Annotated in this window: 52 protein-coding genes (1 of these 52 only partly in view); 19 read left to right on the top strand and 33 right to left on the bottom strand. The window is 65.0% G+C overall.

Annotation, left to right across the window (positions count from 1 at the left end; all coding sequences use genetic code 11):
* Positions 1–141: 141 nt before the first annotated feature.
* On the top strand, positions 142–765 hold the full coding sequence (plsY, locus tag QZ994_RS01000; protein WP_290867045.1) for a glycerol-3-phosphate 1-O-acyltransferase PlsY: 624 nt from the start codon (positions 142–144) through the stop codon (positions 763–765).
* Positions 762–1,154, top strand: a complete 393-nt coding sequence (locus QZ994_RS01005) for a glutaredoxin family protein (RefSeq protein WP_290867048.1) — start codon at positions 762–764, stop codon at positions 1,152–1,154. The genes plsY and QZ994_RS01005 overlap by 4 nt, the downstream gene beginning before the upstream one ends.
* Here QZ994_RS01005 and QZ994_RS01010 read toward each other — a convergent pair.
* From QZ994_RS01010 to dcd, 4 genes are all read right to left on the bottom strand, one after another.
* Positions 1,115–1,741, bottom strand: coding sequence for an L-threonylcarbamoyladenylate synthase (locus tag QZ994_RS01010; protein ID WP_290867051.1), 627 nt, complete (start codon positions 1,739–1,741; stop codon positions 1,115–1,117). The genes QZ994_RS01005 and QZ994_RS01010 overlap by 40 nt on opposite strands.
* A gap of 47 nt (positions 1,742–1,788) precedes the next feature.
* Positions 1,789–2,646: a 3',5'-nucleoside bisphosphate phosphatase gene (locus QZ994_RS01015; protein WP_290867199.1), complete on the bottom strand. Its 858-nt coding sequence runs from the start codon at positions 2,644–2,646 to the stop codon at positions 1,789–1,791.
* A gap of 68 nt (positions 2,647–2,714) precedes the next feature.
* Entirely contained in the window at positions 2,715–3,098 is a 384-nt protein-coding gene (locus tag QZ994_RS01020; RefSeq protein ID WP_290867054.1) for an iron chaperone, read from the bottom strand.
* A gap of 287 nt (positions 3,099–3,385) precedes the next feature.
* Entirely contained in the window at positions 3,386–3,955 is a 570-nt protein-coding gene (gene dcd / locus QZ994_RS01025) for a dCTP deaminase (RefSeq protein WP_290867057.1), read from the bottom strand.
* A gap of 153 nt (positions 3,956–4,108) precedes the next feature.
* Here dcd and ybiB point away from each other — a divergent pair, with 153 nt between their 5' ends.
* Positions 4,109–5,059, top strand: a complete 951-nt coding sequence (gene ybiB / locus QZ994_RS01030; protein WP_290867060.1) for a DNA-binding protein YbiB — start codon at positions 4,109–4,111, stop codon at positions 5,057–5,059.
* Between the two features lie 33 nt (positions 5,060–5,092).
* Here the strand turns inward: ybiB and QZ994_RS01035 are convergent, their stop codons facing one another.
* Positions 5,093–8,755 carry an indolepyruvate ferredoxin oxidoreductase family protein gene (locus QZ994_RS01035; RefSeq protein WP_290867063.1) on the bottom strand — a complete coding sequence of 1,221 codons (3,663 nt, stop codon included), beginning with the start codon at positions 8,753–8,755 and terminating at the stop codon, positions 5,093–5,095.
* A gap of 171 nt (positions 8,756–8,926) precedes the next feature.
* On the bottom strand, positions 8,927–10,240 hold the full coding sequence (locus tag QZ994_RS01040) for a TAXI family TRAP transporter solute-binding subunit (RefSeq protein ID WP_290867066.1): 1,314 nt from the start codon (positions 10,238–10,240) through the stop codon (positions 8,927–8,929).
* 145 nt (positions 10,241–10,385) lie between these two features.
* Between QZ994_RS01040 and QZ994_RS01045 the strand changes: the two genes are divergently transcribed.
* Positions 10,386–11,435, top strand: coding sequence for an NADP(H)-dependent aldo-keto reductase (locus tag QZ994_RS01045; protein ID WP_290867069.1), 1,050 nt, complete (start codon positions 10,386–10,388; stop codon positions 11,433–11,435).
* A gap of 325 nt (positions 11,436–11,760) precedes the next feature.
* Here QZ994_RS01045 and gshA read toward each other — a convergent pair whose 3' ends face one another.
* Positions 11,761–13,296: a glutamate--cysteine ligase gene (gene gshA / locus QZ994_RS01050; RefSeq protein WP_290867072.1), complete on the bottom strand. Its 1,536-nt coding sequence runs from the start codon at positions 13,294–13,296 to the stop codon at positions 11,761–11,763.
* A 212-nt stretch (positions 13,297–13,508) separates the two neighbouring features.
* Between gshA and QZ994_RS01055 the strand changes: the two genes are divergently transcribed.
* Positions 13,509–14,159, top strand: a complete 651-nt coding sequence (locus QZ994_RS01055; RefSeq protein ID WP_290867075.1) for a hypothetical protein — start codon at positions 13,509–13,511, stop codon at positions 14,157–14,159.
* Here QZ994_RS01055 and hisC read toward each other — a convergent pair.
* Positions 14,086–15,159 carry a histidinol-phosphate transaminase gene (gene hisC / locus QZ994_RS01060; protein ID WP_290867079.1) on the bottom strand — a complete coding sequence of 358 codons (1,074 nt, stop codon included), beginning with the start codon at positions 15,157–15,159 and terminating at the stop codon, positions 14,086–14,088. The two genes, QZ994_RS01055 and hisC, sit on opposite strands and share 74 nt — an antisense overlap.
* Positions 15,160–15,473: 314 nt before the next feature.
* On the opposite strand from hisC, the gene epsC reads away from it, so the two are divergent.
* From epsC to QZ994_RS01075, 3 genes are read left to right on the top strand one after another with little or no spacing between them, the layout of a single operon-like run.
* Complete coding sequence (epsC, locus tag QZ994_RS01065; protein ID WP_290867082.1) at positions 15,474–16,397, top strand: serine O-acetyltransferase EpsC; 924 nt, start codon at positions 15,474–15,476, stop codon at positions 16,395–16,397.
* 47 nt (positions 16,398–16,444) lie between these two features.
* The gene (locus tag QZ994_RS01070) at positions 16,445–17,362 is read left to right on the top strand and encodes a family 2A encapsulin nanocompartment shell protein (protein ID WP_290867085.1); all 918 of its coding nucleotides are present in this window, start codon (positions 16,445–16,447) and stop codon (positions 17,360–17,362) included.
* Positions 17,349–19,268, top strand: coding sequence for a family 2A encapsulin nanocompartment cargo protein cysteine desulfurase (locus QZ994_RS01075; RefSeq protein ID WP_290867088.1), 1,920 nt, complete (start codon positions 17,349–17,351; stop codon positions 19,266–19,268). The genes QZ994_RS01070 and QZ994_RS01075 overlap by 14 nt, the downstream gene beginning before the upstream one ends.
* A 75-nt stretch (positions 19,269–19,343) precedes the next feature.
* On the opposite strand, the gene QZ994_RS01080 is transcribed toward QZ994_RS01075, so the two are convergent.
* The 23 genes from QZ994_RS01080 to QZ994_RS01190 form a co-directional block, all read right to left on the bottom strand.
* Positions 19,344–19,895, bottom strand: coding sequence for a hypothetical protein (locus tag QZ994_RS01080; protein WP_290867091.1), 552 nt, complete (start codon positions 19,893–19,895; stop codon positions 19,344–19,346).
* Positions 19,892–21,613: an arylsulfatase gene (locus QZ994_RS01085; protein WP_290867094.1), complete on the bottom strand. Its 1,722-nt coding sequence runs from the start codon at positions 21,611–21,613 to the stop codon at positions 19,892–19,894. Before QZ994_RS01085 ends, QZ994_RS01080 begins: the two co-directional genes overlap by 4 nt.
* A gap of 55 nt (positions 21,614–21,668) precedes the next feature.
* A complete protein-coding gene (locus QZ994_RS01090; protein ID WP_290867097.1) occupies positions 21,669–22,541 on the bottom strand; it encodes a formylglycine-generating enzyme family protein in 873 nt (290 codons plus the stop codon).
* A 116-nt stretch (positions 22,542–22,657) separates the two neighbouring features.
* Positions 22,658–23,422: a tetratricopeptide repeat protein gene (locus QZ994_RS01095; protein WP_290867100.1), complete on the bottom strand. Its 765-nt coding sequence runs from the start codon at positions 23,420–23,422 to the stop codon at positions 22,658–22,660.
* Positions 23,419–23,913, bottom strand: coding sequence for a cytochrome c-type biogenesis protein (locus QZ994_RS01100; RefSeq protein ID WP_290867103.1), 495 nt, complete (start codon positions 23,911–23,913; stop codon positions 23,419–23,421). The genes QZ994_RS01095 and QZ994_RS01100 overlap by 4 nt, the downstream gene beginning before the upstream one ends.
* Positions 23,914–23,977: 64 nt before the next feature.
* Positions 23,978–24,520 (bottom strand): DsbE family thiol:disulfide interchange protein, encoded by a 543-nt coding sequence (locus QZ994_RS01105; RefSeq protein ID WP_290867106.1) that lies wholly within the window; start codon positions 24,518–24,520, stop codon positions 23,978–23,980.
* Positions 24,521–24,525: 5 nt separating this feature from the next.
* Entirely contained in the window at positions 24,526–26,547 is a 2,022-nt protein-coding gene (locus tag QZ994_RS01110) for a heme lyase CcmF/NrfE family subunit (RefSeq protein ID WP_290867109.1), read from the bottom strand.
* Positions 26,544–26,999 carry a cytochrome c maturation protein CcmE gene (ccmE, locus tag QZ994_RS01115; protein WP_290867112.1) on the bottom strand — a complete coding sequence of 152 codons (456 nt, stop codon included), beginning with the start codon at positions 26,997–26,999 and terminating at the stop codon, positions 26,544–26,546. The genes QZ994_RS01110 and ccmE overlap by 4 nt, the downstream gene beginning before the upstream one ends.
* A complete protein-coding gene (gene ccmD, locus QZ994_RS01120; protein WP_290867115.1) occupies positions 26,996–27,163 on the bottom strand; it encodes a heme exporter protein CcmD in 168 nt (55 codons plus the stop codon). Before ccmD ends, ccmE begins: the two co-directional genes overlap by 4 nt.
* Positions 27,160–27,939, bottom strand: a complete 780-nt coding sequence (ccmC, locus tag QZ994_RS01125) for a heme ABC transporter permease CcmC (RefSeq protein WP_290867118.1) — start codon at positions 27,937–27,939, stop codon at positions 27,160–27,162. The genes ccmD and ccmC overlap by 4 nt, the downstream gene beginning before the upstream one ends.
* A gap of 37 nt (positions 27,940–27,976) precedes the next feature.
* The gene (gene ccmB, locus QZ994_RS01130) at positions 27,977–28,645 is read right to left on the bottom strand and encodes a heme exporter protein CcmB (RefSeq protein ID WP_290867121.1); all 669 of its coding nucleotides are present in this window, start codon (positions 28,643–28,645) and stop codon (positions 27,977–27,979) included.
* Complete coding sequence (ccmA, locus tag QZ994_RS01135; RefSeq protein ID WP_290867123.1) at positions 28,645–29,271, bottom strand: cytochrome c biogenesis heme-transporting ATPase CcmA; 627 nt, start codon at positions 29,269–29,271, stop codon at positions 28,645–28,647. The genes ccmB and ccmA overlap by 1 nt, the downstream gene beginning before the upstream one ends.
* 141 nt (positions 29,272–29,412) lie before the next feature.
* Complete coding sequence (locus tag QZ994_RS01140) at positions 29,413–30,873, bottom strand: MBL fold metallo-hydrolase (protein ID WP_290867127.1); 1,461 nt, start codon at positions 30,871–30,873, stop codon at positions 29,413–29,415.
* 17 nt (positions 30,874–30,890) lie between these two features.
* Positions 30,891–32,126 carry an efflux RND transporter periplasmic adaptor subunit gene (locus tag QZ994_RS01145; protein WP_290867129.1) on the bottom strand — a complete coding sequence of 412 codons (1,236 nt, stop codon included), beginning with the start codon at positions 32,124–32,126 and terminating at the stop codon, positions 30,891–30,893.
* Positions 32,127–32,147: 21 nt separating this feature from the next.
* Positions 32,148–35,372: an efflux RND transporter permease subunit gene (locus tag QZ994_RS01150; RefSeq protein WP_290867131.1), complete on the bottom strand. Its 3,225-nt coding sequence runs from the start codon at positions 35,370–35,372 to the stop codon at positions 32,148–32,150.
* A gap of 30 nt (positions 35,373–35,402) precedes the next feature.
* Entirely contained in the window at positions 35,403–36,056 is a 654-nt protein-coding gene (locus QZ994_RS01155) for a lectin (RefSeq protein WP_290867202.1), read from the bottom strand.
* A 51-nt stretch (positions 36,057–36,107) separates the two neighbouring features.
* The gene (locus tag QZ994_RS01160; protein WP_290867134.1) at positions 36,108–36,587 is read right to left on the bottom strand and encodes a cytochrome c; all 480 of its coding nucleotides are present in this window, start codon (positions 36,585–36,587) and stop codon (positions 36,108–36,110) included.
* A gap of 77 nt (positions 36,588–36,664) precedes the next feature.
* Complete coding sequence (locus tag QZ994_RS01165) at positions 36,665–37,555, bottom strand: dienelactone hydrolase family protein (protein ID WP_290867137.1); 891 nt, start codon at positions 37,553–37,555, stop codon at positions 36,665–36,667.
* 20 nt (positions 37,556–37,575) lie between these two features.
* A complete protein-coding gene (locus QZ994_RS01170; protein WP_290867140.1) occupies positions 37,576–38,268 on the bottom strand; it encodes a c-type cytochrome in 693 nt (230 codons plus the stop codon).
* Between the two features lie 64 nt (positions 38,269–38,332).
* Positions 38,333–38,926, bottom strand: coding sequence for a peroxiredoxin (locus tag QZ994_RS01175; RefSeq protein ID WP_290867143.1), 594 nt, complete (start codon positions 38,924–38,926; stop codon positions 38,333–38,335).
* A 9-nt stretch (positions 38,927–38,935) separates the two neighbouring features.
* On the bottom strand, positions 38,936–39,331 hold the full coding sequence (locus QZ994_RS01180; RefSeq protein WP_290867146.1) for a hypothetical protein: 396 nt from the start codon (positions 39,329–39,331) through the stop codon (positions 38,936–38,938).
* Between the two features lie 78 nt (positions 39,332–39,409).
* Positions 39,410–40,861, bottom strand: a complete 1,452-nt coding sequence (locus tag QZ994_RS01185; RefSeq protein WP_290867149.1) for a DUF1501 domain-containing protein — start codon at positions 40,859–40,861, stop codon at positions 39,410–39,412.
* A 40-nt stretch (positions 40,862–40,901) separates the two neighbouring features.
* A complete protein-coding gene (locus QZ994_RS01190) occupies positions 40,902–43,247 on the bottom strand; it encodes a DUF1549 and DUF1553 domain-containing protein (protein ID WP_290867152.1) in 2,346 nt (781 codons plus the stop codon).
* Between the two features lie 457 nt (positions 43,248–43,704).
* Here QZ994_RS01190 and QZ994_RS01195 point away from each other — a divergent pair, with 457 nt between their 5' ends.
* The 8 genes from QZ994_RS01195 (at position 43,705) to QZ994_RS01230 (ending at position 51,647) form a co-directional block, all read left to right on the top strand.
* On the top strand, positions 43,705–45,312 hold the full coding sequence (locus QZ994_RS01195) for a hypothetical protein (protein WP_290867155.1): 1,608 nt from the start codon (positions 43,705–43,707) through the stop codon (positions 45,310–45,312).
* 39 nt (positions 45,313–45,351) lie between these two features.
* Positions 45,352–46,449, top strand: coding sequence for an ABC transporter substrate-binding protein (locus tag QZ994_RS01200; protein ID WP_290867158.1), 1,098 nt, complete (start codon positions 45,352–45,354; stop codon positions 46,447–46,449).
* A gap of 70 nt (positions 46,450–46,519) precedes the next feature.
* Entirely contained in the window at positions 46,520–47,386 is an 867-nt protein-coding gene (locus QZ994_RS01205; protein WP_290867161.1) for an ABC transporter permease, read from the top strand.
* 20 nt (positions 47,387–47,406) lie between these two features.
* Positions 47,407–48,195 (top strand): ABC transporter permease, encoded by a 789-nt coding sequence (locus QZ994_RS01210; protein WP_290867164.1) that lies wholly within the window; start codon positions 47,407–47,409, stop codon positions 48,193–48,195.
* Positions 48,196–48,276: 81 nt separating this feature from the next.
* Complete coding sequence (locus tag QZ994_RS01215; protein WP_290867166.1) at positions 48,277–49,089, top strand: ABC transporter ATP-binding protein; 813 nt, start codon at positions 48,277–48,279, stop codon at positions 49,087–49,089.
* Positions 49,090–49,127: 38 nt separating this feature from the next.
* A complete protein-coding gene (locus QZ994_RS01220; protein ID WP_290867169.1) occupies positions 49,128–49,619 on the top strand; it encodes a rhodanese-like domain-containing protein in 492 nt (163 codons plus the stop codon).
* A 24-nt stretch (positions 49,620–49,643) separates the two neighbouring features.
* Complete coding sequence (locus QZ994_RS01225; protein WP_290867172.1) at positions 49,644–50,495, top strand: cytochrome b/b6 domain-containing protein; 852 nt, start codon at positions 49,644–49,646, stop codon at positions 50,493–50,495.
* Between the two features lie 111 nt (positions 50,496–50,606).
* A complete protein-coding gene (locus tag QZ994_RS01230; RefSeq protein ID WP_290867174.1) occupies positions 50,607–51,647 on the top strand; it encodes a sulfate ABC transporter substrate-binding protein in 1,041 nt (346 codons plus the stop codon).
* A 165-nt stretch (positions 51,648–51,812) separates the two neighbouring features.
* Here QZ994_RS01230 and QZ994_RS01235 read toward each other — a convergent pair whose 3' ends face one another.
* Entirely contained in the window at positions 51,813–53,039 is a 1,227-nt protein-coding gene (locus QZ994_RS01235; protein WP_290867177.1) for a sigma-54-dependent Fis family transcriptional regulator, read from the bottom strand.
* 251 nt (positions 53,040–53,290) lie between these two features.
* Between QZ994_RS01235 and QZ994_RS01240 the strand changes: the two genes are divergently transcribed.
* A complete protein-coding gene (locus QZ994_RS01240) occupies positions 53,291–53,509 on the top strand; it encodes a molybdopterin-binding protein (RefSeq protein ID WP_290867179.1) in 219 nt (72 codons plus the stop codon).
* 96 nt (positions 53,510–53,605) lie between these two features.
* Here QZ994_RS01240 and QZ994_RS01245 read toward each other — a convergent pair whose 3' ends face one another.
* Positions 53,606–54,280 carry an XRE family transcriptional regulator gene (locus QZ994_RS01245; RefSeq protein WP_290867180.1) on the bottom strand — a complete coding sequence of 225 codons (675 nt, stop codon included), beginning with the start codon at positions 54,278–54,280 and terminating at the stop codon, positions 53,606–53,608.
* A gap of 231 nt (positions 54,281–54,511) precedes the next feature.
* On the opposite strand from QZ994_RS01245, the gene QZ994_RS01250 reads away from it, so the two are divergent.
* Positions 54,512–55,195, top strand: a complete 684-nt coding sequence (locus QZ994_RS01250) for an alpha/beta hydrolase (RefSeq protein WP_290867183.1) — start codon at positions 54,512–54,514, stop codon at positions 55,193–55,195.
* A 112-nt stretch (positions 55,196–55,307) separates the two neighbouring features.
* Positions 55,308–56,088, top strand: the 5' portion of a protein-coding gene (locus QZ994_RS01255; protein ID WP_290867186.1) for a bestrophin family protein. 125 nt of this gene lie beyond the right edge of the window; the window shows 781 of its 906 coding nt (coding positions 1–781); it begins with the start codon at positions 55,308–55,310; its stop codon lies beyond the right edge, outside the window.

Genomic DNA, 56,088 nt, shown 5'->3' on the forward strand with positions numbered 1-56,088 from the left:
TGATACGCAACAGCCTGGGGCCACCGAACTGGGCAGACCCTCGATGCACCGCAGATGGGGTGATGTCATCCGACCGACACGCGAGCGTGGGGTGCCAGCCACTACACTCGAGGCTTCCTGCTCACCCCTGTTGTCTGAATGATGCTTGCCAGCCTTGACCCCATCGTGCTGTGTGCCCTCGGGGCTGTGATCGCCTACCTGATCGGGTCGCTCTCCTTTGCCGTCATCGTCAGCCGCCTGTTCGGCCTGGCCGACCCGCGCAGCTACGGCTCCGGCAACCCCGGCGCCACCAACGTGCTGCGCTCGGGCAACAAGGCCGCCGCCATCCTCACCCTGGTGTTCGATGCCTTGAAGGGCTACGTGCCTGTGGCCCTGGCTGTGCACGCGGGCCTGCCGCTCACGGTGGTCACGGCCATCGGCCTGGGCGCCTTCCTGGGACACCTCTGGCCCATCTTCTTCAAGTTCGAAGGCGGCAAGGGCGTGGCCACAGCCGCCGGTGTCCTGCTGGGTTTTTCGGGCGCGCTGGGTGGCCTGGTGCTACTCGTGTGGCTGGCCATGGCCGTGCTGTTCCGCTACTCTTCCCTGGCCGCGCTCACGGCCTCGCTCGCCGCGCCAGTGATCCAGTATCTGGGCTGGGGCGCCAGCGTCATGACGGCGGGCGTGGTCGTGATGAGCGCACTGCTGATCTGGCGCCATGAGGCCAACATCCGCAAGCTGCTGGCCGGCAAGGAAAGCAAGCTCGGACAGAAGGCCGCGCCGAAATGAAGGATGCCCCCGGCCGTGCGAGCTGGCTCAGCCTGGTGCTGCTGATCGCGCTGGTGCTGGGGGCTTCCAAAGGCTGGGCATGGTGGCAAGACCGCCAGATCGGCACTGCCCTGCGAACGCTGGCGCGCCCCGGTGACATCCGGATCTTCACGACCGACACCTGCTTCTACTGCGCTCAGGCCCGAGCCTGGCTGGCCTTGCAGGCCGTGCCCTGGCAGGAGTGCAATGTCGACCGCGACAGCCGCTGCCTGCAGGCCTTCCAGGCCCAGGGTGCGCCGGGCGTGCCTTTGGTTCAGGCCCGCGGCCAATGGCAACTGGGATTCGACAAGAACTGGCTGCTGGCGACGCTTCAGTCCAGCCCCAACCGGCCCAGCTCTCCCCTGCCCTGACGCAACACCGCGGCGCCCCCCTGGCTCATGTCGATCACGGTCGTGGGCGACATCGGGCAGGCACCTGCATCGACGATGGCATCGAGCCGCGCCCCCAGGGCATCCTGGATGTCCTGCGCGTCGTTCAGGGGGTCTTGCTCACCGGGCAGGATCAGGGTGGTCGCCAGCAAAGGCTGCCCCAACACAGACAGCAGCGCCTGGGTCACGGCGTGTTCTGGCACGCGCAGACCGATGGTGCGCCGCGAAGGGTGAGACAGTCGGCGCGGGACCTCTTTGGTGGCGTCGAGGATGAAGGTGTAGGGACCTGGGGTGCCCAGCTTCAGCAGCCGGTATTGCGCGTTGTCGACCCGCGCATAGCTGGCCAACTCGGACAGATCCCGGCACAGCAGCGTGAGGTGATGGCGCTCGTCGACCTCCCGCAGCCGGCGCAACCTGTCGGCCGCGGCCTTGTCGTCAAGGCGGCACACCAGGGCATAACTGGAATCGGTCGGCAGGGCCACGACCCCGCCTTGCTGAAGGATGCCCGCAGCCTGCTTCAAGAGGCGGGGCTGGGGGTCTTGCGGGTGGACTTCGTAGATCAGGGCCATAGCCCGCTAGCCTAGCGCGGATTCACCGCTGCCACACACAACACCCGTCAAGCACGAACGATGCGCTCGCTCAAGGCTTCCCAGACGGGCGTGAGCTTGCCAGGCAGATCGGGCAAAGTGCCCAGATCGGTGTGGCTCTCGGACGGGTCGTGGAAATCGGAGCCACGGGACGCGAGCAGGTCGAACTCGATGGCGAGGTCGGCGTACTTGGCGTACTCGGCCACGGTGTGGCTGCCAGTCACGACTTCGACGCCACGGCCACCATGACCCTTGAATTCCGTGAAGAGCGCGTATTCCTCGTTGGGCGTGAAGTCGTAGCGGCCTGGGTGGGCCACGACGGCGATGCCACCGGCCTCGGTGATCCAGCGCACGGCATCGGCCAATTTGGCCCAGCGGTGCTCGACAAAACCCGGCTTGCCTTCGGTGAGGTAACGGCGGAAGACCTCGTGCGGCTCGGCGCAGACGCCGATTTCCACCATGTAGCGCGCAAAGTGGGTGCGTGAGATCAGGTCGGGGTTGCCCACGTACTTGAGCGCTCCCTCAAAGGCGTTGGGGATGCCGACACGGGCCAGGTCGGCGGCCATGTCGCGCGCACGCCGTTCGCGGCCACCCCGTGTATCGGCCAGGCCTTGCATCAGCGCGGCGTCGGTGGCATCGAAGCCCAGGCCCACGATGTGCACCGTCTTGCCCGCAAAGGTGACCGAGATTTCGGACCCCGTCAGATAGCCCATGCCCAGCGCTTGGGCCGCCGCCTGGGCGCGCGCCTGGCCACCGATCTCGTCGTGATCGGTGAGCGACCAGAGTTCGACGCCATTGCGGTGCGCCCGCGCCGCCACCTCTTCCGGGCTCAAGGTGCCATCGGAGACGTTGGAGTGGCAGTGCAGGTCGGCGTTCATCAGGTGCATGGTAAGGGCGAAAACCAAGGTGATCCCATGCTATCGGAGCACGGATGGCCCTGGCCGCCGCGTTGTCATCAGGCCCAGCGCGGGGTGGGACGGTTCCAGGCCTGCAGGCAGCCCAGGGTCAGTTCACGCACCAGCTGCTCGTTGACGGGCTGGCGGTAGCGGGTCTTGATGTGGCGCATGCCCTTGCCGGCGCCTTCGAGTTCAGGGAACTCCTTGACCAGCATGACGCCGTTGAAGATCTGCAGGTGCGCGTGCATCTTGTAGAGCACGATGGCCATCACGTTGTCGTTGTCGTTCATGAAGCAGAGGTTGCCCCATTTGACTTCGGGCCGCAGGTGAGGCGCGACCGACAAAATGGCCTTGTGGATCACCTGGGCGGTGTCACGTTGCTCGGGTCGGACGCTGTCGTAAAACGCATTGACCAGGGCGGGAGACTGAAGCGGACGGCGCATGGGGGAAAAGCCTGGCAAAAAATCGTGGAAAAACGCTGTGGTGTGCATCCACCCCCTCCCTGAAGCGCTGGGCGCTCCAGGGCGAACACACAGCCCGACTGGCCGCCGTCACATCCCTTGTTTCATTCTTGTCGCGGCGCGACCTGCTGGATCACAGGCCGGCAAGGGTTTGTCGGCAACCCGCCGCCCAGATGGGTACCGGAGGTTACACGGCAATTGTAACGTTGCGTAATCGCTCGACTCATCCTCGATATGGGTGGATCACCCACCTTATCGACGGGATCGCTTCAGGTTTTAGGCAGGGTCACACCCGTCTGCCCCTGGTATTTGCCACCTCGGTCACGGTAACTCGTTTCGCAGACCTCGTCGCTCTCGAAGAACAGCACCTGGGCGCAGCCCTCACCCGCGTAGATCTTGGCGGGCAGCGGCGTGGTGTTGCTGAACTCCAGCGTGACGTAGCCCTCCCACTCGGGCTCGAACGGCGTCACGTTGACGATGATGCCGCAGCGGGCATAGGTGCTCTTGCCCAGGCAGATGGTCAGCACATTGCGCGGGATGCGGAAATACTCGACGGTGCGGGCCAGCGCAAAGCTGTTGGGCGGGATGATGCAGACGTCGCTGTTGATGTCGACGAAGCTCTTTTCGTCGAAGTTCTTCGGGTCGACCACCGAGCTGTAGACGTTGGTGAAGACCTTGAATTCGGGGGCGCAACGGATGTCGTAGCCGTAGCTCGACGTGCCGTAGCTGACGATTTTCTGACCGGACGCCGACTGGCGGATCTGACCGGGCTCGAAAGGCTCGATCATGCCGTGCTCTTCGGCCATGCGGCGGATCCAACGGTCTGACTTGATGCTCATGGGGACTCCTGTGCTTGCAGGCGTGATTGTCTCCGATCGGAGGCGCTCGCTGCGGGCCGCAGCGTGAAGCCGATGCAAAGCGCAGTGCCCGACCCAGGTACCTGGCGGCGCAAGCCTGCGCCCCGATAATGGGCCGACACGCAAAGAGACACCATGAGCATCGCTGCCTACATCAAAGAAATCGGCCGGGGCAAGGACGGCGCCCGCGCCCTGAGCACGCCACAGGCCCACGATCTGCTGAGTCAGGTCTTGGCTGGCCAGGTGACCGACTTGGAACTGGGTGCCTTTTGCCTGGCCATGCGCATCAAGGGCGAAACGCCCGAAGAACTCGACGGCTTCGTGCAGGCCACCCTGGCCCACTGCCTGACGCTGGCCGACGCCGCGGCGGCAGCGCCGGGTGGCATCGTGGTGCTGCCCAGCTACAACGGGGCGCGCAAGCTGCCCAACCTGACGGCCCTGCTGGCCGAACTGCTCGCCCGGCGCGGTGTGGCCGTGCTGGTGCATGGCCCGGCGACCGACCCGACCCGCGTGACCACGGCGCAAGTGAGCCAGGCAATGGGCTGGACGCCCGTGAGCGACGCCCCCTCTCTGCGCGCCACCTGGGCGGCAGGCCGCCCCGCCTTCATCGACATCGCCACGCTGAGCCCTGCCCTGGCCCGGCTGCTGGCCGTGCGCTGGACCATCGGCCTGCGCAACCCGGGGCACACGGTGGCCAAGCTGCTGGACCCGTTTGCCGCCCTGCCCGTGCCCAGCGTGCGCGTGGTCAACCACACCCACCCGGAATACGCCCACTCGCTGACCGGCTACCTGAGCCTGGTCGAGGCCGATGCGCTGCTGATGCGCGGCACCGAGGGCGAGCCCGTGGCGGACGCACGGCGTCAGCCCCGTTTCGAGGTGTTCATCAGGGGGCAACGCGAAGCCGACCTGAGCCGTGCCCCGGAAGAAGGCGTGCTGACCGCGCTGCCCGAGTTGCCCGGCGGATTCGATGCCGAGACCACGGCTGACTGGATTCGCGCGATACTGGCAGGACAACAGCCGGTGCCTCCGGCCATCACGGCCCAGGTGGATTGCCTGGTCGCGGCACTGGCGCGCGTGCAAGGCTGACACGGCCTGCGGCCAGGCGCGCAGGCCGGGGCGTCAGCATCCGGTCTCGGTCTCGGTCTCGGTCTCGGCGGGCTGCATACCTTTGCTGGCGGCCCGGGCGGCCAGTTCGCCTTGCGTGAGGAGCCTGGCCCACTCGGCCTGGGCCTCCTGCACCTTGGCGCGCCGCACCGGGCCATAACCTTTGATCCGTTCGGGCACGGCGGCCACCTGGCAGGCCCATTCCAGCCTGCTTGCCGTGAGACCCTGACACAGCCGTCTGACCAGATCCGTGTACTGCGCCAGCAGGGCGCGGTCTTCCCGGCGGTCGGCCGTCCAGCCCAGGGGGTCGTACCAGTGGCCGCGCAGGCGCTTGCCGAGAGGCAGCAGTCGCAGCAGGACCTGCCACCAGGGTCCAAAAGCATGTTTGCGGGGACGTGGCTGGCCGCGCACATCGTGGCCCGCACCCAGGCTGCCCAGCCAGGGCGGGGCAAGATGGAAGCTCATCTGCCAGTCTCCCTCGAACTGCGACTGGATCTGCTCGCGGAAAGCCGGCGCGGTGAGCAGGCGGGCCACCTCGTACTCGTCCTTGTAGGCCATGAGGCGGAAGAGCTCACGGGCAACCGTCAGGCTCAGGCGATGACCACCCAAGGGGGCCTCGGCGGCGGTGACCTGCGCCACGAGCTGACGGTAACGCTCGGCCCAGGCTTCGTCCTGGTATGCAGTGAGGAAAGCGGCGCGGTGGGAGACGGTGGCCAGCAGGGCATCGGCCGAGTCCGCCGCTCCTGGCGCACCGGATTTTGAACGCCCCAACCATGCGACCTTTTGTGGCGGCACCATCAGGCGGGCCAGGCCAAGCGGGTCTTGTGCGGCGCGCCGCCCCCAGTCGAACGCGGCCAGGTTCTTCTCGACCTGCACGCCATTGAGTTCGATGGCGCGGGTGAGCGAGGCCAGGCTCAGGGGCAGCCAGCCCAGCTGCCAGGCGCAGCCCAGCATCAGCGGGTTCGCGTAAATGGCGTCGCCCAGAAAATGCTCGGCCACGGCCACGGCATCCAGCCGACGCAGGGCCTCCTGGCCCACGGCGTGGGCCAGGGCCTCGTCGCAGCTCGCGGCGGGGAACTGCCAGCCCGGGTTCTGCACCAGGGCCGCCGTGGGCGTGTGGTGGGTGTTGAGCACGACGTGGGTGCGCCCGGACTGCATCACCGACAGCGTGGGGCCCTGGGCGGCCACGATGGGATCGCAGGCCATGACCAGATCGGCCTCGGCCACACCCACCTTGGTGGTGAAGATGGCCTCTCGGGTGTGCGCGATCTGGACGTGGCTCCAGGTGGCTCCCCCCTTTTGCGCCAGCCCGGCCGACTCCTGCGTGACCACGCCTTTGCCCTCGAGGTGGGCCGCCATGCCCAGCAACTGGCCGATGGTGATGACACCCGTGCCGCCGATGCCGGCCACCACGATGCCGTAGGCCCGGGTGGCGTCGGGCAAGGTCGGCTCGCTCAAAGGCGGCAGCTGTTCGTGCCCGACCACGCCCTTGCGAGGCTGCGGTGCCTTGAGCCGCCCACCTTCGATGGTGACCAGGCTGGGACAGAAGCCCTTGATGCAGGAGAGGTCCTGGTTGCAGCTGCTCTGGTTGATGCGGCGCTTGCGACCCAGTTCGGTCTCGACCGTTTCGACGCTCAGGCAGTTGGACTGCACGGCGCAATCCCCGCAGCCCTCGCAGGCCAACTCGTTGATGACAACGCGGCGTGCCTCCGGGGCCAGGGTGCCGCGCTTGCGACGGCGGCGCTTTTCGGTGGCGCAGGTCTGCTCGTAAATGAGGGCGGTGCAGCCGGGTGTGGCCCGCAGGCTGCGCTGCACGGCGTCGAGCTCGTCGCGGTGGTGCACGCTCACCCCTGACGCAAGCCCTTCGTGGAAACGCCAACGCTCGGGCTGGTCGCTGACCACGGCGATGCGGCGCACACCTTCTGCGTCGAGCTCTCGGGTCATGGCCGGCACAGGGAGGTTGCCGTCCACTGGTTGGCCGCCGGTCATGGCCACGGCGTCGTTGTAGAGGATCTTGTAGGTGATGTTGACGCCGGCGGCGATGGCCTGGCGGATCGCGAGCAGGCCCGAATGGAAGTAGGTGCCGTCTCCCAGGTTGACAAAAACGTGCTGCTCGTCGGTGAACGGTGCCTGCCCCACCCAGGCCACGCCCTCGCCGCCCATCTGGGTGACGTTGGCGGTCTGCCGGTCCATCCACTGCGCCATGTAATGGCAACCGATGCCGGCCAGAGCCCGTGAGCCCTCGGGCACCCGAGTGGAGGTGTTGTGGGGGCAGCCGCTGCAGAACCAGGGTGGGCGCTCCGGGCCCGCGCCCTGCCCTGCCAGTTCGCGCTCCTTGGCTTCGATGACGCGCAGGCGCTGGGCCACGCGTTCGCGCAAGGCGGGCTCCACCTTGGTCAAGAGGCCCAGCTTGTCCAGCCGCTGGGCCACGGCCTTGGCGATCAGGGCAGGATTGAGATCGGCCTTGGCGCGCAGCAACCAGCCTTCGGCCGGGTTGGGCATGGACCACTCGCCACCGGTGAAGTCACCTTCTGGCTCGCTGAACTTGCCCAGCACGTTCGGGCGGACGTCTTCGCGCCAGTTGTAGAGCTCCTCCTTGAGCTGGTATTCGATCATCTGGCGCTTTTCTTCCACCACCAGGATCTCCTGCAGGCCGGTGGCAAAGGCGCGGGTGATGCTGGCCTCCAGCGGCCAGACCACGGCCACCTTGTGCACGCGCAGGCCGATGCGGGCACAGGCTTCGTCGTCCAGGCCCAGGTCATGCAGTGCCTGACGCAGGTCGTTGTAGGCCTTGCCGCTGGCGATCAGCCCCAGTCGGGCATGGGGGCTGTCGATCACCGTGCGGTTGAGCCGGTTGGCGCGCACATAGGCCAGGGCGGCGTACCACTTGTGGTCCATCAGCCTGGCTTCCTGCGCCAAAGGCGAATCGGGCCAACGGATGTGCAGACCGCCTTCGGGCATGACCACGTCATCGGGCAGGACGATGCGCACCCGTTCAGGGTCGACACAGACCGAACTGGCGGACTCCACCACCTCCTGGATGGTCTTGAGTCCCGCCCACAGACCGGCGTAGCGACTGAGTGCGAAGGCATGCAGGCCCAGATCGAGGATCTCCTGCACATTGCTCGGGAAGAACACCGGCAGGCCACAGGCCTTGAAGATGTGGTCGCTCTGGTGGGCCACCGATGAGCTTTTGGCCACATGGTCGTCACCCGCCACGGCCACCACGCCACCGTGGCGCGAGGTGCCGGCCATGTTCGCGTGCTTGAAGACGTCGCTGCAGCGGTCGACACCAGGGCCCTTGCCATACCAGAGCCCGAAGACGCCATCGAAGCGATGTGGCCCAGGGGTGAGTGCCAGTTGCTGCGTGCCCCACACGGCGGTGGCGCCCAGCTCTTCGTTCACGCCGGGCTGGAAGACGATGTCGTGCTGCTTCAGGTGGGCCTTGGCCTGCCACAGAGCCTGGTCGTAGCCCCCCAGGGGCGAGCCCCGGTAGCCGCTGATGAACCCGGCCGTGTGCAGACCGGCCATCGCATCGCGGGTTTGCTGCAGCATGGGCAGGCGCACCAGGGCCTGCACCCCGCTCATGAAAGCGTGGCCGCGCTCGAGCGCGTATTTGTCGTCCAGTGTCAGGCTGGACAGGGCCTTCAGCACATCGGCAGGCAGGGGCGCGTTCATCACTGGCCTCCTTCGGTCTGCTGCGCCGCGTCAAGCCCGGCAGGCTCACCGCACAACAGGAACCCGAGACAGGCTCAGTCTAGGCCGATGCCCGCCGTTCGGGTTCCGTGGTTTCACGGAGGCCCGAGCGTGCAATCTTCACGCCCCACTTCACGCCCCACGCGGGGCACTTCAGGTCGGCTGCCCCATCTTGCCCAGCCGCTGGCGCACCAGTTCGATGTGGCTGCGCAGGTTGTAGAGGTTCTCGGAGAAGGCCAGCGGCGTGCGGATGTGGCTCACGCCTTTTTCGATGTCGTCGAGCCGCTCGCGAGCCGCGGCCAGGTCCAGCTTGCCGCCTTCGAGGTCGAGGTCGTACTCCAGCTCCTTGAGCTTGCCGTACCAGCGGTACAGGCGAGACTTGATGCGCCAGGCGTAGACGGTCGGGGCCAGGCGCATCACCGGCAGCATCACGGCCACCAGGGGAATGAGCAGGACGATGAGGCGATCCACCCACACCGCCAGCCAGAAAGGCAAGTGGCTGTGCAGGAAAGACGGGCCCTTGCTCATGTAGCGTTCGGCGTCCACGCTCAGGGGGATGTCGACACCCTTGGGCGAAGGGAACTGGCCTTCGCGACGCAGCATGCCGGCGTCACCCGTGATGTCGGTGGCGGCCTCGAGGATGAGGTTGATGAGCGCGGGGTGGATGTCGTCGCGCACCACCAGGTTCGCCGTGGGCGCGATCAGGGGCAGATCGCGCTCAGGCAGGTTGCGCGCCAGGTCGTAGGCCCCCATGGGCAGCTCGATGCGGCTCAGGAATGGGAAGCGCCGCGTGTAGGCCTCAGCCTGGTCGAAACCCATGATGCGCAGCGTGGGCACGCGCATCAGCGAAGCGATCAGCTCGGACTCGGGCGCGCCGACCACCATGATCGCGTCGACCTTGCCGAAGATGAGCTGGCGAGCGGCTTCGTCGGACGCAAAGTCATCGAGCGAGGTGTTCTGGGCATCGAGGCCATTGGCCGCCAGCAGCTGTTCGCTCAGGGCTCGCACGCCGCTGCCCACAGGCCCGATGGAGAGCTTGCGGCCCTTGAGATCGGCCAGGCGTTGCGCTTTCACGCCCTTGCGCACAAACACCCAGACGGGCTCGTGATACAGCGCCGCGAGGCTCATCAGCGATTCGGCATCTTCATCCGTCGCCACGCCGCCCTGCACCACCGCCAGGGTCACGCCCGAGCTTTCGTCCTTCAGAAGGTCGAGGTCCTCACGGGCACCACGGGTGGTGCGCAGTTTCACCTTGATGCCGTTTTGCGCCAGGGCCAGCTGAAACTCCTGGGCGAAGCGCTCGTAAGCGCCGCCCTCGGGGCCCACCGTCATGGTGATCTCGCTGGGCGGCGCGGGCTGGATGTAGCGAGCAGCGAGCCAGAAGGCGCCCCCGATCAGGGCCAGAGCCCCCAGGGTGGTGATCCAGAAGTCCAGGGAAGTCCAGCGTTGCCAGATGAAACGGGCCATGGGGTGACGCGCCGACGGGGCACGCGCAAAGGGCGGATTATCGGCGAGCAGCACCGCGGACAAGACCGGATGCCCGCGATGGTTTAGGCTCCAAGCGCAGCATCAAGACCCTCCAACCCTGATCCAGCACTCACAAGGCACACACATGGACATGAGACCCCTGGGCCGCACCGGCCTGAACGTCAGCGTGATCGCACTGGGCACCATGACCTGGGGCGAACAGAACACCGAGGCCGAGGCGCACGCCCAGCTGAACCTCGCTCTGGACGCCGGCATCAACTTCGTCGACACGGCCGAGATGTACCCCGTTCCGCCCATGGCGCCAACCCAGGGGCGCACCGAGACCTACATCGGCACCTGGCTGAAACAAACCGGTCGACGCAACGACATCGTGCTGGCCACCAAGGCCACCGGCCCTTCGCGCACTGCGGCGCGGCCCTCGCACGTGCGGGGTGGGCAGTTGAGCTTCACGAAAGAGAACCTCACCGAAGCCGTGAACCAGAGCCTGCGCCGTTTGCAGACCGACCACATCGACCTCTACCAGTTGCACTGGCCCGACCGCAGCCTCAACATCTTCGGCCAGCGCAGCTATGTGCACCCGCAGGGCGAGGACACGGTCGAGATCGAGGTCACGCTGCGCGCGCTGGAGGAGCTGATCAAGGCGGGCAAGGTGCGCCACATCGGGGTCTCCAACGAATCGCCATGGGGTCTGAGCCGCTTCCTGTGCCTGGCCGAGCAGCATGGCCTGCCACGCGTGGCCAGCATCCAGAATGCCTACAGCCTGGTCAACCGCCACTTTGAAAACGGTCTCTCGGAGTTCGCCCTGCACGACGACGTGGGCCTGCTGGCCTACTCGCCACTGGCCTTCGGCGTGCTGAGCGGCAAGTACCTGAACGGGCAGAAGCCCGCGGGTGCCCGCCTGACCCTGTTCGAGCGCTTCTCGCGCTACAACAGCCCGGCCGTGACCGAGGCCGCAGAGGCCTATGTGGCGCTCTTCCGCGCACACGGCCTGGACCCGGCCGAAGCCAGCCTCGCGTTTGTGAACAGCCGGGACTTCGTCACGGCGAACATCATCGGCGCGACCACGCTCGACCAGCTGCGAAGCAACATCGCCAGCGCCAGCCTCGTGCTGCCGCCAGAGGTGCTGGAAGGCATCGAAGCCATCCAGGCCCGGCACCCGAACCCGGCCTGCTGAACGATCTGCAGAAAAAAAGAGCCCGGCCACCACATGTGGCACGGGCTCTTGCAAACCGCGCCGGCCTTGTCCCCACGACGTTGCCGGCGCACCCCACTTCGATTGCCCCCTCGCTGCGCCGTGGGCGTCCACACGGTGCTGAGAGCATTGGTGTGACGACCTGAAGCCACCACGCCCTTCTCTTTCGCAGGAGCCGTGCCAGGCCAAAACAAGGCAAAAAGCCCGCAGGAAGCGGGCTTTGAGGCAGAACCAGGGCCCGAGGGTGCTGCGTCTGCAACAAGCGCGGGAGCCGGGGTGCGGGCTTTTCAGCACCGCAACAGGAAGCTCAGGGCAGATCGATGCCCAGGCGCTCAGGCGAAAGGTAGGCCTGGCGATAGGCTTCGAACAGCAGGCTGTCGGAGGCTTCGATTCGGGCTTGCTCGACCACGGACGCCTCGGCCATGGCGCGCAGCTGGGCCAGGCGAGCGGGATCCTGCGGCATGGCCAGCAGATCGGCCTGAGCTTGCTGCGAACGGGCCAGGGCAAAGGCCGTGTGGCTGCCACCGTGGTCGGCGGCCATGGCTTGCAATACGCGTGCGGAAGGCAGGGTCTCGGGAGATTCGAACTGCGCCTGCGCCTGCGCCAGCGCTTCGGCAAACGCACGCCCCCCTTCGGCCGCATCCATGGCCTGGGCAATGGGCTCGCAGGCCTGAAGGATCTCACGGCCCCACTCCTGCAGGGCCACCATGCGCCCTGCCCGCTCGAGCATCAGACCGGGCTCACGGCCGCGCGAAGCGGTGCGCTGCTGGTTGCGAGCCAGCTCGGCGATCTCCACTGGGCTGTCTGGCGGGCTGTCGGCCAGCAGGCAATGCATCAGGAACACATCGATCACCCGCATGGTGTGGGCGTCGATGCCCACGGGCAGGAACGGGTTCAGGTCCATGCAGCGCACCTCCACGTATTCCACGCCGCGCTCACGCAAGGCATGGAGCGGGCGCTCACCCGGGAAGATCACCCGCTTGGGCCGGATGGTGCTGTAGAACTCGTTTTCGATCTGCAGGAGCGACGTCGAGAGCTGCTTGTAGCGGCCCGCGGCATCCTGGATGCCGATGGCTTCGTAGGCAGGATAAGGTCGCGTCAGCGCCCCCTGCAGCGAACGGGCGTAACCCTCGAGGCTGTTGTAGCTCACGCACAGGGCAGATTGCGCGTCGCTCTGGTAGCCCAGGCGCCCCATGCGCAGCGAGGTGGCATGCGGCAGGAAGCAGGTGTGGGCCTCGCGCGAGTCCAACTCGTGGGGCAGACCGGCCACGAAACTGGCCGGCACCGCAGGCGAGGCGCCGAACAGCATCAGCAGCAAAAAAGAATGGCGGCGGAAGTTGCGAATGAGGCTGAAGTAATCGTCACTGCCCAGCCCCGGGATCGACCAGTTGTAGTGGATGCCTGAAATCGTCTGCATGCGCGGGCCATAGCGGTGCGACAGCCCATGCCGGTAAACCGTTTTGGCCTGGCCCACGTTGGAAGAGCCATACTGACCAATGGGGATGTCTTGATCCGCCGGCAGCTCGCAGGGCATGGAGCCCGACCACATCAGTTCGCCCAGGTCTTCGTGCAAGGTGTGTTGCACCACCTGGTGCACGGCGACGAGTTCCTCCACACAGGCCTCGGCACTGGCGTGCACGCCCGTCACGAGTTCGAGCTGGGACTCGCTGAAATCGGTCGTCACATGGGGGTGCGTGAGCGCCGAGCCCAGGCGTGCCGGATGCGGGGTGTGCACCAGTTGCCCCTGGGCGTTGGTGCGCAGGCCCTCCTTCTCCACCCCACGGCGGATGCCCCTCAGGCGCTCGGGGCCCAGTTCTTGCAAACGGTCTATCAAGCTGGTCAACACCAGTCTCCTCAATTCAACGTGGCCCGCGAAGGTAACAGATCATCAAGAAACCTGCTTGGCATGCGTCAGGCGCATAAGCACTGGATGGAAGATTCTGAGCAAAGGCCTCCACAGGGCTTGGCCTGGCCGCAAGATCTGCCGATACCCCTTGCATTGCGCCGTTGGCCTTCGTCGGCGGCAACGTCAGCTCCCCGTCACCACCGCTCCGCATGTGCCTGATCATCAAAAAGCCCGCCGGCCGGGCCATTTCTGAGGACTTCCTGACCCATGCCTGGCAGCGCAATGCCGATGGCTGGGGGGGATTCTTCCTCTTCGACGACGAGGTCGTCTGGCAACGTGGCTTGCGCTTCGAAGAACTGCTGCGATACAACGCCGCCCTGCCCGCCCACACCGAGGTCTACCTCCACCTGCGCAAGGCCACATACGGCGCCATCTGCCGCGACATGGCCCACCCCTACCGGGTGCGCGACGGCCTGATGCTGATGCACAACGGCAGCATCGCCCACCTGGCCCCTCAGGACCCAAGCCTGAGCGACACGGCCGAGTTGGCCCGCCATCTGCGAGACATGCTGGAAGGCCTGAGCGACGCCCAGGCCAGCACGGTGGTGCGTTCTGCCGGCTTCGCGCGCCTCACCGCACCGCTCATCGAAGGCTCGATGGTGGTGCTGATGGACGCCCAGGGCCCGGTGCGACTGGGCCGCGAATGGCACACCGTGCGCCATGGCGACTGGGAGGCCGACATGGTCGGCATCGAGGTGTCGAACAGCCACACCTGGGGCCGAGCGCTCAAGCCTGCGGCAGAAGCAACGCGTCCAAGGCGTTCAGCAAGGCCGACACCTGCTCCGGCGTGCCCACCGTGATGCGCAGGAAGTCGCTGATGCGCGGCTTGTCGAACTGACGCACCAGGATGCGCCGTTCGCGCAGTGCGGCCAGCAAGGTCGCACCTCGCCAGCCCGGATGGCGCGCGAAAACGAAATTGGCCGCAGAGGGCAGCACCTCGAACCCACGGGCTTGCAGCCCCTCGCTCAGCACGGCCCGCGAGGCCACCACCTGCTGGCGGGTGCGCTCAAACCAGTCGACATCGGCCAGCGCGGCCAGGGCACCGGCCTGGGCCAGGCGGTCCAGCGGATAGGAGTTGAAGCAGCCCTTGACCCGCTCCAGTGCCTCGATCAGGCTGGGGTGCCCCATGGCAAAGCCAACGCGCAGGCCAGCCAGGGCCCGTGACTTCGACAGCGTGTGCACCACCAGCAGGTTGGGAAATTCGGCGATCAGGGGCACGGCGGACTCTGCACCGAAATCGACATAGGCCTCATCGATCACCACGACCGATGCCCTGTTGCCCTGAAGCAGCGCACGGATCTGGGCACGCGACAGGGCCCTCCCGGTGGGCGCGTTCGGGTTGGCCAGCACGATGCCGCCATTGGGGCGCGCATAAGCGGCCAGGTCGATGCTGAAGTCTTCGGCGAGCGGCACGCGCTCGACCTCGATGCCAAACAGCTCGGCGTACACCGGGTAGAAGCTGTAGCTGACATCCGGAAAAAGGATGGGCCGCGGGTGCTTGAGCAGGGCCCGAAAAGCATGGGCCAGCACCTCGTCGGAGCCATTGCCCACGAACACCTGTGCAACGCTCAGGCCGTGCTGGCGGGCCACCTCGGCCTTGAGGGCGCGGGCGTCAGGGTCAGGATAGAGGCGCAGGGCGTCATCGGTGGCCGCGCGGATCGCCGCGAGCGCAGCGGGCGATGGGCCATGAGGATGCTCGTTGGTGTTGAGCTTGATCAGGCCCTCGATGGCGGGTTGCTCACCGGGGGTGTAAGGACTCAGGCCGGCGATGCCGGTGCTCCACAAGGGGTTGGCGGACATGGTGAAGAGAATCGGGTGGGAAGCCGACAGGCTCAAGCAACCATCATAGGGTGCCCCGCATGCCAGGCCGCCGCGGTCACGGCGCCACGCCACATCCGTGATGGCGGATTGAATATCTCTTATACAAGAGATACCCCCTTCCAATTCAATACAGCGCCGGGCAAGCGAATACCGGCTGATATATTGAATGCAGATATGCATATTTGATATTCAGATAAGCGCAACCGGACTCAGAACAAGTCACTTGGGTATTTGGCATGGCCTCGCCAAAGTGTTGGTTTCTGAACACCTGCGGCCCTGACAGGCCACGTCTCATGAGCAGCCAGCCATCACGCTACACCGACCCGGGCGCCACCGATTGGCGACTCCACGACATCGTGGCGGCCCTGCGCCAGTCGCGCGAAACCACCCACAACGTGCGACACAAAGGGCGCATCCGTGAAATGCCGTCGCGCGACGCGCTGGCCGGTATCGTCAAAGGCCTGCAAGCGGCCCTCTTCCCCACCCATTACGGCCGCCCGGACCTGTCCGACGAAAGCATCGACTACTTTGTCGGAGACACACTGAACAGCACGCTGATCGTCCTGGCCGAGCAGGTTCGCCGCGGTCTGCTTTTCGTGTCGGATGCCGATGCCTCGGGCGACGCGGACCTCAGCGCACAGGCGATCCAGATCACCCGCCACTTTGCTGCCAGCCTGCCCGCCATCCGCGCCCTGCTGGTCAGCGATCTGCAGGCGGCGTACCAGGGCGACCCGGCCGCCACCAGCGTCTCGGAAATCCTGCTGTGTTACCCGGGGATGACGGCGATCATCCACTACCGCCTGGCGCACAAACTCTACGAACTCGGGGCCCCGGTGCTGGCCCGGCTGATCTCCGACCTGGCCCATGAGGCCACGGGCATCGACATCCACCCCGGCGCGGCCATCGGTCCGGCCTTCTTCATCGACCATGGCACCGGCGTCGTCATTGGCGAGACCACCGTGATCGGTGAAGGCGTGCGCTTGTACCAGGCCGTGACCCTGGGCGCCAAGCGCTTCCCCACCGATGAGAGCGGCCAACTGCTCAAGGGCCACGCCCGGCATCCCATCGTCGAAGACGACGTGGTCATCTACGCGGGCGCCACCGTGCTGGGTCGCATCACGATCGGCAAGGGTTCGACCATCGGCGGCAACGTCTGGCTGACCCACAGCGTGCCACCCGGCAGCAACGTGAGCCAGGCCCTGAACCGCAACGACTGACATCCCCTTTTCAACACCACCCACCCCTGTAGACCGGAGAGCGCCACATGGCCAACAACCACGAACAAAGCACCGCACTGGGCGACATCGCCGCCCGGCAACTTGCCATCGCCACGCGCACCGTGCCCCAAATGGGCACGATCACACCGCGCTGGCTGACCCACCTGCTGCAATGGGTGCCGGTTGAGGCCGGTATCTACCGAGTCAACAAGGTCAAGGACGCCTCCAGCGTGACCGTGGACTGCTCTGGCCGAGACGAGCGCGAACTGCCACAGACCTTCGTGGACTACATCGAAGACCCGCGCGAGTACCTGCTGTCCGCCGTCAACACGGTGCTGGACGTGCACACCCGCGTCTCGGACCTGTACTCCAAGCCCTACAACCAGATCGCCGAACAGCTGCGCCTGACCATCGAAACGATCAAGGAGCGCCAGGAAGCCGAGCTGATCAACAACAAGGAATATGGCCTGCTCCACAGCATCGCGCCGCATCAGCACATCAAGACCCGCACCGGTGCCCCCACGCCCGATGACCTCGACGAGCTGCTGAGCAAGGTGTGGAAGGAACCTGGCTTCTTCCTGGCCCACCCGCTGGCCATCACCGCCTTCGGCCGCGAATGCACCCGCCGCGGTGTACCTCCGCCCACGGTGTCCCTGTTCGGCTCCCAGTTCATCACCTGGCGCGGCATCCCGCTGATCCCTTGCGACAAGATCCAGATCGAGGACAACAAGACCAAGATCCTCTTGATCCGCACCGGAGAAAGTCGCCAGGGCGTCGTGGGCCTGTACCAGCCCGACCTACCGGGCGCGCAAAGCCCCGGTCTGGCCGTGCGCTTCATGGGCATCAACCACAAGGCCATCGCGTCCTACCTGGTGTCGCTGTACTGCTCGCTGGCCGTGCTGACCGACGACGCCATCGCGGTGCTCGAAGACGTCGAAATCAACAAGTACCATGAGTACAAGTGACCTCAACGGCCTGGGGCTGCCCGATGTGGCGACCCTGGCGCAACTGGCGAACCAGTTCTTCTCGGCCCTGCCTGGACAGGCACCCGCGCAGAACAAGGAGCCCGCCGGCCTGCCGCCTGGTCTGTCGCACCTGAGCTCGCCCTCCGCCGCTCACCCATTTGCCGTGCAGAACGTGCCCGCCAGCACGGCTGTCACGCCCCACAACCACCCAGCATCCGACGGCGGCTTCTCACCGAGCCTGGTGCCGGCGGCATCGCCCGCGGGCACAGCCTCGGCCAGCTCGCTGTTTGGGCAGAGCCTGCCTGGCATCGCCTCGGGTGTGCCCGGTGCGCCGGCCTACGAAGGCCTGCCGCCCGTCCCGGCCGTGGCCGCGCCCGGCCAAGTCCCGCCGTCTTTCGGTGGCGACCTGCCGCTGAGCACCAACCCGGTGTCAAACACCTCGGGGGTGCAGCCCATCCTGACGCTCAACCCGCTGGACTGGGGCTTGCCCAGCGACACCGAGTTGCGCGACCTGCTGGCCTTGCGCTCACCGAACCGCACGCACGAGACCGGTCACGCCCTGGCCTCAGGCACGCCCAGCTACTATTTCCTGGGCCAAGGCCTGGAACGTGGGCAAAGCGGCATCCAGGTGCCGGGGCAGCAGCATCACGCCCTGTCACCACAGGCGCAGGGCTTCAAGCCCCCGTTTGACGTCAACCTCGTTCGGCGCGACTTCCCCGTGCTGCGCGAACGCGTCAACGGCAAGCCCCTGGTCTGGCTCGACAACGCCGCCACAACCCACAAGCCCCAGTCGGTGATCGATCGCATCGCCTACTTCTACGCACACGAAAACTCGAACATCCACCGCGCGGCGCACGAGCTCGCGGCCCGCGCCACGGATGCTTACGAGGGTGCGCGCGAGAAGTGCCGCGGCTTCCTGAACGCACGCTCGGTCAACGAGATCATCTATGTGCGCGGCACAACGGAGGCCATCAACCTGGTCGCCAAGACCTGGGGCAAGGCGAACATCAAGTCGGGCGACGAGATCATCGTCAGCCACCTGGAGCACCACGCCAACATCGTGCCCTGGCAGCAGCTGTGTGCCGAAACCGGGGCCAAGCTGCGTGTGATCCCGGTGGACGACGACGGCCAGGTGCTGCTGGACGAGTATGCCAAGTTGCTGAACCCACGCACCAGGCTGGTGTCGTTCACGCAGGTGTCGAACGCGCTGGGGACGGTCACGCCAGCCAGGCAGATGGTGGCCATGGCCCACAGTGCAGGCGCCAAGGTGCTGGTGGATGGAGCACAGTCGGTTTCGCACATGCGTGCCGACGTGATCGCACTGGACTGTGACTGGTTCGTCTTCTCTGGCCACAAGGTGTTCGGGCCCACCGGCATTGGTGTGCTGTATGGCAAGGAAGAGATCCTGAATGCCACCCCGCCCTGGCAAGGCGGCGGCAACATGATCAAGGACGTCACCTTCGAGCACACCGAGTACCACGACGCGCCCACACGCTTTGAGGCCGGTACCGGCAACATCGCGGACGCTGTGGGCCTGGGTGCGGCCATCGACTACGTGAACCGGTTTGGCATCGACAACATCGGCGCCTACGAACACCAGCTGCTGGTCTACGCCACACGCCTGTTGAAGGACGTGCCAGGGCTCAAGCTCATCGGCACGGCCCCCGACAAGGCCGCGGTGCTGTCCTTCACGCTCGCCGGGTACAAGACCGAGGAAGTGGGCGCAGCCCTCAACAAGGAAGGCGTGGCCGTGCGCTCTGGCCACCATTGCGCACAGCCCATCCTGCGGCGCTTCGGGCTGGAAGCCACCGTGCGCCCCTCGCTGGCCTTCTACAACAACTGCGCAGACATCGACACCCTGGTGGCGACGCTGCACAGGCTGGCAGGCGGTCGCGGACGGGTTTGAGCACGCGGGCTCCGCGCCCGCATGCAGCCAGATACAGGGCTCCCGCTTGGGAGCCCTGTTCCTTGGTGGGCGCCATCAGACCTGCGGACGGTAGCTCAGCCTGGGCATCCACAACAGAGCGCCGACCGAACCCAAGGTGACCAGGCCCGTGAGCCACACAGCCGGAGAGTCGAGCTGGGCCTGAAGGGGGTAGATGCGCAGGAGCGCCCCCACCGCCACCGCATTGCTGGTGGCAACCAGGATGGCCGCGGTGTAGTCGTGGAAGCGCCGCGCACGGTTGGCGCCGTCCGACCACTGTGGATCGGTGTTGTAGCTGGGCAGTGCGTTGTGGGCGTTGTCGAGTCGCTCCAGCGTCGAGAGGAAGCTGCGCAGATTGGTCAGCGCACGCTCGATCTTGTAGTTCAGGAACACCAGGCACAAGGACGACACCGGAAAGCCCAGGACCAGCCACTCCACCGGCACACGCTGAGCGGGATTGTCTGGACGGAACGCGACCAAGGCGGCCAGCAAGCCCAGCACCAGCGTGATGTAAAGCGACAGCGCCTGCTGCCGCTGGGCAATGCGCGCATTGAGTTCGTTGGACGCGGCGATGAAGCGGTAATTGGCGTCGACCTTGGTGGCGCTCATGGCTGATCGGCCTTGATGAGCTGCTCAAAGTAGGACTGGCTGCCATAGCTGCGTGCAATGCGCTCGGACAAGCCCGGGATCTCTTGCACCCCGTTTTCTTGCACATAGGCACCGTAGCCCTTCAACAGTTCGGCCAGCTTTTCCGGATGCTGGGCGGCGAGGTCCTGCTGCTCGGCACGATCGTTCTTCAGATTGAAGAGCTGCCACTGCCCTGTGCCAAAAGGCTGGACGCCGTAAACGATTTTCCAATCACCCTGGCGATAGGCCTTGCGACCGAAGAGCTCCCATCCTTTGTCGAAGCGCTCACCACGGGCATCCTGTTGGCCGCTGAGCAATGGCAGCAACGATCGGCCTTGCAGCGCAGGGGCAGGCACATCGCCCACACGTTCTGGATAGCGCACACCGGCGAGTTGGAGGATGGTGGGTGCCAGATCGGTCACATGACCGGGAACGGCGCTGATCTGACCACCAGCCGGCTTCGAGGGAAAGCGCACGATGGCAGGGACCGTCGTGCCGCCTTCCTGGCTGTAGCCCTTGAAGGCACTGAAGGGCAGCGCGCTGATCTGAGCCCAGTTGGGGCCATAGCCCGCGTAGGAACTGGCTGCGCCCAGGTTGGCCAGGCTGTTGTCACGAGGGATCACAGATGGCCGCCCTTCGACGTTGGCGCCCTCCGCGCCGTTGTCGGAGATGAAGACGATCAGCGTGTTGTCGTACTGGCCAGAGGCCTTGAGTTGCGCAATCACCTTGCCGACGTTCTGGTCAAGCAGGTCAACCATGGCGGCATAGATCGCCATGCGCCGTGCCTCCTGCTTCTGCTGCGCGGGGCTGAGGCGATTCCAGCGAGGGAAATTGGGCGAAGGCGGCGCAGGCTGGAAGTCTTTGGGCAGGATGCCCAGTGCTTTCTGGCGTGCGATGCGCTCGGCGCGCAGGGCGTCATAACCCGCTTCGTAGCGGTGTTCGTACTTGGCGATGACGTCGGCTGGTGCCTGCAGGGGCCAGTGCGGGGCCGTGAAGGTCAGGTAGGCGAAAAAGGGCTTCTCATCGCCCTGCCCTGCCTTCAGGTACGAGACCAACTTGTCAGCGTAAAAGTTGCTGGAATAAAAATCCGCCGGCACGGTGGTCAGCTTGCCGTCTTCTCGGTACCAGGGGTTGGCCGGGTCGATCTTCGTGTTCCAGGGTTGGGCCACGTGATCGTCGGCACCACGCAGCAAGGCAAAGGACTTCTCAAAGCCCCTGGCGGCCGGGCTCAGGGCTTCGGTCAAGCCCAGGTGCCACTTGCCAGCCATGTAGGTGCGATAGCCCGCCTGGCGCAAAAGTTGAGGAAATGGCAGCACCCGCTCATTGAGGTAGCCCTCGTAGCCTGGCTTGCCGCGCTGCTCTTCCACGGTGAGCTCGGCCATGCTGCCCAAGCCGGCAAGGTGGTTGTCGACACCGGACAGCAGCATGGACCGGGTGGGCGAGCAGGTCGCTGCGGTGTGAAAGTCCGTCAGGCGCAGACCTTCGCGTGCCAGGGCATCGAGGTTGGGCGTGCTGATCTCTCCACCAAAGGCGCCGAGGTCGGAGAAGCCGAGGTCGTCGGCGACGATGAGCAGCACGTTGGGCCGTGCAGCAGGCTTGCTGGCAGGCAGGTCTGCCGCCGAGGCCTGGATGCCCAACATGGCAACCGTCAGGCCGACCAAAGAAGAAATGAACGAGCGACGCAGGATCGGTGTGCGCATGGGTGTTCCTGACTCAGGCAGGCTGAAAGAGTGGTTGAACAGAAAGTGGAGCGCCTCATCGGCGCGATACGGTGCGAAAGCCAACGTGAGCGGTCGGCAGATCGGGTTCCTGCGCCTCGCGCGCCGATGCGCGGTAGCGCACGCAGTAGTCGGGAGAACAAAGAAAGGAGCCGCCTTTGATGACGGCCTTTGCGGACAGATCGCCCCGGGGGCCATGAGCCTGTCCCCAACCGCTCACCAGGGCCACATCCCCGTTGGCATGGGGCTGGCGAGCCCCACTGTGGTTGTCCCGCGTCCACTCCCAGACGTTGCCGATCATGTCGTAGAGCCCCAGCGCGTTGGGCGCATAGCAGCCCACCGCAGCCAGTCCGGCATGGCCGTCTTCGCCCGTATCGAGCAAGGGGAAGTTGCCCTGCCAGTAGTTGGCGGTGGGGCGACCTCGTGCGTCACGTGGACCGGCCTCGATTCGCCGGGTGGCGCTGCGGGCCTTGGCCGCGTGCTCCCATTCCGCCTCCGTCGGCAGGTCTCGGCCCAGCCAGCGGGCATAAGCCAAGGCGTCTGCGCGCGTCACCAGGACCACTGGCTCGGTTTCGTGCCCCTGGATGCTGCTGCCAGGCCCACGGGGCTGACGCCAGTTGGCGCCGCGGGCGAAGCGCCACCAGGCCACGGGGCGTGAACGCAGCGTCTCTTCATCGGGTACCTCGAAGATGGCTGCGCCACCCTGCAGCTCTGCATCGGTGACGTGGCCCGTCGCGCGCACGAAGGCCGCAAACTGGCCATTGGTGACCTCGGTGCGGTCCATCCAGAATCCCTGAACCTGCACACTCAGACGTGGACCTTCATCGGCATAGCCGTCGTCAGAGCCCAGGACCGAGAGCCCCCCCGGCACCCAGACTTGACCCGCGTGGCTGTGAGGGACCAGGGCCATGGGTTTGAGTGCGGCGGCACCACAGGTGGCACCGTGTGCCGATGTACTCAAGCTCAGAGCCACGAGTCCGCCGGCAAGGAACAAGGCAATGCAGGGCCGCCAGGCAAACATGAAGCTCATGGCTGACTGCCCTTGGGCTGCGTCGACGACAGCAGACTGCGGGCCTTGGCCACATTCGCCTGGATGGAGGCCCGCATGTCGGCATCGGGCGGCACCAGGGTCAGCAGCTTTTCCCATTGCGCGATGGCGGTCTTGTAATCATGCTTCTCGTAAGCCACGCTGCCCGACAAGGCCAAGGCCTGCGGGTGTTCGGGCGAGAGCTTCAAGGCCTGGGCGATCACCACCTCAGGCTTGCCAACCAGGGTGCGGCCTTCTGCCATGCCCAGGGCCACGGCGTAGTCCATCAACAGGTCGGCGTCCACAGGCACCAGCTTCAGGATTTGCTCATAGGCCGCCACGGCATCCGGAAAGCGACCCAATGTTTCGTAGGACCTGGCCAGCATGCGCCAGCCTTGTTCGTCTTGCGGCGCTTTTTCCAGCTTGGCGGCCAGACGGGCCACCATGCCTTCGATCTGTGCCTGGGTCATGCCCCCCCCGGCTGCCACCGGTGGAGCGCCGCCGGGCGACGACTGTGCCGGCGCCTGCACCTCGGTTTCAGGTGGGTGCGCCCCCGGAGACACCAAGAGACCCTGAGGCTGCCCCACCGCGGCATACAGGAGAGCAGACAAGGCCAGCAGCGACACAGACAGCCCCACGGCCAGGCCTTTGCGCGGCGGCATCACCACCTCCGTCACCCCTGAGGGGTTGCGCCACAGAGGCACCGAGACAACCACCGTCGCCAGGGCCCACAAGGCCAGGCAGGCAAAGACAAAACCGATCATGAGCGGAGGCTTTCTGGTTTGGGAGAGGTCGAGGGCAGGCCGTCGTCATCCAGCACGCTGTCACCCTCCTCGTCGAGGTTGTGTGCGCCGCCCAGACGCCTCGCACGCCAGTGCAGCGCAAGGAGGCCCGCTCCCAGGGCAAACAAGAGGACCGGTCCCATCCACAGCAGGGCCGTGACCCCGCTGACCGGTGGCCGATAGAGGACGAAGTCGCCATAGCGCTCGACCATGAAGTCGCGCACCTGCTGGTCGCTCGCACCCTGAGCCAATTGTTCGCGCACGATCTGCTTGAGTTGCATGGCCAGCGGCGCCTGCGAATCCGCCACCGTCTGGTTTTGGCAGACGAGGCAGCGCAGTTCGGATGCCAGCCGGTTCACGTGTTCGTCCAGGGCTGGATCGATGGTCTTCTGGGCCTGCGCTGTGCTTGCCAGCACGGTGAGGCAGGCCAGCAAGACACCCAGCCACAAGGCCTTCAAGGTCCTCAAGGCCATCCAGGCGGAGGAAGCAGAGATCCCGCGAAGGTGCAGGGACTGCGCCGCCAACACGTTGAGCCGCTCAGCCACGTTGCAACGCCTTCACCAGAGGCAGGATCTCCCGCTCCAGCACCTCTTGGGTCAGCGGGCCGGCATGGCGCAGTCGCACGCGCCCCTGCTTGTCGATCAGGAAGGTTTCTGGCACGCCATAGACGCCCAGATCGATGCCGGTGCGGCCGTCTGCGTCCACCGCGGTGAAGGCATATGGGTCGCCATGGTCGCTCAGCCAGCGAAGGCCCGGCTCGCGCTGGTCCTGGTAATTGAGGCCGATCAGCGGCACGCTCTTTTGCTGGGCCAAGCCCAACAAGACCGGATGCTCTTCGCGGCAAGCCTGGCACCACGACGCCCACACATTCAGCAGCCAGACCTGCCCTTTGAGTTCAACCGGGCTGAAGCGCGCCTCGGCATCGGACAGACGCGGGAGGGAAAAGGCAGGCACGGGCTTGCCCACGCGCGCCGAAGGCAAGGCCTCGCTGGGATCGTGACGCAGCCCCAGCCACAAGGTGAGCGCCAAGCCGGCGAACAGTGCCAGCGGCAGGATGGATTTCAGGTGAGAGGTTTTCATGCGGCTCAGATCCGGGTGCGGGCGGCCAGTGCCACGTCGTCGGCGTGCCATGTGGCACTGTCAGCGCCAGAGGCCGGCACGCGAGAAGCCTGGGCCTTGCGCTGCCGATAGCGGCGGTCGCTGGCGGCCAGGACACCACCGAGCGCCATCAAAAGGCAGCCGCTCCAGACACCCGCCATGAAGGGCTTGACCTGCACACGCACGCCCCAACGCCCATCGGGTGCGGCCTCGCCCAGAGACACATAGAGGTCGCGGCTGAAGCGACGGTCGATGGCGGCCTCGGTCATGGGCATGCGCTGCACGGTGTAGATGCGTTTCTCGGGATGCAAGGTCGCCACCTTTTGACCGTCGCGTTGAACCTCGAAGGTGGCTCGCGCTGCAATGAAGTTCGGGCCATTGCGGCGTGTCAGCTCCGTGAACGTGAAACGGTGGCCACCGACCTGCACCGTGTCGCCCAGCTGCAGGCTGGCGTCCTGGGCGTGATCCAGACCCCTGACCAGGGTCGCGCCCAGCACAAACACCGCAATGCCGGCATGGGCCACCACCATGCCCCAAAAGGACAGAGGCACCGAGCGCGCGCGCTGCAGGAAACCCGCGAGCGCTGCCCCGCCCGCCAGCCGCTGGCCCACGTGGTGACCGGTGCCCAGCAGGATCCACAAGGCCAGCAGGCTGCCCAGCGCCACACCCACAGAGGCTTGCAGGGCCACGGAAACGCCCAGCGCAGCCAGCACGGAAACCGCCAGGACAAGCCGCAGTTCACGCCAGACCCGAGGGGCATCGGCCTGCTTCCAGGCGGCATAGGGGCCCACCACGATCAGGATGAGCACCGGCACCATCAGGGGCACGAAAACGGCCTCGAAATACGGTGGCCCCACCGAGATCTTGCCAAGCCCCAGTGCGTCAATCGCCAGCGGATACAGCGTGCCGAGCAACACGGTGCCCGCGCTCACCAGCAGGAACACGTTGTTGAGCAGGAGCAGAGACTCACGGGAAAACAGGGCAAATCGGCCACCCAGGCCCACCTTGGGCGCGCGCCAGGCGTAAAGAGACAAAGAGCCCCCGATGACACAGACCAGGAAGGCCAGGATGTAGAGGCCCCGGCGCGGATCCGAAGCAAAGGCATGCACCGAGGTCAGCACCCCGGAGCGGACCAGGAAGGTGCCCAGCAAGGACAGCGAAAACGCGAGGATGGCCAGCAGCACGGTCCAGTTCTTGAAGCTGCCGCGCTTTTCGGTCACCGCCAGCGAGTGAAGCAGCGCGGTGCCGACCAGCCACGGCATGAAGGACGCGTTCTCGACCGCATCCCAGAACCACCAGCCGCCCCAACCCAGCTCGTAGTAGGCCCAAAAGCTGCCCAGCAGGATGCCCAGAGTCAGAAAGACCCAGGCCCAGAGTGTCCAGGGCCGGGACCATTTGGCCCAGGCCGCGTCCAGTTGCCCGCCCAGCAAGGCGGCGATGGCAAAGGCGAAGGCGACCGAAAAGCCCACATAGCCCATGTACAGCAAGGGCGGGTGGAAGATCATGCCGGCGTCCTGCAGCAGCGGGTTCAGGTCCTTGCCATCGGGCGCAGCGGGCAAAAGGCGATCAAAAGGATTGGACGTGAGCAAAGTGAAGCTCAGGAACCCCACGCTGATGAGGCCCAGCACCGCCAACACACGGGCGACGGCCACGTCGGGCAGTTGCCGACTGAAGGTCGCCACGGCCACCGTCCAGGACACCAGCATCAGTTGCCACAGCAACAACGACCCCTCATGCCCACCCCACACAGCCGCAATGCGGAAGTGCAAAGGCAGGGCCGAGTTCGCGTTGCCCGCCACATAGGCCACCGAATAGTCGTTGCGCACGAAGGCCGAGACCAGCAGGCCAAAAGCCAACACCACAAAGACCGCCTGCCCCCATGCCAGCGGACGGGCCAGGGCGGTCAGCCGGGTGTCGCCTTTCCAGGCGCCCCAAAGCGGAAAGACCCCCAGGATCAAGGCCAGCCCCAAGGCCAGGCTCAAGGCCACATGGCCCAATTCTGGAATCATCGTTTGTCCTCTGATGCCACGACAGGCTGTTGGGCACCCTGCTTCAGCGCATAGGCCGCTTCGGGCGGCATGTAGTTTTCATCGTGTTTGGCGAGCACCTCTTCGGCAAGGAACACGCGCCCCTCTTCCAAGCGCCCCTGTGCCACCACGCCTTTGCCCTCTTTGAAGAGATCGGGCACGAGACCGCTGTAGCGCACGGTCACGCGCTGCTTCGTGTCGGTGACAACGAAGCTCATGCCCAGGCCATCGCCTTCGCGCTTGAGGCTGCCGACCTCAACCATGCCGCCGACCCTGAAGCTGCGCCCTGCTGGCGCCTCGCCCGACACGATCTGGCTGGGAGTGAAGAAGAAGACCAGGTTCTTCTGAAAGGCCGAGAGCACGAACCAGGCCCCGAGGCCCAGCACAGACAAGCCCAGCAGCACCAAGGACAGACGTTTGTGCCTTGCCTTCATGCCAGCCCCTTCGAGCGTCGCAGTTCACGCAGCAAGGCCCTCCTGGCCAGCCACAGTTCCCCAAGCTCCAGCGCCATGGCACCCAGCACCACGCCCACCGCCCCCCACACATAAAGACCGTAGCCACCCATGGTGAGCAGGTCAGCCCAGTTGTTCCCGTTCATGCTTTCAACTCCGGCAAGCGCGACACCCAGTCGGCATCGGCTTCGCGTTCAAGAATGAGGTGACGAAGGCGCAGCAAGGCCACCCCGATGCCATAAGCCCAGAAACCCAGCGAGACGAGCAACATGCTGTAGAGCATGATCGGCGCCATGGTGGCGCCACCGCTGAGGGACGAGCCCTGGTGCAGCGTGTTCCACCACTTCACCGAGAAATAGATGATGGGCACGTTGACCACGCCCACGATGGCCAGCAAAGCGCCCGCCTTGTCACCCTTGCGCGGGTCGTCGATGGCAGCCTGGAGTGCCATGAAGCCGATGTAAAGGAAGAGCAGGATCAACATGGATGTGAGCCGTGCATCCCACACCCACCAGGTGCCCCAGGTGGGCTTGCCCCACAATGCGCCGGTCCACAACGCCAGGAAGGTGAAGATGGCGCCGGTCGGGGCCAGGGCTCGCGCCATGAGGGACGACAGTCGGGTGTTCAGCACCCAACCCAGAGCGGCCCAGAAAGCCATCGCCACGTACACCACCATGCCCAGCCAGGCGGCCGGCACGTGCACGTAGATGATGCGATAGGCATCTCGCTGTTGGTGGTCGGTCGGGGCCACGAACAGGCCCAGGTACAAGCCTACAGCCGACAGCAGCAAGGCCACCGTCAGGCACCAGGGCGCCAGCCGCTCGGCGAGCGGATAAGCCCTCTGTGGCGAGGCCCATTGCAGCAGACGCTGGCACCAGGTCTGGCCGGTCTGCCGGTGAATGGTTGATGCCTTGGCACCCATGGACAGATCTCCTGTGTTCACAATGCGCACCTGTTGTTCAATCAATGGCCACACGCAGCGCGGCAGCGGCCGCCCAAGGGGACAGCGCCAGCGATGCCGCCAGCAAGCCCCCCAGCAACTGGAGGTGAGCCGCGCTGCCCAGGCCGCTGGCCTGCGCACCCACTGCGCCAGCACCAAAGATGAGAACGGGGATGTAGAGCGGCAGCACCAACAGCGACACCAGCACACCGCCGCCACGCAGGCCCAACGTCAGCGCAGCGCCAATGGCGCCGATGAGGCTGAGCACCGGCGTGCCGATGAGCAGGCTGGCGACCAGCACCTCGATGGCATCGGTGGGCAGATCGAACTGCAGCGCCAACACGGGCGCCAGGAGCACCAGGGGCAGACCAGACACCAGCCAATGGGCCCACACCTTGCCCAGCACGATCAGGCTCAGGGGCTCGGGGGAAAGGAGCAACTGCTCCAGCGTGCCATCGGCAAAATCGTTGGCGAAAAGTCGCCCCAGGGACAACATGGCCGCCAGCAAGGCCGCGACCCAGAGGATGCCAGGCGCCATGGTGCGCAAGGTGTCGCGCTCGGGGCCCACGCCCAGGGGAAACAGCGCCGTCACCATGATGAAAAAAAACAGCGTGGTGAACACATCAGCCCGGCGCCGAAACGCCAGCAGCAGATCGCGCCGCACCACCGCGCACCACACGGCCACCATCAATGGACCTCGCCCAGTTGCAGGGTGTGGTGGCGGGTGGCACTCAGCGTTTGCCCCTGGTGGGTGGTGTAAACCACCACCGCGCCCTGGGCCAGTTGGCGGTCCAGCAGCTGCCTCAAGACCTCCACCGACTCCTGGTCCAGGGCGTTGAAGGGCTCGTCCAGGATGGCCAGGCGTGCAGGCTGCAGGGCCAGGCGAGCCAGCGCCACACGCCGACGCTGACCTTGCGAGAGCACCCGCACCGGCAGGTGGGCACGCGATGTCAAACCAAGGCTGGCGAGGGCTGCCTCGGCCTCACCGTGAGTACAGGGCGAGCCAGCCAGAGCAGCGTGGGTGCGAAGGTTTTCTGTGGCGGTGAGCTCGTCCTTCACCGCCGCGTGGTGCCCGAGGTACACCAAACCACGATTGAAATCGCTGCCCCAGTGGCTCAAGCTGTGAGCCTGCCATCGCACTTCGCCGCGCAGCGGCTCAGACAGCCCCGCCAACACACGCAGCAGGCTGGTCTTGCCACTGCCATTGCGGCCAAGCACCTGCAGGGCTTCACCGGGCCCCACTTCAAAATCCACCGCATCAAACAGGGTGCGCTTGCCACGCGCACAGGCGAGCTGGCTTGCCTGCAAAGTCATCTCGTCCACCTCGACCACTCACATCCGTGCTGGCCGAAGGCAGACCATCTGCCAAGCCGTTCAACACAAGGGCGGACTCTATCGACCGGCCCCTATGCGAAGAACGAATGAAAGCGCAGATTGATATGCGCTTTCATCACCTCACTGCGCTGCGACCTTGCGCCCCACAAAGGTCTTGAGGTCGGCCAGCTTGACCACGCCCGGGCCATGCAGGGCGGCGATCTGGTCAACGTCCAGCTTCAGCTCTTCCACGTTTTCCAGCAAGTTGAGTGCATAGGGGTTCACCGAAGCAGGCGGCGCAGCATTGGGTGCCAACGGTGTGTAGGCATCGGCCTCGATCAGGATCTTTTCGGCCGGCAGATAAACCAGGGCGAATGCATCGTTGTGACCACTGCCTGCAATGTTGTGAACCTCGATGCGACGCTGGCCATCGCTCAGCACATGCTTCTGGGTGAACGTGGCAAAGCGCGCAGCCTTGCCCGAAGTGGCCAGACGGTCGGGATTGATCTTGCGGGGGGCCTGCCAGGCATGCTGGTAATAGGCCACGTTGTCCTTGTGGGTGACGATGGTGGCGCCTTCGTCAACCAGGGTGCGCAAGCCGCCAGAGTGGTCAAAGTGCACATGGGTATTGACCAGGAAGCGGATGGGTTTGCCGGGAATCAGCTCTTTCACCTTGGCGATCACGGCGTTGGAACGGGCCTCGTTCAGCGGCGCCTCCACCAGCACCACGTGGTCCCTCTGGTCGATGGCCACGCTGTGGTGGGTGCCACCGGTCAGGTAGTAAACGCCTTCCGCCAGCTTGCTCGAGGACACGGCCACCTGGGGAGCCGGGGTCGCCGCCAGACCATCTGGCACGGTCAGCGGCGCCGTCGCATTGGCTTTGACCGAACTGATGGTGATGTCCAGCACACGGAAGCCGCCCTGCGAGCGGACGATGTGCGAGGGGAAACGCAAACCACCCTGGTCACGGTAGGCCGCGAAGGCTGTCTCGACCTCTGTGTCGCCGGTGACCGGATTGTCGATCCAGGTGCGCACGCGGACCACCTCGTTCGCTTCGTTGACTTCGCCCACGTAGCGGTACTTTCCGGCCAGCGTGAAGCTGAGCTCGATCCCACCTGGAATGGGACGAGAGACCGCCTGGTTGGCCTTGGCCGCCTTCAAGAAGCCCTGTGGTGTGGACCAGACTTCGGCTGCCCGCTCCTCCACCGCAGCAGGCTGCCACGTGGCCGTGCTTGCGGCGGGGGCTACACCCACGTTCCAGGCCTTGTCGCCGTTCACGTACTGGTCGACCTTCTGCAACACCGATGCCGGGCGCCAGCGCCCTTCCTCGATGGTCTGCAGGCGGCTGATCTGCACGCGTGCACTCGGCGCAGCGAAATGGATGTCGGCGCTGTAGTTGCTCACGTCGAACTGAGGCCAGGGCAGCCCCGGCGCGGGTGCCTGCCCGAATTGAAACCACCGGCCGGCCCCCTGGAGGCTGAGCGATTCAACCCGGTCCGCGCCCAAGGCATCACTGGCCGATGCCAGCGTGACCGCCTGGGCGGCAAGTGCGGTGGCGGTCAAGGCCGTGGCCAGACCGAGGTGACGAATCCATGTCTGCATGCAGTGCTCCTGTCGCTTCATTGAGATTTGGTTTTGCCCGCTGGCGAAGGCTCGGGAGGCGCGGCTCGCGCAGCCACCTTTTCGCCATCAAGGATGGTGTCGTAAGGGTTGAGCACCACCACGTCCTTGGGGCCAATGCCGGAAAGCACCTCCACGGCACGCCCCATGTCGCGCCCCAGCTTCACGGGCTTCAGGACGACCGTGCCGCCCTCCTCCACCACGGCCACACGAGGTCCGTCCTGACGGAACTGCAGGGTGTTGGGCGGCAGCGTCAGCACACGGTTTGCGCCGCTCAAAGGCAGGCTCACCTCCACATAGGCACCGGGAATGAGCTTGCCGTCCTGGTTGGGCAAGGCCACCTCCACCAGCACCGACCGTGTCGAGACGTCGATGCCCCCTGCCACACGGGTCACTTCGCCCTTCAAAGGCAGATTGGGTTTCTCCAGCAACCTGACACCCACCTCCTTGCCCACCGACACATCGGCGGCATAAGCCTGGGGCACGGCCACGGTCAGGCGCAAGGCGTCCGTCTGCGCCAGGTAAAAGAGCTCTTTGGTGGTGCTGGCGCTGCCCGAGGCAACCAGGGCCCCCACTTCCACGTTGCGGCGCACGACCACACCGTCAAAAGGGGCCGTGATGCGGCCAAAGTCGTGCAACTGCTGCAGGCGACGCACATTGGCCTGGGCAGCCGCGAGATCGGCCTGCGCCTGCTGTCGGGCCGCGCGGCGCTCCTCCAGTTCCTGGGCCGAGACGGCATCGCGCTCGCGCAGGTTTTCCCAGCGGGCCAGCGACGACGTGGTCAGCGCCAGGCGGGCCTTCACCTGCTCGAGCGTGGCCTGTGCCTGGGCCAGTTCCTGGTCGATCTCGGGCGTGTCAATCAAGGCCAGCACGTCGCCACGCTTGACCTTGTCCCCAATGTCCTTCTTCCACGCCCTGACATAGCCGTTGGTGCGCGCGTGGATGGCCGCCTCGTTTTCCCCTCGCAGCGTGGCGGGCAAGGCCACCGTGCGCAGCCCCTGGCCAGACTTGGCCTGTGTGGTGAGCACCGTGCGCACCGCTTGTTGCTCGGTGGCGCGGGCCACCGAAGCCGCGTGCACAGCGTTCACATAAGCCCGCGCCCCCGCACCGCCCAGAAGGAGCAACACGGTCAGCACGCCAATCTGGCGGGCCCGTCGCACGGATGGCCGACCGGTGGGCAAGGCTGCCGCATGCGGCGCCGTATCGGGGTGTTCTGGCGGAGAGAAAGACGACATGGTGGGGTACGACAAAAGGAATCAGGCCTGCGAAGGCAACAAGTGGGAGGCGCCTGCAACGGGACCGGTGTGGTCTGGCGCCGTCGGCAGGGAATGACCGCCTCTCGCACGGCGGTGGGCTGCGGCAAACACCAATGGCACGAACACCAGGGTGGACACGGTGGCGAACAACAAGCCGCCGATCACGGCTCGGCCCAGCGGCGCGTTCTGTTCGCCGCCCTCCCCCAGCCCCAGGGCCATGGGCACCATGCCGATGACCATGGCCAAGGCCGTCATCAGCACCGGTCGCAGACGGGTGGAGCCAGCCTCAAGCGCCGCCGTGATCGCGGGCACGCCCTGGGCCAGTCGCTGCCGGGCAAACGACACCACGAGGATGCTGTTGGCCGTCGCCACGCCCACGGTCATGATCGCGCCCGTGAGTGCGGGCACGGAAAGCGGCGTGCCGCTGAGGTAGAGCATCCACGCGATGCCGGCCAATGCAGCAGGCAGTGCCGTCACGATCACCAAGGCGTCCAGCCAGGACTGGAAATTCACCACGATGAGCAGGTACACCAGCACCACAGCCAGAAGCAGCCCCCAACTGAGCGAGACGAACGAGGTACGCAGGGTCTCGATCTGGCCTCTCACCGTGATCTCGGAGCCACGCGGCAGCTTGGCGCGCACCTGCTCGATGTGCCGCTCGATGTCGGCGTAGGTGCTGGCCAGATCACGTCCATCCACATTGGTCAGGATGTCGATGACAGGCGCGATGTTGTAGTGCGACACGACGCCTGCCTGGCTGGTCGACTTCACCTGCACCACATTGCCCAACAACTGAGGCTCGCGCCCCTGCCCCGCGCCACCGCTGGCATTGACGGGGATGCTGAGCATGGCGCCCAGCGAGTCGATCTCGTACTGGGGTGTCTGCACCGCCACGTTGTAGACGTTGCCGTTGGCTGGATTCAACCAGTAGGTGGGCGCCGTCTGGAAGCTGGAGCTGAGGGACACCATCATGTTCTGCGCCACGTCGCGCGCCACGAGCCCAGTCTGCAGGAGGCTGGAGCGGTCCATCTCCAGCTGCAGGGTGCGACGGTTGAAGCGCTGGTAAACGGTGGCATCGGCCACACCCGGGACCTGCCGCACCAATCCGATCAGTTCGCTGGCCACGGCCAGGTTCTCCTCGGTCTTGGGACCCTGGATCTGGATGTCGATGGGCGCGCTCAGACCAAAGTTCAGTGTCTGGCTGACCATGTCGGCCGGCTGGAAGTAGAACTCGTTGCCGGGAAACGCTCGCGGCAGATCGGCCCGCAAGGCACGGATGTGCTGGGCGGTGGGTCGATGCCCTTCGGACAGCGACACGAGGATCTCCACGTCGCTGCTGTCGGTCGTGCCGTTGTTGTTGTAGAGGGTGTTGTAAGGCGTGTAAGGCCCGCCCACGATGTCGACGATGCTGGCCACCTCGTTGCGCCCCACCACCTCACGAATGCGGGCTTCGACCTTGTCGACGAAGGCAGGCATTTCGTCAAGACGGGTGCCCAATGGGGCACGCACGTGCAGGCGCATCTGACCTGCGTCCACCGTGGGGAAGAAGTCCTGCCCCAGCAGCGGGAACAGCCCGAGGGACAGCAAGCAAAAGCCCAGGATGCATCCACCCGCGGCACGCTTGCGTTGCAGGAGCGCCGCCAGCACGCCGGTGTAGCCGTGTCGCACACGCTCAAACCACGCGTCGAACGCGAGGTGAATGCGGCGCAGGCGCCCCGGCGCACGGGCCGCGGCCTCCCGCTGGCTGTGATGTCGCATCAGGTACATCACGAGGGTCGGCACCAGCGTGCGAGACAGCGCATAGGACGCCAGCATCGCAAACACCACGGCCATCGCCAGCGGCTTGAACAGCTGTCCCGCCACGCCGGTGAGGAAAAACATGGGCACGAAGGCAATGCAGATGCACAAGGTGGCCACCAGGGCCGGTGTGGCGATTTCGGCTGCGCCATCGAGGATGGCCTGGTGGGCGTTCTTGCCCATGTGCAGGTGACGCTCGACGTTTTCGATCTCCACCGTGGCGTCGTCCACCAGGATGCCGACGGCCAGGGCGAGCCCACCCAGCGTCATGATGTTGATCGTCTGCCCCAACAGGTGGAGGATGATCAGCGATGACAGGATCGAGAGCGGGATGGACACCACAACGATGGCCGTGCTGCGCCAGTTGCCCAGAAAGAGCAACAGCAGGGCGGCCGTGAGCCCCGCCGCGATCAGGGCCTCGTGCACCACCGACTTGATCGCTGCCGACACGAACACAGACTGATCGGCCAATTGCGAGACCGTGATGTCCTCAGGAAGGGCCAGCACGGCCTTGGGCAGTTCTTTGCGGATGGTGTCGATGATGTCCATGGTGGAAGCGCCACCGTTCTTCAACACCGTCATCAGGAGCCCGCGCTCGCCATCTCGGCGCACGATGTTGGTCTGGGGCTGGTAGCCATCGCGCACCTGAGCGACGTCGCGCACATAGACGGTCGCGCCATTGACCGTGGTGATGGGAATGTCGCCCAGCCCGGCCATCGTGGCGGGTGAGCCATTGAGGGCCACGCTGACCTCCTGCCCACCAATGCGGGCGCTCCCCGTGGGGAGCGTCAGGTTCTGCGCACTCAGGGCATTGACCACATCGACCGCAGTGAGCCCTCTGGCGGCCAGGGCAGGCCCATTGATGTCCACCGAGACCTGCCGGAAGCGCCCGCCGTAGGGCGCCGTCACAGCCACGCCAGGGATGGTGACAAGCTTGGTGCGCAAGACGTTGAAGGCCTGCTCGTTGATCTCTTGCTCGCTGCGGACCGGGCTGCTGAAACCCAGTTGCAGGATGGGCAGGTTGGTGGCGCTGTACTTGACAATGGTCGGCGGGGTGGCGCCCGCAGGCAGAGACCGCAGTGACGCCTGGGTGCTGGCCACGACCTGCGCGATGGCTGCAGCCTGGTCCACCTGCGGCTGAAAGAACACCTTGATCACACCCAGACCGCTCATGGTCTGGGACTCGGTGTGTTCCATGTCGCTCACCGAGTTGGCCAGGTTTCGCTCGATGGGCGTGATGATCCGGTCGGTCATCTCCTTGGCGGTGAGCCCGTTGTAACTCATCAGGATGGCCACAACGGGGATGTCGACTTCCGGAAAGACGTCAACCGGCGTCTTGCGCAGCACAAAGGGTGTCGCCAGCAGGATCAGCAGCGCCGCGACGATGAAGGTATACGGTCGTCGCAAAGCGACTTGAACAATCCACATGCGAGAGAAACCCTTTGGCCGTGCAACGGCTCAGTTGATGGCGAAGCAGTACAGCAGGCCCGCACCACCGGTGGCCACGAGGTTGGCCTGGCCACACCCACGGCTGCCATGGGTAGAGTTCCAGGAGGTGTTGCCGCCGCCGGTCCTGTCGAAGTGACCGACCTGGGCCGAGCCCTCGGCGGCGCTGCTCGTGTAGTTCTGGCAGGTGTGATCCGCCGCGTCGGTGTAGGCCCGGCCATCGGGCGTGGAGCCGGTGAGGATGTCGTGCTCGTTGGGCTGATCGCCTGCGCGCTTGATGGGCTCGTTCTTTTCGGTGAAGGCGGTTGCCCAGCTCAGGTTGTTGCCCAGACGAGCCAGTTCCAGCGTGTCACCATGCAGGTGAGCCAGGTCGCGTGCCACCACGGCGCCACGGGTGTTGTACCAGGGGCCCTGGCCGATGCGATCACGCGCGTTGACCGCCGGCTGGCCATCCTTGGCCTGGGTGCTCAAGTAGGCACGCCAGGTCTTGGCGCCACCGCCGGCCGCGGCAGCCAGGGTTTGGCAGTGCTGGTCTGCGCCGGCCAGACCACCATAGTCGGCACCCTTGCCTCCGCCTACGCTGGTCACGAAAAAGCTGAAGGGCTGCTTGGGGGCCTGGGCGGCCGGTGCGGTTTGCGCCTGTGCGGCCGAAGCCGCCCACAGCATCGCCGCAGCCAACCAGCTCAGCTGGCCTTGGAAACGGTATGGGCGCATGGCTCAGTCCTTGGCCTTGTAGTCGTCGTGGCAGGCCTTGCAGGTGCGCTGCAGCTTGCCCAGTTGGGCCTTCACCGCAGCCACGTCGCCGCCCTGCGCCAGCTTGGCCAGCTCGGTGGCTTCCTTGCTGAAGTTGCCAGCCAACTCACCCACCTTGGCTCCATCCTTGAACAGTTCGGGCTTGGCCGCGGTGTCGTGCCAGCCTTTGCCGGTTTCCGTGCCCGCGGCGAACAGCGCACCCAGCCCCGAATTGGCGATGGCAGCAATGGCGTTGGCCGCCTTGATCACGTCGTCCTTGTTGTAGGTACCGTCGACGTTGGCCTTGACGCGACCGGTGTTCCAGGCGACCAGCTGGTACGCCGATTGACGCCACTTGATCAGTTGCTCAGGCTTGGGCGCCTGTTGGGCCATGGCGGTGGCTGCAGCCGCGAGCGCGCCAATGGCGAGCACCGTGGCGGCGATGGGTTTCAGACGCTTGTTCATCTGCGTTCCTTCCGTTTGCTGGGGATGAAAAACCCGGGCAAAAAGCCCGGGCGTGAGTGGGAAATCGAAAATCGTGCTCAGGCGCTCAGGTTCTGGCGGAAGAACGCCACCGTGCGTTCCCAGGCCAGCTTGGCCGCCGCCGCGTCGTACCGCGGGGTGGTGTCGTTGTGGAAGCCGTGCTGCACCCCGGGGTAGACATGGGCCTCGTATCGCACGCCAGCCTTTTTGAGTGCCGCTTCATACTTGGGCCAGCCTGCATTGATGCGTTCGTCCACGCCGGCGTACTGCAACAGCAGCGGGGCCTTGATGCGGGCCGCCTCTTCCTCACTGGGCTGACCGCCATAAAACGGAACGGCCGCAGCAAGGTCGGGCAACCGTGTGGCCAAATGATTGGCAATCCCGCCGCCATAACAAAAGCCCACCACGCCCACGCGCCCATTGCCCTCAGGCGCGACTTTCAAAAACTCGGCCGCTGCGACGAAGTCGGCGCGGGCCTTGGTCTGATCGAGCTTGGGGAAGAGTTCGCGGGCCTTGTCTTCATCGCCTGGGTAGCCACCCAGCGGGTACAAGGCATCGGGCGCAAAGGCCACGAAGCCATCCAGGGCCAGACGGCGAGCGACGTCTTCGATGTGCGGGTTGAGGCCCCGGTTCTCGTGCACCACCAGCACGGTGGGCAACTTACCCTTGGCACCTGCAGGCGATACCAGGTAGCCACGCACCTTGCCGTAACCCTGAGGCGAGGCGATCTCGATGTAGCGGGCGTTCAGGCGGCCATCGTCAGGCTTGACCTGCTGAGCCTGCGCAAAATTCGGGCTGAGTTCGGCCAGCAAGGCTTCCGCGGTCACTGCGCCCACGGTGTACTTCGATGCCGCGCTCAAAAAGCCGCGACGGCCCAGCAGGCCATGCACATACTGGTCGAAGAGCTTCAGCACTTCGGGCGAAAAATCTTGGGCGGTCTTGCGTGTCATGTCGTGCTCCTTTGGATGGCTCACAGGCCAGATACATAGTCGGCCAGCGCCTGCAACTCGTCGTCGGTGAGGTTTTTCATCACCTGGTTCATCACGCCGCCTGGGCTGTTGCGCCGGTCACCACTGCGCCAATCGCGCAACTGTTTGTCGAGGTAGCGCCACTCCTGCCCGCCAATCACCGGACTGATCACGCCGCCTTGCAGCCCCCCCTGACCTTTGTCGCCATGGCAAGAGGCACATGCCATCACCCCGCGCGCGGGGTCGCCCTGCTGGTACAGCTGCCGCCCTACGGGCTTGTCGCCCGTGCCATCGCCTTGCATCGGGCGCTGGCTGGCGAAGTACGCCACGATGTCGACCAGGTCCGCATCCTCCAGATGCCGGGCCACGACGGTCATCACATCGTGCTTGCGTTCACCGCTCTGGAAGTTGCGAATCTGCTTGATCAGGTATTCGGGGTGCTGCCCGCCCAGCTTGGCAAACTTGCCTTCGGGGCCGTTGCTGTGGCCCGCGCCATGCCCATCGACGCCATGGCATTCCTGGCAGCGTTCGTCGTTGGACTTGGCCATCCCCAGCACCGGGTCTCCCTTGGGCAAAACGGCGGGTGCCTGCGAAACCACCTTGCCCTGCCCCTTGCTCTTGGCGGTTGGCGGTGCAGCGATGGCAGGCGCCACGATCAAGCCCCATGCCAGCAGACCACACAACCCGCTTTTCATACCCTGCACAGACACAGAGCGCGGCCCGCGCGCCCAGGTTTCAAACTGCATGCGCCACCCTGGTTCAGCGACGCGACGACGCCAGTTTCTGCACGGCTTTCAGCGCCTTCTCCACGTTCGCTGCCGGCGTCAGCCCACCAACCGTGGCGGCCACCTTGCCATCGGGCGTCACGACAAAGGTCGTGCGCTCGGCGAAGCCATGGTCGATGTCTGCACCACGGGTGTCCTTGCGGCCGGCCACCGCGTCCCGGATGGCCAGGTCGTAGGCCTTGGCGATCTTGCCGTCGGCATCGGAGGCAACGGCGATCTTGCCTGCGCAGAACTGCGGATCGGCCGAGAACTCGTTGAGGCGGGCAATGTTGTCCAACGAGACGCCCACAATGCTGGCACCTGCGCTCTTGAACTTGTCGACATCTTCGGCAAACGTGTGGGCCTGCACATTGCAGCCGTTGGTGAACGCAGATGGGTAGAAATAGACCACCACCGGGCCCTTCTTGAGGGCGTCCTTCAGGCTGTACTGGAAGGCCTTGCCTGCCAGCGAGGCCTGGGTGCTGAAGTCAGGGGCTTTGTCGCCATCCTTGAGGGCGGCCAAGGCCGGCGCGGCCACCAGGCCCAGGGCGAGGGCCGCAGTGGCCAGCTGAGTCGCGGAGAAGGTCATCGTGTGCTTTCAGGATTTCTTATAGAAGTTGTGGCAGGTCTTGCATGCGCGAGACAGGTCGGTCGCGGTGTTGGTTGCCTTGTCGAAGGCCTTGGCGTCGACCTGCCTGATGATCTCGGCGGACAGGTTCTTGCTCTTGCGGGCCAGTTCCACCGCGTCGACCGCATCGGACTTGTGCACGTAGAAGGTCTCGACCTGGCTGAACATCTCGTTCAGCTCTTTCGCGTCCGAGGTCGCACCCATGGCGTTCTGGGTCGCGATGTTGGAAGCCAGGCTCTTGTTGGTGTCCTCGATGGACTGCATGAGGTCGGTGCTGAGTTCCTCTTCGTCAGCCGAATGCACCACCCCGATCAAAAATGTGCCCAACGCCACCGCAGCGGCCAAGGTCGTCAATGTCCTGCGCATCTCTCTCTCATCTCTTGCTTGGCTGGGGTGCCACCTGGCCGGGACCATGGCCCGACCAGGTGATCACCAGGGGCCGTGTCAGGCCAGGATGTCCTTGATGACCTTGCCGTACACCACGGTCGGACGCTCCGAGCGGCCGTTGTGGATGAAGGTCGTCTTCAGGTGGTCCAGTCCCATCAGGTGCAGCACGGTGGCGTGCAGGTCGTAGGTGTCCACGGCCTTGTCCTTGTCGGCCACCTGCAGGCCGATGTCGTCGGTCTCTCCATAGGTGAAGCCGGCCTTCAGGCCGCCGCCAGCCAGCCACTGGGTGTAGCCCCAGGGGTTGTGGTCTCGGCCACTGCCGCTTTCGCCCCAGGATGTACGCGAGAACTCCGAGGTCCAGACCACCAGGGTCGTATCGAGCAGGCCGCGCTCTTTCAGGTCGTGCAGCAGGCCGGCAATCGGTTTGTCCACCATGCGGGCCATGACGGCGTGGTTCTGGTCCAGCTCGCTGTGAGCGTCCCAGCTCTGACGGTCGATGTCGGCCCCCTCAGGGAAGCCCGAGACCACCTGCACGAATCGCACACCGCGCTCCACCAGGCGGCGGGCGCGCAGCAGCACCTCGCCATAGCTCTGGCTGGTCTTGTCGTTCAGACCATAAAGCTCCTTGGTGGCAGCGCTTTCCTTGGTGATGTCCACGGCAGCCGGCGCCGCGGTCTGCATGCGATCGGCCAGTTCGTAGGACTGCAGGCGGGCGCGCAGTTCGGTGTCGGCAGGGTACTGCTCGGCGCCGAGCAGGTTCAGGCGCTTGAGCAGGTCGAGCGACTTGCGCTGTTGCTGGGCGTCACGCACCTCGGGACGGGTCAGGTAGAGGATGGGGTTGTCGCCAGGACGGAAGGCCGTGCCCTGGTAGACCGCAGGCAGGAAGCCCGACGCCCAGTTGACCGATCCCGCAGAAGGCTCACGGTCACCGTTGTAGAGCACCACATAAGGCGGCAGATCGGGGTTGGCCGAACCCAAGGCATAGGTGATCCAGGCACCCAACGAAGGACGACCCGGGTTCAGGTCACCCGTGTTGAGCTTCAGAATCGAGATGTCGTGGGTGGCGCCCACGGTGGTGCTCGACTTGATGAAGGTCAGCTTGTCGGCCTGCTTGGCCAGGTTGGGCAGCAGGTTGGAGAACCAGGCACCGCTCTCGCCGTACTGCTTCCAGGTGCGCTGGTTGGAGGCGAACAGCTTGCCGACACCACCCTGCGTGCTGGTTTTGATGCCCTTGAGGAAAGAGGCCGGCACCGTCTGGCCTGCCAGCTTTTCCAGCGTGGGCTTGTAGTCGTAGAGGTCCAGCGTCGAGGGCGCGCCGTTCTGGTGCAACCAGATCACCGACTTGATCTTGCCGGGGAACTGAGAGGCCTTGGGGGCCAGCGGATCGGCCAGTTCGGCCGCGGTGGCGGCACTGACATGGCCGATGCCGGGAATGAAGCCACCCAGGGTGGCACCGCCCAGGCCCAGGCCGGCGTTGCGAAGGAAAGCACGGCGTTGATCGTTGCTCATCATGTGTCCTTGTCTTGTTTGTGAGAGGGAATGGAGGGACTCAGAAGCGGTAGGCAAAGCTGTTGGAGTTCGCGACGGTGTGGACCAGGTCCACAAAGGCAGCGGACTTCACCGGGTCGTAGGACTTGGTGTCTTTCAGACCAGCAGGCACGGCCACCTCGAACTTGCCGCCGGCAGCCTTCTGGCGGATGGCGATCTGCTCATCGGCGAGGAACTGCTTGAGGGCTGTGCGCTCTGCCTTGCTAGGCTGGCGGGCAAACAGGATCTCGTAGACGCGGTTGAGTTGGGCGTCTTCGCTCGGGCCGGCTTCGTTGATCACGCGACCAGCCAGGGCCTGGCTCCAATCGAACACGATCTCGCTGTTGAACAGGGTCAGCGCCTGCAGCGGCGTGGTGGTCACGTCACGCTTGTGGTGCGGGTTGTTCGGGTTGGCGGGGTCGAAGTTCTGTGTGATCGGATACGGGAAGCTGCGGCGGGTGAACACGTAGAGGCTGCGGCGGTACCAGTCTTCCTTCTCCTCAGAGACCGTCCAGGCGCGGTTGCCGGCAAAATCCTGCGACTTGCCCACGTCACCGCTCTTCAACACAGGCGGGAAGACCGAAGGCCCCCCCACCTTGTCAACCAGCAGGCCCGATGCGTACAACAGCGAGTCGCGGATCACCTCGGCTTCCAGGCGCTTGCGCGGGTAGACCGCCAGCAGCTTGTTTTCCGGGTCCACCTTGACCGCATCCGGGCGCTCGTCCGAGGACTGGCGGTAGGTCGCAGACAGCAGGATGTCGCGGTGCAGCTTCTTGACACTCCAGCCGTTGCCGACAAAGTCGGATGCCAGGTGATCCAGCAGTTCAGGATGGGTCGGCTTCTGCCCGGCACGGCCGAAGTCGGCAACGGTGGCGATGATGCCCTTGTCGAAGTACTGCGCCCAGACGCGGTTCACGTAGACGCGGGCGGTCAGCGGGTTGTCATTGCTGCTCAGCCATTGGGCCAGGGCTGAACGGCGGCCGGACGACTTCTCGGTCGGCGTGATCGCCACCTCACCCTTGCCACCCCACAACGCCGGGATGGCAGGCTTGACGGCCTCCAGCGGACGCTCGTGGATGCCACCAAAGCGCACATGGGTGGGCGGCACATCGGTGGAGGTCAGCTCCAGCGCGGTGGTGGCCCAGTTGCTGCCCTTGGCCGGCTTGAGCTTGTCGAACTGCTTGATCTCTTCCTGCAGGGCCTTGTACTGCTTCCAAAGGTCGACATGGGCCTCGTTGTAGTCGGGGCGTGTCTTTTCCTCGGCGGTGTCACGCAGGTAGCTGACGATCTCGTTGTCGGTGGCCACCGCCTGCTTGCGCCAGTTCACCCATTTGTCAAGCGCGTTCCATTCCGACTCTGGCTTGAAGATGGCGGCACGGCTGTCATCGAGGTAACGCTCGTTGTAGTACTTGCGGCCGGCCTCACGAACCTTGTCCAGGATGGCCTTCTGCTTGGCCCGGATCTCTTTCGTGGCCTCGTTGTAGACGGCTTGTTGCTTCTGGTAGGCCTTGTCGAAATCGGTCTCGCTGCCCTTGTCCAAAGGCGCCTTCTCGTTGAAAGCCGTGTTCGCAAAGAAGGACTGCAGCTGGAAGTATTCCTTCTGACTGACCTTGTCGGCCTTGTGGTTGTGGCAACGTGCGCAACCGACGGTGGCCGCCAGGAAGGTCTCCCCCACCAGGTCGGTCATGTCGGTCTCGATCTGGTACTTGCGCTGCACCAGGTCACGCGAGTTGAAGTTGTCGGGGTAGCCCGCCAGGAAGCCCGTCGCAATGCGGGCGTTCTGGTCGGCCGGCCAGAGTTCGTCACCAGCGACCTGCTCCTGGATGAAACGGCTGAACGGCTTGTCGCTGTTGAAGGCGTTGATCACGTAGTCGCGATAGCGCCAGTTGTTGGGGCGGGTGTTGTCGTTCTGGAAGCCCGTGCTGTCGGCATAGCGAGCCAGGTCCAGCCAGCGGCGCGCCTGACGCTCGCCAAAGTGATGAGAGGCCAGCAGGCGGTCAACCAGCTTCTCGTAGGCCTGCGGCGATTTGTCGTTGACGAAGGCCTTGATCTCTTCCGGCGTCGGCAGCAAGCCCCAGGCATCCAGCGTGGCGCGGCGGATGAACGTGGCGCGATCGGCCTCGGCCGAAGGCTTCAGACCGTTGGCCTCCAGCTGCGCCAGCACGAAGGCGTCGATCGGTGAGCGCACCCAGCCCTTTTGCTTGACGGCAGGCACCGCCGGATCCTTCACGGGCTGGTAGGGAGACCAGGCCTTGGTCGATGCCGTCTGAGCGGCTTTGGCCACCTGGGCCACGGCCACGGTTTCAGCCGTCACACCCTGCAGGGCGAAAGAGCCAAGAAGAATCGAGATATAGATGGACTTTTTCATTTCATTATCCCAGTACATAAGGCGCTCAGCGCATTTGCTCACTCTGTTTCCGAGAATGCAGGCCAATCTCAAAATGACCCCACCCAACACCACTTGAATCAAAGCAAACCGTCAAGCAGGCAAGACACACAGGCCCCTCCAGCTCAAGCAAGTGCCTCTATTAGCAATTGGCGCGCCACACAAGACAAGCGCCAATTCCGCACATCAAAATACGCAAATCATTGATTTCAATGCATCTTTTCAAATTGAATATGCTTATCTGGAATTTGCATCAATGCATCTGCAGCAAAACAAGAGCGCATTGCTCAGATCTCAACAGCAAGGTGTTTGATTCTCAACACCCGCAGATCAAAACGCCCTGAATCAATCCAATAAACCAGCAATAACTCAGGCACGGTAACTGCTATGAATGGAGCCACGTGAAAACAAAACGTCCTCTTCATCAGGAGTATTGATAGTGCACCCGTTCAAAATAACAACGCTGACCGCCGCCGCGCTGATCTCCCTCGGTTCCGGCCACGTCCTGGCGGCACAACCGAGCAGCAAGGAAGTCCAGAGCCTCAAGGGCACGGTGGAAGATCTGCGCAAGCAGTTGCAGTCCCTCCGCAGCCAACAAAGCAGCAACACCTCGGCGCTGGAAAAGGCCCAGGTCGACGAACTGCGCAAGCAACTGGAAGAGCTGCGCGCTTTCGTGAAGAAGCAGCCGGCTGAACAGCCCACCGCCTCGGTGACCACCACCGAGGGCGCCGAGGGTGAAAGCCAGGAGTCCATCGACGCCCGCACCGCGGCCTCCAAGGCCGACATCCAGGGCCTGCGCACCGACCTCGAGAACTACAAGTACGACCAATCGCGCCTGCAGGAACGCACCATTCCCAGCGTGACCCGCAACACCAAGATCGGCGGCACCGTCACGGTGGGCTATGAGACCCGCAATCCAGCCTTCAAGGCCGGTGATTCCCAGACCACCGCAGCCACCAACTCGGCCCCTGCCGAGCCCCGCAGCAGCGGCTTCCGGGCTCCCACAGCCACACTGAACCTCGCTGGCAACCTCTATCGCGACTACGGCGAAGGCCGCAACCTGACTTACCGTCTGGCGCTGAACGTGGGCACCACCGGTACCAACGCCACGGCCAACTCGCAGGTCAACCTGACCGATGCCTGGGTGCGCTACAGCTACGAGCCCTCCACCGGCAACCTGGAAGACCGCCAAGGCACCATCACCCTGGGTCAGCAGGCCGTGCCTTTCGGCCTCGATGCCCCTGCGCTGGACCCCGAAGTGCGAGCCGTGATCAACAGCGCCTTGTTCGTTTCAGGACTGGACGTTGGCACACGCCAAGTGGGTGTGCTGGTTCAGGGCGACTACGACCCTTACGTCGACTTCACGAACAACTACCGAGCCCCCCTGTTGGGCTACTCGCTGGGCTTCTTCAACGGCAATGGTCCGAACAAGAACGACAACAACAACGCACGCGACTGGATCGCCCGCCTCGCACTGACGCTGCCCGTGGACTACACCAGCTGGCTGCGCCAACTCCAGATCGGTGCCACCTACTACAAGCGCAGCCCGACGATCGCGCCGAATGGTGCAACGACCACGACCACTGGCTACAAGGGTGAGAACAACATCACCGGCTTCGACGTGAACTGGACGCACCTGCCCTACTCCATCTCTTACGAATGGGCACGTGGCAAGCAAGAACTCTCACCGACCACAGCCAACCTGGCGACCAATACCGATGGCTTTAAACGCGGCCTGGGCCAATACATCAACTTTGGCTACACCTTCGGCGAGCAGTTCCTCAACAGCTCGAAGCAACAAGGCAAGTTCGACGACTACTGGCCCACGTCCTTCCAGGCCTTCGTGCGCATCGACACCTTCGACCCCAACCTGTCCAGCAAGGTCGTCAACGACAAGCAATACCGCAACACCTTTGGCCTGAACGTGTTCTTCGCTGAGACCACCCGCTTCCAGATCAACTATTTCAAAGACCGCAACCAGGCCAACACCGCCGACCTGCCCAAGCGCGCCAATGGCCTGCAGGCCCAGTTCGTCGCTGGCTTCTGATTCGCGCCCGATCCGATCCTCTTCAAGGAGCACCAAAACATGAAACGCCGCTCATTCAACTCCGCCCTCCTCGCTGGCCTGGGCACCCCCGCCCTGATTGGCCTGTCCTCGGGTACCGCCCGAGCCGCTGACGCTGCCAAGCCCACCACCATCCGCATCGGCTTCCCCGGTGCCGGCACCGGTGGTCGCCCCCTGCCCACTTCAGGATTCACCGCCAACACCGTGTTCCTGGGTGAGCTGGAAAAGGAGTTCAAGGCCGACAACATCAAGATCGAGTGGAAGTACTACGTGGGCGCGGGTCCGGCTCTGAACGAGGCCTTCGCCAACGGCCTGCTGGACTTCTGCTTTGGCCACGGCGACCTGCCCCTGATCGTGGGCCGCTCCACCGGCCTCAAGCACAAGATCTTGCTGTCGTCGGGTCGCGGTGGCGACGTCTACCTGCTGACCCCCGCCGCTTCCGCCGCCAAGGAAGTCGCCGATCTGAAGGGCAAGACCCTGTCGGTGCAAAAGGGCACGGCGGGTCAGCTCACCTTGTACCGCTTCCTGGCCAAGCACGGTTTCAACGAGCCGGAGAAGGAATTCCGCATCATCAGCCAGATTACTGACGACCGCCGCGCCTCGCTGGCCACTGGCGACATCGCTGGCGCCATCGACACCCCCTGGGGCCTGGAAGCCCGTGGCGTGACCAAGCGGATCGCCGAAGTGCACGACGACCCGAACATCAACACCCCGGGCACGGTCTGGGTGGGTGAAGCCTTCGAACAGCAGTACCCCGACATCGTTCAGCGCATCGTCACGCGCGTGGTGAAGGTGGCGCACTGGAGCACGCAGGAAGCCAACCGCGAGACCCAGTACCAGTACTGGACCCGCTCGGGCTCCAACGCCTACATCGACAACAAGAAGGAATGGGACCGCGTCAAGGACCTGCGCGTTCGCCACAACCCCTTGCTGGACGACTTCTACAAGGCGCAGATCAAGAAGGCCATTGCCGAGACCAAGAAGTACCGCCTCACCCGCCGTGACTTCGACTTCGACAGCTGGATCGAGCCCAAGTACCTGAACAAGGCCCTGGCCGATCTGAAGCTGGAGACCTACTGGCCGACCCAGGGCGCCGACGGCAAGTTCACGCGCACCTGATCGCGGCCTGACGCGACATGGCCACTGGCACCCGCCAGTGGCCTTCCCCACCGCCTGCGGAGCAAGCCCCATGAGTGCCTCGACCGACGATCCCCACGTGTTTCCATCCCTGAATCCAACAACATCGCTGCCCGCCACCTGGCGCCAGCAAGCCCATGACGCCGCCATCGCAACGGTCCGGACACTGGGCACCATTTTGCTCGGCAGCCTGCTGCCAGCCTTCATCTTCGGCCTGTGGTGGCTGGCAGCAGACCGCCACTGGATCGCAGAGCAGATCCTGCCTTCGCCTGCTTTTGTGTGGGAGTCCCTCAACATCGTGCTCGACAGCGGTGAACTCCAAGGCCATGTGCTGGTCAGTGCCAAGCGCGTCGCCTGGAGCCTGCTGATCGGTGGCGGTGCGGGCCTGGCACTCGGCTTCGGCATGGGCCTCTCGCGCCGCTTCAAGGCTTATGTGTTCCCCACCTTCGACGTCCTGGCCCAGCTGCCGGTTCTGGGCTGGATCCCGCTGCTCATCATCTTCGTCGGCATCGAAGAGGGCCTGAAGGTCACCGCCGTCTCCATCGCCGTGACCGTGCCCATGGCACTCAACACGCTCAGCGGCATCGCCAACATTCCCAAAGCGCTGCTGGAAGTCGGCCGCGTCTACCAGTTCAGCGCTTTCCAGACCCTGAGCCGCATCGTCTTGCCCGCCACCGTGCCCAGCCTCTTCACGGGCTTGCGCCAGGGCGTGATGCAAGCGTGGCTTTCGGTCATCTTCGTCGAGCTTTTGTCCTCCAGTGAGGGGCTGGGCTTCTTCATGGCCTACAGCCGCTCGCTCAGCCAGATCGACATGGTGATCGTTGCCATGCTCGCCATCGGCGTGGTGGGCATCGCCATCGAGCTCACCCTGCGCCTCATCGAATCCCGCCTGCAAGGCTGGCGCCGTTCGGCCTTCTGACCCACGCGGAGCACCTCCTCATGTCCGACACCTCCCCCACCACTCAAGCCAGTCGCTTCGATTGGCGCGGCCTCGTCCTGCCCATCGGCTTTGTGCTGGTCTGGTATGCCGTCACGGCCTTGAACCTGGTCAACACCAGGCTGATCGTGCCTCCTCAGGGCGTGCTCACCACAGCGGCTCGTGAACTGGCCGAACCCAGCTACTACCTGGGCATCGCCCTGAGCCTGTGGCGCGATCTGTCTGGCTTCGCCATTGGCGCGCTGATCGGCGTGGCCGTGGGCGCGCTGATCGGCACCTCCCGCCTTGCCGACAAGCTGCTGGGCCCGACCTTCCACACCGCACGCCAGATCTCGCTGTTTGCCTGGCTGCCGCTGCTCTCGGCCATCGTGGGCACGGGTGACCTGTCCAAGGTCATCTTCATCGCCTTCTCGGCCTTCTACCCCGTCGTGCTGGGCACGCTGGAAGGCGTGCGCGGCGTGAGCCTGGCCCATGCCGAAGTGGCGCGGGTCTATGGCTTCACCCGCTCCCAGCTGTTCTTCAAGCTGGTCTTGCCTGCGGCCTCGCCGCAGATCATCGGCGGCCTGCGCCTGGGCCTGATTTACGCATGGCTGGCCACCATCGGCGCCGAATACCTGCTGGTCAACGATGGCCACGGCATCGGCAACATCGTGTTCAAGGGCCGCATGGCTTTCAACATCGAGCTGATCCTGTTCGGACTGATCTCGATCGGCCTGGTCGGCAACGTCTTCAATCGCCTGGCCGACAAGGCAGAGCGTCGCCTGCTGCGCTGGCGCCCTGCCCCGACCTGATCGGCTTTTTCACACCTTCGCCCCACCGCGCTCTCATTGCATAGAGCCTGAAGTCTTCACCAGGCCCAGAAAGGACACCCCATGGCCCACGCCGGCACCATCGACATCCAGAACCTGCGCAAACAGTACGACGTCAAGGGCAAGCCCCTGACCGTCCTCGACAACATCTCCCTGTCCATTCGGCCAGGCGAATTCCTCAGCATCGTCGGCTCCAGCGGCTGCGGCAAGTCCACCTTGCTGCGCCTGCTGATCGGTCTGGAACAGGGCTACGAAGGCAAGCTGCTGCTCGATGGCAAACCCATCGTCGGCACCAGCCTGGAGCGCGGCATCGTCTTCCAGGAACACCGTCTCTTCCCCTGGCTGACGGTGGAACAGAACGTGGCGCTGGGCCTGCTGAACGCGCCCGGCTCGCAAGCCTCGAAAGACAAGAGCGTGCAGGAGCACATCTCGCTGGTTGGCCTCAAGGGCTTCGAGAAGGCCTATCCCTACCAGCTGTCGGGCGGCATGTCGCAACGCGTGGCCATTGCACGCGCCCTGGTCAACCGCCCTGAAGTGCTGCTGCTGGACGAGCCGTTTGGTGCGCTGGATGCCCTCACGCGCACGCGCCTGCAGCAGGAATTGCAACGCATCTGGCAGGCCGAAGGCATCACGGCCATTCTCGTCACCCACGACGTGGAGGAGGCCGTCTACCTGGGCGACCGCGTCGTCGTGATGCAGCCACGCCCCGGTCGCATCAAGCGCATCGTGGGCGTGCCCCTCGATCGCCCCCGTGACCGCAACGACCCGGAGTTCGTGGCCGTCAAGGACGACGTGCTCAGCGAATTCAGCCACGAGATCAACCACGCCACCGTCAGCGAGCGCCTGGAGCGCTCCAGCGATCCGCTCGCCGCCTGATTCCCGATTTTTTTCACCCACAACGAAAGCAACCGCCCATGAAGCGCACTTCCCTGATCCTGGCCCTGTCCCTGGCTTTTTCCGGCATCGCCGCCCACGCCCAACAGGCTGCCAGCGCCGCCACCCCAGCTGCCTCCACGGCGTCGGCACCGGCCTACGTCGCTCCGCCCTGGACCTACAAGACCAAACAACTGAACCGCAACGAGGTCGACAAGCTCCTGGGCAACCCCAAGAAGCTGCTGATCATCGACCTGCGCCGCCCGGACGAGTTGGTCAAGTACGGCAGCTTCGCCACCTACCTGAACCTGCAACTGAAAGACCTGCCCGAACTGCTGGAGTACATCCCCAAGGACCGCGTGATCCTGACCGTGTCCAACCGCGCCCACCGCGCCGGTGCAGCAGGCGACATCCTGACCGCAGCCGGCTACAAGGTCGCAGGCGCCACGGGCAGCGAGGACTACCGTGAAGCGGGCGGAACCATCGTCAAGGTGTCTCCACCGGCACCCGCCGCATCGGCCGCGTCCAAGTAAACCTGGCAGACACCGAGCACCACGATGAGCCTGAGCAAGCCCCTCGACACCGCGTCAACCCAGACGCCCACGCCGCACCCGACCACCAGATCGGGCGCCCGACGCATCCTCCTGTGGGACCTGCCCTTGCGCGTGTTCCACTGGTCCTTGCTGGCCGCGGTGACCACGGCCATCGTGAGCGGGAAGATCGGTGGGGACCTCATGGGCATCCATGCCAAGGCAGGTCTGGCCATCGTCGGACTGGTGGCGTTCCGCCTGGTCTGGGGGCTGGTGGGCTCGACCCACTCGCGGTTCAGCCACTTTCTGCCCACTCCGGCACGCATCCTCGCGTATGTGCAAGGCCGCTGGCAAGGCGTGGGGCACAACCCCCTCGGAGCCTTGTCCGTGTTTGGCCTGCTGGGGGTGCTGGCCGTTCAGGCTGGAATGGGCCTGTTCACCAACGACGACATCGCCTTCCTCGGCCCCCTGGCGAGCCTGGTGAGCGAGTCGTGGCAGCAAAAGCTCACGGGCTATCACCACCAGTTGGCCAACCTGCTGTTTGTCCTGATCGGACTGCATGTGCTGGCCATCGTGTTTTACGCCCGCGCCAAGAAGGACAACCTCGTCAAACCCATGGTGACGGGCTGGAAGGAAACACCCCTGGGTGAGTCGACCCGCGGCGGTGGCCCGGTGGTCTTTGGTGTGTCGGTCGCCCTGGCTGCTTTGGCGGTCTGCGCGGCCAACGGCGTGTTCCTGTCGCCCGACACCCCGGCGGCCAAAGACCCGGCCCCGGACACCTCCGTCACAGCGAAAACCGCAGATGCCGCAGATGCCGCCGAACCGGCCTCCGCTGCGGCGTCAGCAGGCGCCTCCCAAACCACCGCGCCGGCCTGGTGAGCTGGCCGCTCGAATATTCAGACGCCGCATAAGCAAGGTTTTTTTCATTCGTTCCGCGTTGATGCACTGAAAACCAGAATGCCTTCATCGCTTCACAACCCCCGCATGACCATGACCATTCCATCTCGCACCCGCCGCACCTTCAACGCCCTGGCCGTGGCCGCCGCCACCGTGCTGACCGCCTCGGCTGCCCTGCTGCCCGCGGTGGCCCAAGCCAAGGACATCACCCTGCTGAACGTGTCCTACGACCCCACGCGAGAGCTCTACCAGGCCATCGATGCATCGTTCGCCAAGTACTGGAAGGCCAAGACGGGCGACGACGTCTCCATCAAGGCCTCCCACGGGGGTTCGGGCAAGCAGGCCCGCTCGGTGATCGACGGCCTCGAAGCCGACGTCGTGACGCTGGCCCTGGCCTACGACATCGACGCAATCGCTGAAAAAGGTCTGATCGCGCCGAACTGGCAGAGCCGCCTCAAGTTCAACAGCACCCCCTACTCCTCGACCATCGTCTTCATCGTTCGCAAGGGCAACCCCAAGAACATCAAGACCTGGGACGACGTCGTCAAACCCGGCAATGCCGTGATCACCGCCAACCCCAAGACGTCGGGTGGCGCACGCTGGGCCTACCTGGCCGCCTACGGCTATGCCCTGAAGAAGTTCAACAACGACGATGCCAAGGCCCGCGCCTTCATCGGCAAGCTCTATGAGCACGTGCCTGTGCTGGACTCCGGCGCACGCGGTGCCACCGTGAGCTTTGCAGAGCGCGGCCTGGGAGACGTGCTGCTGTCGTGGGAAAGCGAAGTGGGCCTGGTGAAGAAGGAATTCGGCGAAGACAAGTTCGACGTCATCTACCCAGCCACCAGCATCCTCGCCGAGCCGCCCGTGGCCGTGGTCGACAAGGTCGTGGACAAGCGTGGTACCCGCGCCGTGGCCCAGGCTTATCTCGAGTACCTCTACTCGCCTGAAGGCCAGGACATCATCGGCAAGTACTTCTACCGCCCGACCGATCCGAAGGCTGCAGCCAAGTACGCCAAACAGTTCCAGAAGATCGACCTGTTCACCATCGACAAGGTGTTCGGCGGCTGGACCAAGGCCCAAAAGACCCACTTCTCCGACGGCGGCGTCTTCGACCAGATCTACACCAAGAAGTAATGCCAGACACCGGGCCCAAACGGACCTGGTTTCACAAAGGGGCCTGTCTTGTCAGACAGGCCCTTTTTTCATGCGAGAGGCCTTCAGGACGCAAGACAAAGCCCCCAGGCCGGCGAGGCACTGGGGGCTGCCTGTTGGGGCGCGCCGCGGGACGCCGCCGCGCGTTCAGGCCGGCTGAGCCAGGTTCACCGCTTCAGACTCCTCACCCTCGTCCTGTGCCCCGAGCAGGCCATGGCGCTTGAGCTGGGTCCGCAGCATGTTGCGCGTGATGCCCAGGGCCTTGGCCGTGCGCACCTGGTTCTGTTTGCTGTGGGCAAAAGCTGCGTGGATCAGCGCAGACTCCACCGTGTCGAACAGGTCAGGCGTGCCGGCGTCCAACAAGGCCCGCCAGGCCTCGACCAGGCGATCCAGGGGCGGCACATCCACTGCGGCCACATCCAAAGGACCGGGCAGCACCGATGCGCCAGCAAGAGGCTCTGCCGGAGCCACCACAACCTCGGACGGCACCACCCGCTGGGGGGTATCGGCTTCGCGAACCCTCCCCAGCCCTCCCACGCTCAATGGCGCACCTGGTGCCTGCGCCTGTCCCACCAGCGGCACCAGTCGGATGTCCTCCGTGCGGATCAGCTGATCTCGGCACACGATCAGGGCAAAGTGGATGACGTTTTCCAGCTCGCGGATGTTGCCCGGCCAGCTGTAGTGCAGCAGCGCCAGCTGGGCCTCTTCCGTGATCTGGACGTCCGTCTGCCCAAGGCGAGTGCGGTGCACCTCGATGAAATGCCGGGCCAGAGGCAGGATGTCGGCCGGCCGCTCGCGCAATGGGGGCAGGCGCACACTCGCCACACTCAGTCGGTAATACAGGTCAGCCCGGAAGTGCTGCGCTTCCACTGCACGCGCCAGGTCGATGTTCGTCGCCGCCACAAGGCGCACATCGAGCGGGATCGCCCGGCGAGAACCCAGGCGCACCACCTGGCGTTCCTGCAACACGCGCAGCAGCTTGACCTGCAAGGCCATGGGCAGGTCGCCGATCTCGTCCAGAAAGAGCGTGCCGCCATTGGCGGCCTCGAACCAGCCACTGCGAGCCTGCGAAGCCCCTGTGAAGGCCCCCGACTCGTGGCCAAACAATTCGGCATCGATCAGCGACTCGCTGAAGGCGCCACAGTTGACCGGTACAAACGGCCCGCGTCGGCCACTGGTGTGGTGAATGTGGCGGGCGATCAGCTCCTTGCCCGTGCCGGTCTCACCGGTGACCAGCACCGTGGCCTCGCTGCGGGCAATGCGCTCGACGCTCTCCAACAAGGCCAGCGAGCCTGGATCGTGAAAGACCAGCGCCTTTGCCCGGATGGACAGGGGCGCAGACGGCGACTGCGGGAGGGTGAGGACTTTTTCCACTTGAAGGCTCTTCTGATCGGCGCAGCACGGCAAGGTGCTGCATATCAAACAAGTCGACACCGTAAAGGGCGCCGAACCAGAAGAGAAGCTTGATTTTCAACAGTGCTTATGCAGCGTCACCGAAGTCACACGGCCGCCCGGTTCGTCATGAGATCCCCGATGCGATGGATGCGAAATCGTCACTTCACGGCCTGCCAGCCATGGCGCTACCTTGTTGACTCGTCATCCATCTCTGGCCAAAAAGGAGCACCATGAGCATCACCGCCATCAACGTCCGCAACCAGTTCCGCGGCAAGGTCAAGGAGATCATCGAAGGCCCTGTCGTCTCCGAAATCGACGTGGAAACCCCCTCAGGACTGGTGGTCACGTCCGTCATCACCACGCGCTCCGTGAAGGAACTGGGCCTGGTGCCCGGCAAGGAAGTGATCGCCTTGGTGAAGTCCACCGAAGTCGCCATCGCCGCGCTCTGAGGCACCCATGGCAAAAGGCCCTCTCCTTGCGGACAGGGCCTTGTCGGTTGGGGCGTCACCCGGCGTTCGGCCAGGCGGCGGCGCGGCCACCTTGGTTCAGGTCCTTGCGTTCACGTCCCGCGCGACCACGTAAGCCTGTACCTCGGTGCTGCCGGCGTTGCGCCAGGCCAGCGCCTGAACGCCTTCAAACTGAAGGGCTTCACGGGCCTCGACACGGTGCGGCACCTCATCGATCAGCACATCCAGCACACCGGCCGAAACCACCACATTCACTCGGCGCGCACGCAAGGGTGCGGGCCAGCGCAGCTGCGCAGAGGGCGAGAGCCGCAACTCCAGGAACTCGTCCCCCACACCGTCAGAAGCCTGCTGCAGCGCGCGCCACTCGCCTTGTCCTGTGGCCAGGCGGGTGAGCTGCGGAGCCTGCGGCTTGAGCAACAGCACCGACTGGTCGTGACGGGGCTCGAGGAACCAGGAGACCGAGACCGCCAGGGCCTGAGCGACCTGCCACAGGGTCTTGATGCTGGGCACGCTCTTGCCCTGCTCGATCTGACCCAGCATGGCGCGCGACACCCCGCTGTGCAGCGCCAGCTCCTCCAGAGACCAGCGGTGCTGCTTGCGCAGGCGTTTGAGGTTGACGCCCACCAGCGTCGACACCGCCACATCGCTCACCGCGGCCCGGGACGAAGATGCGGCGGGCGCATCGACCGCCACCGCTCGCCATGGCAGGCCATTGACCGGGCGTTGGGCCCATACCGTGTTCGCAGTGCTCATGACGTGGCTCTCTTCTCTGCTGGATTGGAATGTCTGCCCGCCACGATAGCCAGCCTGCCAAACGCAGAAAACGACCGAATGCGCATGGGGATCCTCGCTTTGCGCATGAGCATCGATCAGGTTTGCCCACTCGCCTTATGCGCCATTCGAGCAAAGGCATGCACACACATTGCTTTTCCGCCAATGGGAGGCCGACCAAGATGGCGGCCTGAGCACAGCCCGTTTGCCACCATGAGCACACCTCACTCGCCCTCGTCTCGTCACCCTGCCCACCCGCACGGGACCAGCCTGACCCGCAGCACGGGTGCTTATGCCGGTGAGCCCGTCAAGGTTCTGATCATCCCGGGCCTGCACGACAGCGGCGCCACGCACTGGCAAAGCTGGCTGCAAACGCAATACCGCGGCGCCGTTCGGGTCAAACAGCACGACTGGCACCAGCCCGAACTGGATCGGTGGGCAGACCAGATCGGAGAGACGCTCGCCCGCTCGTCCGACAAGACCACCTGGGTCGCCGTGGCCCACAGCTTCGGCTGCCTGGCCCTGGCACGCCACCTGGCCCTTCACAAACCCGAATCCGGTGCCTCCTGCGGCATCCGCGCCGCCCTGTTGGTGGCCCCGGCCGATCCCGTCAAGTTCAACGTGACAGAACGGCTGCCCACAGAGGGGCTGGGCATCCCCAGCACATTGATTGGCAGCGAGAACGACCCGTGGATGCCCCTGGAACGTGCCCGCAGTTGGGCGGGGCACTGGGGCGCCCGCTTCCACAACCTGGGGCAAGCCGGGCACATCAACGTCGAATCCGGCCACGGGCCGTGGCCCCTGGCGCGCTACCTGGTGGACCAGATGATCCGCGACCAGCAACGCCAGCGCCGGATCGACCGAGCACATCCGCTTGAGCTGCACTACGCCATCTGAACGGCATCCTCACATTCACGCCGTCATCACCCGACGAGACCGGGTGCGAAAAAGGAGCGATCAGGCGAAGCTGAGACAATGCCGGATCTGTTGAGGTCCCGCGAGGTCTGGTTTGATCGTCCGCCCCCGTCCCAATTGGCTGCGCATGCTCGTCGTGTGGCGCGGCTCCATCATCCTGCGCATCCTGCCGCAGCTGATTTTCACCACCGCTCTCTCAGCCCTGGTGGTGGTGTTCCACGGTGAGCTGCTGCACTGGAAGGTCACCCTGACCGCCGTGCCTTTTTCGCTGGTGGGCGTGGCCCTGGCCATCTTCCTGGGCTTTCGCAACAGTGCCAGCTACGACCGCTACTGGGAGGCCCGCAAGCTCTGGGGCAAGCTGCTGACCGACAGCCGAAACCTGACCCGCCAGCTCGTGGGCTTCAGCCCGGCCGATCCGCGTCCCCTCGCCCAGGGCGTGATCGCTTTCGTGCACGCCTGCCGTCACCAGCTGCGCCAGACCGATGCCCTGCCCGACCTGCAACGCCTGCTCCCCGCCCACGTGGTGGCCGATCTGGCCGAGCGGCGCTCGCGACCCATGCGCATCCTGGTGTGGCTGGCCGCCGAACTGCGCCAACGCCGCGAGGCCGGTCAGCTCGACCCCATGCTGCTGGCGGAAATCGACCGCAGCCTCAGTGGCCTGAACGACGCCTGGGGTGGCTGCGAACGCATCGCCTACACGCCCCTGCCCTTCACGTACTCGGTGATCCTGCACCGCACGGTCTACCTCTACTGCTTCATGCTGCCCTTTGGCCTGCTGGACTCCATCGGCATCATGACGCCGCTGATGGTCGCCTTTGTCTCGTACACCTTTTTCGCCATCGAGGCCCTGAGCGACGAGATCGAAGAACCCTTTG

Source organism: Aquabacterium sp. (assembly GCF_021768455.1).
In the GTDB taxonomy this organism is placed as follows: Bacteria; Pseudomonadota; Gammaproteobacteria; order Burkholderiales; family Burkholderiaceae_C; genus Aquabacterium.

What these genes read in the sequence shown, in the direction of transcription:
- QZ994_RS01110 (WP_290867109.1), bottom strand. Translation starts at nt 26,547, where the DNA reads ATGATTCCAGAATTGGGCCATGTGGCCTTGAGCCTGGCCTTGGGGCTG.
- QZ994_RS01175 (WP_290867143.1), bottom strand. Translation starts at nt 38,926, where the DNA reads ATGACCTTCTCCGCGACTCAGCTGGCCACTGCGGCCCTCGCCCTGGGC.
- QZ994_RS01245 (WP_290867180.1), bottom strand. Translation starts at nt 54,280, where the DNA reads ATGAGCACTGCGAACACGGTATGGGCCCAACGCCCGGTCAATGGCCTG.
- plsY (WP_290867045.1), top strand. Translation starts at nt 142, where the DNA reads ATGCTTGCCAGCCTTGACCCCATCGTGCTGTGTGCCCTCGGGGCTGTG.
- QZ994_RS01100 (WP_290867103.1), bottom strand. Translation starts at nt 23,913, where the DNA reads ATGGCCTTGAGGACCTTGAAGGCCTTGTGGCTGGGTGTCTTGCTGGCC.
- QZ994_RS01005 (WP_290867048.1), top strand. Translation starts at nt 762, where the DNA reads ATGAAGGATGCCCCCGGCCGTGCGAGCTGGCTCAGCCTGGTGCTGCTG.
- QZ994_RS01080 (WP_290867091.1), bottom strand. Translation starts at nt 19,895, where the DNA reads ATGAGCGCCACCAAGGTCGACGCCAATTACCGCTTCATCGCCGCGTCC.
- QZ994_RS01140 (WP_290867127.1), bottom strand. Translation starts at nt 30,873, where the DNA reads ATGCAGACATGGATTCGTCACCTCGGTCTGGCCACGGCCTTGACCGCC.
- QZ994_RS01250 (WP_290867183.1), top strand. Translation starts at nt 54,512, where the DNA reads ATGAGCACACCTCACTCGCCCTCGTCTCGTCACCCTGCCCACCCGCAC.
- QZ994_RS01160 (WP_290867134.1), bottom strand. Translation starts at nt 36,587, where the DNA reads ATGAACAAGCGTCTGAAACCCATCGCCGCCACGGTGCTCGCCATTGGC.
- ccmC (WP_290867118.1), bottom strand. Translation starts at nt 27,939, where the DNA reads ATGGGTGCCAAGGCATCAACCATTCACCGGCAGACCGGCCAGACCTGG.
- QZ994_RS01220 (WP_290867169.1), top strand. Translation starts at nt 49,128, where the DNA reads ATGAAGCGCACTTCCCTGATCCTGGCCCTGTCCCTGGCTTTTTCCGGC.
- QZ994_RS01020 (WP_290867054.1), bottom strand. Translation starts at nt 3,098, where the DNA reads ATGCGCCGTCCGCTTCAGTCTCCCGCCCTGGTCAATGCGTTTTACGAC.
- QZ994_RS01170 (WP_290867140.1), bottom strand. Translation starts at nt 38,268, where the DNA reads ATGAAAAGCGGGTTGTGTGGTCTGCTGGCATGGGGCTTGATCGTGGCG.
- dcd (WP_290867057.1), bottom strand. Translation starts at nt 3,955, where the DNA reads ATGAGCATCAAGTCAGACCGTTGGATCCGCCGCATGGCCGAAGAGCAC.
- ccmE (WP_290867112.1), bottom strand. Translation starts at nt 26,999, where the DNA reads ATGAAGGCAAGGCACAAACGTCTGTCCTTGGTGCTGCTGGGCTTGTCT.
- QZ994_RS01075 (WP_290867088.1), top strand. Translation starts at nt 17,349, where the DNA reads ATGAGTACAAGTGACCTCAACGGCCTGGGGCTGCCCGATGTGGCGACC.
- QZ994_RS01180 (WP_290867146.1), bottom strand. Translation starts at nt 39,331, where the DNA reads ATGCGCAGGACATTGACGACCTTGGCCGCTGCGGTGGCGTTGGGCACA.
- ybiB (WP_290867060.1), top strand. Translation starts at nt 4,109, where the DNA reads ATGAGCATCGCTGCCTACATCAAAGAAATCGGCCGGGGCAAGGACGGC.
- QZ994_RS01095 (WP_290867100.1), bottom strand. Translation starts at nt 23,422, where the DNA reads ATGATCGGTTTTGTCTTTGCCTGCCTGGCCTTGTGGGCCCTGGCGACG.
- QZ994_RS01040 (WP_290867066.1), bottom strand. Translation starts at nt 10,240, where the DNA reads ATGGCCCGTTTCATCTGGCAACGCTGGACTTCCCTGGACTTCTGGATC.
- QZ994_RS01015 (WP_290867199.1), bottom strand. Translation starts at nt 2,646, where the DNA reads ATGCACCTGATGAACGCCGACCTGCACTGCCACTCCAACGTCTCCGAT.
- QZ994_RS01155 (WP_290867202.1), bottom strand. Translation starts at nt 36,056, where the DNA reads ATGCTGTGGGCGGCTTCGGCCGCACAGGCGCAAACCGCACCGGCCGCC.
- QZ994_RS01240 (WP_290867179.1), top strand. Translation starts at nt 53,291, where the DNA reads ATGAGCATCACCGCCATCAACGTCCGCAACCAGTTCCGCGGCAAGGTC.
- QZ994_RS01145 (WP_290867129.1), bottom strand. Translation starts at nt 32,126, where the DNA reads ATGTCGTCTTTCTCTCCGCCAGAACACCCCGATACGGCGCCGCATGCG.
- QZ994_RS01215 (WP_290867166.1), top strand. Translation starts at nt 48,277, where the DNA reads ATGGCCCACGCCGGCACCATCGACATCCAGAACCTGCGCAAACAGTAC.
- hisC (WP_290867079.1), bottom strand. Translation starts at nt 15,159, where the DNA reads ATGTCCGCCAACCCCTTGTGGAGCACCGGCATCGCCGGCCTGAGTCCT.
- QZ994_RS01010 (WP_290867051.1), bottom strand. Translation starts at nt 1,741, where the DNA reads ATGGCCCTGATCTACGAAGTCCACCCGCAAGACCCCCAGCCCCGCCTC.
- ccmB (WP_290867121.1), bottom strand. Translation starts at nt 28,645, where the DNA reads ATGGTGGCCGTGTGGTGCGCGGTGGTGCGGCGCGATCTGCTGCTGGCG.
- epsC (WP_290867082.1), top strand. Translation starts at nt 15,474, where the DNA reads ATGAGCAGCCAGCCATCACGCTACACCGACCCGGGCGCCACCGATTGG.
- QZ994_RS01210 (WP_290867164.1), top strand. Translation starts at nt 47,407, where the DNA reads ATGTCCGACACCTCCCCCACCACTCAAGCCAGTCGCTTCGATTGGCGC.
- ccmD (WP_290867115.1), bottom strand. Translation starts at nt 27,163, where the DNA reads ATGAACGGGAACAACTGGGCTGACCTGCTCACCATGGGTGGCTACGGT.
- QZ994_RS01085 (WP_290867094.1), bottom strand. Translation starts at nt 21,613, where the DNA reads ATGCGCACACCGATCCTGCGTCGCTCGTTCATTTCTTCTTTGGTCGGC.
- QZ994_RS01105 (WP_290867106.1), bottom strand. Translation starts at nt 24,520, where the DNA reads ATGAAAACCTCTCACCTGAAATCCATCCTGCCGCTGGCACTGTTCGCC.
- QZ994_RS01045 (WP_290867069.1), top strand. Translation starts at nt 10,386, where the DNA reads ATGGACATGAGACCCCTGGGCCGCACCGGCCTGAACGTCAGCGTGATC.
- QZ994_RS01200 (WP_290867158.1), top strand. Translation starts at nt 45,352, where the DNA reads ATGAAACGCCGCTCATTCAACTCCGCCCTCCTCGCTGGCCTGGGCACC.
- QZ994_RS01185 (WP_290867149.1), bottom strand. Translation starts at nt 40,861, where the DNA reads ATGAGCAACGATCAACGCCGTGCTTTCCTTCGCAACGCCGGCCTGGGC.
- QZ994_RS01090 (WP_290867097.1), bottom strand. Translation starts at nt 22,541, where the DNA reads ATGGCCCTGGTCCCTCACAGCCACGCGGGTCAAGTCTGGGTGCCGGGG.
- QZ994_RS01205 (WP_290867161.1), top strand. Translation starts at nt 46,520, where the DNA reads ATGAGTGCCTCGACCGACGATCCCCACGTGTTTCCATCCCTGAATCCA.
- QZ994_RS01230 (WP_290867174.1), top strand. Translation starts at nt 50,607, where the DNA reads ATGACCATTCCATCTCGCACCCGCCGCACCTTCAACGCCCTGGCCGTG.
- QZ994_RS01190 (WP_290867152.1), bottom strand. Translation starts at nt 43,247, where the DNA reads ATGAAAAAGTCCATCTATATCTCGATTCTTCTTGGCTCTTTCGCCCTG.
- QZ994_RS01035 (WP_290867063.1), bottom strand. Translation starts at nt 8,755, where the DNA reads ATGAACGCGCCCCTGCCTGCCGATGTGCTGAAGGCCCTGTCCAGCCTG.
- QZ994_RS01165 (WP_290867137.1), bottom strand. Translation starts at nt 37,555, where the DNA reads ATGACACGCAAGACCGCCCAAGATTTTTCGCCCGAAGTGCTGAAGCTC.
- QZ994_RS01070 (WP_290867085.1), top strand. Translation starts at nt 16,445, where the DNA reads ATGGCCAACAACCACGAACAAAGCACCGCACTGGGCGACATCGCCGCC.
- QZ994_RS01225 (WP_290867172.1), top strand. Translation starts at nt 49,644, where the DNA reads ATGAGCCTGAGCAAGCCCCTCGACACCGCGTCAACCCAGACGCCCACG.
- QZ994_RS01150 (WP_290867131.1), bottom strand. Translation starts at nt 35,372, where the DNA reads ATGTGGATTGTTCAAGTCGCTTTGCGACGACCGTATACCTTCATCGTC.
- QZ994_RS01055 (WP_290867075.1), top strand. Translation starts at nt 13,509, where the DNA reads ATGTGCCTGATCATCAAAAAGCCCGCCGGCCGGGCCATTTCTGAGGAC.
- ccmA (WP_290867123.1), bottom strand. Translation starts at nt 29,271, where the DNA reads ATGACTTTGCAGGCAAGCCAGCTCGCCTGTGCGCGTGGCAAGCGCACC.